A 57,671-nucleotide genomic window follows, 5' to 3' on the forward strand; every position below is an offset into this window, starting at 1 on the left:
AAAGTAAGAGAAGCTTCCTGGTGCTTGGTAGTCTTTATGTATTATCGTTGTTGTATTGGTTTATAATGGATTCTTATCTTAATCAACCGTTGTTGGCCAAACAACTACCCGGCTATTTGTCTTATTTTGTAACCGGAATTTTCTTGTTTCTCAATTTCGATTTAATGATGGTGCACAAAAAGAAGCTTTTGATGTTGTCGGTTCTGTTGCTTATGGCGTGTCATTTTTCTGAGATTCCATTAGATTTATTTTATCCGGCTGCTTTTGGGACGATTGTAATAATTGCAGCTTATACGATTTCGTGGTTGAATAATTTTGGTAAGTATGGTGATTTTACTTACGGATTGTATATTTATCATTTTCCTGTAATTCAACTTTTCAGACAGTATGATTTGTTTCATAAATACAATCCTTTTTTGATGGCATTGGCAGTTGTTTTTATTAGTCTCTTTTTTGCGGTGTTGTCGTGGTTTTTTATCGAGAAAAGATTTTTGGACAGATTCAATAAAAAAGATAAAATGCAAATTCAGGCAGTATGATAGTCAAAACCAAAGCAATAGTAATTTCGGCCTTAAAATTTCAAGAGAAAAGTTTGATTGTAAAATGTTTTACACTTTCAAATGGCTTGAAATCTTATTTTGTACGCGATGCTTTTTCGGGGCGTAAAGTCAGTCAGAAAATTGCGTATTTTCAGCCTTTGTCTATTTTGGAGATTGAAGCAGTTCATAAAAACAAAGGCACTTTAGAGAATTTCAAGGAAATAAAAACAGCAGTTCCTTTTCAAAGTATTCATACCGATATTGTAAAAAGTACAATGGTGATGTTTTTGTCGGAGATGCTCCATTATTCCATTCAGGAAGAAGAGAAAAACGAATCGCTTTTTTTGTTTTTAGAGACCGCTTTAACCTGGTTGGATCAGCACGATGAGATTTCTAATTTTCACTTGACGCTACTGCTGGAAACGACCAAATATTTGGGATTTTATCCCGATGTTTCAGAAATAAGTTTGCCTTATTTTGAAATGTACGATGGTGTTTTTACCCATTTTCATGGTCTGGGTTCGCTGACGGAACACGAAAGTGATTTGTTTAAAAAACTGATTGATTTAAAATTTGACAACGATCAGAAAGTTTTTAATGTTGCTGAAAGACAAATACTCCTTAAAATTCTCATTGATTACTACCGTTTTCATTTAGATGGATTTAAAAATCCGAAATCTTTAGAGGTTTTAAAAGAAGTTTTCTCTTAAATTTTCGAAACAGACGATCTTTTTTGTTGAATTTATTAGAAATTCCGTGACTTCATTCTTTTTTCTGTCATCTTTTATCTATATTCCTCAAAATTCCTTACTTTCGCACCTCGTTTAAGAAAAGGATAAAATGAGTACAAAATTTACTGAATACAAAGGACTTGACTTGCCTACAGTGGCATCAGAAGTATTTGATTTTTGGAAGAAAGAAAATATATTTGAAAAGAGTGTAACTACACGTGAAGGTGCTGAACCTTATGTGTTTTTTGAAGGACCTCCTTCAGCTAATGGTTTACCGGGAATTCACCACGTGATGGCACGTGCTATTAAAGATATTTTTTGCAGATATAAAACTCAAAAAGGTTTTCAGGTAAAAAGAAAAGCCGGTTGGGATACGCACGGATTGCCTGTAGAATTAGGTACCGAGAAAGAACTAGGAATCACAAAAGAAGATATTGGTAAAACCATTTCTATTGAAGAATATAACGAAGCGTGTAAAAAAACCGTAATGCGTTATACTGATGTATGGAATGACCTAACCGAAAAAATGGGCTATTGGGTAGATATGGAAGATCCGTATGTGACTTACAAACCCAAATATATGGAGTCTGTTTGGTGGCTTTTGAAACAAATCTATGATAAAGGTTTGTTGTACAAAGGATATACTATTCAGCCTTATTCTCCAAAAGCAGGAACCGGATTGTCTTCTCACGAGGTAAATCAGCCTGGAGCTTACCGTGATGTTACCGATACTACGATTGTAGCACAGTTTAAAACACTATCGGAAACATTGCCTTCATTTTTACAAGGATTTGGAGACGTTCATATTTTAGCATGGACAACTACTCCTTGGACATTGCCATCAAACACAGCATTGACAGTTGGACCAAAAATTGATTATGTTTTGGTGAAAACCTTCAATCAATATACTTTCGAGCCAATAAATGTTGTTTTAGCAAAGAATCTGGTTGGAAAACAATTCGGAAAAGGATTTTTTGCCAGCACAGAGGAAGCGGATTTTGCAAATTTCAAATCCGGAGATAAAAATATCCCGTATACTATACTAACAGAAGCTAAAGGTGCCGATTTAGTAGAGATTCGTTACGAGCAATTATTGCCTTATACATTGCCTTACCAAAATGCGGAGAATGCATTTAGAGTAATTTCGGGAGATTTCGTAACTACAGAAGACGGAACCGGAATTGTACATACTGCCCCAACTTTTGGTGCAGATGATGCTAAAGTAGCAAAAGAAGCTAAACCGGAAGTTCCGCCAATGTTGGTTTTGGACGAAAGTGGTACAGCAGTTCCATTAGTAGATCTACAAGGGAAATTCACTTCGCACATGGGTGAGTTTGCCGGTAAATATGTTAAAAACGAATATTATGACGCCGGACAAGCTCCTGAGCGTTCTGTAGATGTTGAAATCGCTATTCGTTTAAAAGAAGAAAATAAAGCTTTTAAAGTAGAAAAATATGTTCACAGTTACCCTCACAGCTGGAGAACAGACGAACCGCTTTTATATTACCCGTTAGATTCCTGGTTTATTAAGGTGACTGATGTAAAAGATAGAATGTTCGATTTGAATGAAACTATTAACTGGAAACCTAAATCTACCGGTGAAGGACGTTTCGGAAATTGGTTGAAAAATGCCAACGACTGGAACTTATCTCGTTCTAGATATTGGGGTATTCCGTTGCCAATTTGGAGAACCGAAGACAAAAAAGAAGAAGTTTTAATTGGTTCTGTTGAAGAATTATACAACGCAATTGAGAAAGCTATTGAAGCCGGTTTTCAAAAAGAAAACCCATTCAAAGATTTCGAAATCGGGAATATGTCTGAAGCAAATTATGATTTAATCGATTTACATAAAAATGTAGTAGATCAAATTACGTTGGTTTCAGCTTCAGGAAAACCAATGAAACGAGAAAGCGATTTGATCGATGTTTGGTTTGATTCTGGTGCAATGCCTTATGCACAATGGCATTATCCTTTTGAAAATAAGGATAAAATCGACGAGAATAAAGATTTCCCTGCGAATTTTATCGCTGAAGGTGTAGATCAGACTCGTGGATGGTTTTATACGTTACATGCTATCGGAACTTTGGTTTTTGATAAAGTGGCGTACAAAAATGTAGTTTCAAATGGTTTGGTTTTAGATAAAAACGGACTAAAGATGTCAAAAAGTAAAGGGAATTCAATAGATCCTTTTACAACAATTAAAGAATACGGACCTGATGCCACACGTTGGTACATGATTTCGAACGCAAACCCTTGGGACAACCTGAAGTTTGATTTGGAAGGAATCGCTGAGGTTCGTCGTAAATTCTTCGGAACGTTATACAATACGTATTCTTTCTTTAGTTTATACGCCAATATTGATGGTTTTAAATACGCTGAAGCCGAAATTCCGTTAAACGAAAGACCGGAAATTGATCAGTGGATTATGTCTGAATTACATACGTTAATAAAATTTGTTGACGAATGTTACGAAGAATACGAACCAACAAAAGCAGCAAGAGCTATTTCTGACTTCGTTCAGGAAAACCTAAGTAACTGGTACGTTCGTTTGTGTCGTCGTCGCTTCTGGAAAGGCGAATATGCACATGATAAAATTGCGGCTTACCAGACACTTTATACCTGTTTGCTTACCATAAGTAAACTAAGCGCCCCGATCGCTCCTTTTTTCATGGATAAATTGTATCGTGATTTGACAGTTTCTACAGGATCTGAGCAATATGCCAGTGTTCACTTGGCTGAGTTCCCGAAATTTGTCGAAAACTTTGTTAATAAAACGTTAGAAAGCAAAATGCAGAAGGCGCAAACCATCTCCTCTTTGGTGTTGTCACTTCGTAAAAAGGAAATGATTAAGGTACGTCAACCTTTACAAAAGGTAATGATTCCGGTACTTGACGATAATCAACGTGCTGAAATTGAAGCTATTTCCGAGTTGGTAAAAGCCGAAGTAAACGTTAAAGAAATCATACTTTTAGATGATGCTTCAGGTATTTTGGTAAAACAAATTAAACCTAATTTTAAAGCTTTAGGACCACGCTTCGGTAAGGATATGGGTCTGATTTCTAAGGAAATACAAGGTTTTTCTGCCGATCAGATCAATCAGTTAGACAAGGAAGGGACGTTAGATATTGTTATTGCTGGAAATAACGTAACTTTATCATTAGAAGATGTCGAAATAACCTCACAAGATATCGAAGGATGGTTGGTTGCAAATTCAGGTGGAATAACAGTAGCACTTGATATAACAATCACCGAAGAATTGAAGAATGAAGGTATTGCGAGGGAATTGGTAAACAGAATCCAGAATATTCGTAAAGATTCAGGATTTGAGGTTACAGACAAAATTAAAGTTCAGCTTAAAAGAAGTGGTCTTTTGGAAGAAGCAATTCTGAAAAACGAAGCTTACATTAAGTCAGAAACATTAACAGATAGTTTGGTTTTTGTTGACGCTTTAGAAAACGGCACAGAAATTGAGTTTGATGATATTAAAACAACGATATTAATTTCAAAATAATATAAAAATGGTAGATGAAATTACAAGATACTCTGACGCCGATTTGGCAGAGTTCAAAGAGATAATCCAAAATAAAATACAAAAAGCACAAGCAGATCTTGATTTAATCAAAAGTGCTTATATGAACGACTTGAATAACGGAACAGATGATACTTCTCCTACTTTCAAAGCTTTTGAAGAAGGAAGTGAAACCATGTCTAAAGAAGCAAACTCTCAGTTGGCTATCAGACAAGAGAAGTTTATCCGTGATCTGAAAAATGCGTTATTCCGTGTCGAAAACAAAACATACGGTATCTGTAAAGTAACAGGAAAATTAATCGGTAAAGAAAGACTTAAAATTGTTCCTCATGCTACAATGAGCATCGAAGCCAAGAATTTACAGAGATAATATCTCAGATACTTAAAAATTAGCGCTCCTTTAGGAGCGTTTTTTTTATTTAATTGTTATTTTTGCCATCAAAATTTCATAAAATGTCATTACGAAAAGCGTATTTCCTTATATTTTTAGTTTTAATTGTGGATCAACTTTCTAAAATTTATGTAAAAACAAATTTTATTCTTGGTGAAGAAGTTGTTATTGCAGATTGGTTTAGAATTCATTTCATAGAAAATGAAGGAATGGCATGGGGAACAAAAATTCCGGGTGAATATGGAAAATTAATTCTGACTGTTTTTAGAATTTTTGCTGTATTCGGAATCGGGTATTGGTTGGCAGATGCAATTAAAAAACGTCATTCCAATTATTTGGTTGTAGCAATAGCATTGATTTTTGCCGGTGCAGCAGGAAATATCCTGGATTCTGTTTTTTACGGTGTAATTTTCGATGACAGTTCACATAACCTGGCTACTCTTTTCTCACCAGCACCATACGGTACATGGTTCCACGGTTTGGTGGTAGATATGTTTTATTTTCCAATCTGGGAAGGCAATTTGCCAACTTGGTTGCCAATCTTTGGAGGAAAGCATTTTATGTTCTTTAATGCTATTTTTAATGTGGCTGATGTAGCCATCTCAACAGGGGTTGGAATATTGTTGGTCTTTAATAAAAGAGCATTTCCTAAACACTAAGTTCTTTTGGAAGAATAGTGTTTTTAGGTTTCGAAAATTAATAGTGCTTTAAAAATGCTATTTTTGTCATACAAAAACTAAGCTTATGCAAAGTCCGTCTTTCTCCATTTATGATGCTTCTGCAGGTTCGGGAAAGACCTATACTTTGGTTAAGGAATACCTGAAGATTATTCTTTCCTCGCCAAAAAACGATGCCTATCGAAATATTTTGGCTATAACTTTTACCAACAAGGCAGTTCATGAAATGAAAAGCCGTATTGTAGGCAGTTTATCTGAGTTTACAAAAGAAATCCCTTCCGATAAAGCATCCGATTTAATGGAGGATTTGTCGAGAGAAACAGGGCTTTCGATCATCAGAATCAAAACAAAATCTCAAAATATCATTAAGCACCTGATTCATAATTATGCGGCTTTTGATATTTCTACTATTGATAAATTTACACATAAGGTAATTCGTGCTTTTGCACACGATTTGAATTTACCGATGACTTTTGAGGTTACTCTGGATACCGAGAATTTATTGGTAGAAGCTGTCGATGCCATTATTGCTCAGGCAGGGCAGGATGAAACGCTTACCAAATTACTTATTGATTTTACGATGGAAAAAACCGACGACGATAAGAGTTGGGATGTTTCGCGTGAAATTCTGGAAACCGGTAGGTTGGTTCTGAATGAAAATAACCGAAATGAAATTTTGCATTTTCAGGATAAGTCCATTGAGGAGTTTATCGCTATAAAAAAGAAAATGTCGGCTTTGTGTGCCGATCTGGAAAAAGAGAATGCGGAGTTTGCCGCCGAATTACTCGTTTTAATTGATAAAAACGGAATTGACTTGAAATCTTTTTCAAGAGGGACTTTTCCAAATCATCTCGAAAGTATTAAGGATGGGAAATTTAATCCAAAGAATAAAACCTTTCATGAGTTTGAGGATATTGCCATCAATAAAACGGCGAAAGACAAAGCAATAATCGAAAATCTTATTCCGGAATTGCTTCAAACGCTGGTTAAAATCTATAAAAACTTCGAGAAAAGAGATTTCTACAAAGCTTTTCTTAAAAATATTACGCCTTTATCATTACTGAATACCGTTAGTAATGAATTAGCCAAAATTCAATCCGAACAAAATATATTATCTATTTCTGAATTTAATGCGATTATTTATCGGGAGATTCAGAATCAACCGGCGCCCTTTATTTATGAGCGTCTGGGAGAACGGTACCGTCATTTTTTTATTGACGAATTCCAGGATACTTCAGAAATGCAGTGGCAAAACTTGATTCCGTTAATTGATAATGCGCTTGCTGGTCAGGACGATTTGGGAAATAAGGGTACTTTGATGATTGTTGGAGATCCCAAACAATCCATTTATCGCTGGAGAGGTGGTAAAGCCGAGCAGTTTATCGAATTGAGTAAAGGGGAAAATCCATTTAGCAATAAAGATCAAAAACTAGAGCATTTAGATACCAATTACCGCAGTTATAGTGAGGTAATTGATTTTAATAATGCTTTTTTTAAGTTGATTTCTGCTGAATTTTCAAATGAGGATTATAAAGATTTGTATGAGAATCATAGTTTTCAAAATGCAAATTCCAAAAAAGGAGGGTATGTCAATATCTCTTTTCTTCCTGTTGTTGAAAAAAGTGATTTTGCAGATGAAGAAGAAGTGGTCGAAAAATCAGATCTATATGTTTTGGCTACTTTAAATACAATTCAGAATGTAGTTCGGGAAGGTTTTGAGTATAAAGACATTGTGATTCTGACCCGTAAAAGGGGGCAGGGAATTGCGATTGCCAATTATTTGACAGAACAAAATATTCCGCTATTGTCTTCAGAAACACTGATGATTCAAAATGCAACAGAAGTGCGTTTAATAATTCATCTGTTGAAATACTTAAATAATAGCGCTGATTTAGAAGCAAAGGCTAATTTTTTGCATTTTTTAACGGGTACTTTAGAAACTGAAATACCGGTTCATGATTTTATTGCCCAGGGAATGAGTAAGAAATTTGAAAGTGATTTTGAAAACTGGCTTCTGACATTTGATGTCTCACTATCTTTCGAGAATATCAGAAAAAAATCCTTGTATGAGGCAGTTGAAATTATCATTTCAAAATTCGTTCTTCCAACCGAAGGGAATGCCTATGTACAGTTTTTTCTCGATATTGTTTTAGAACGTGATATTAGAAATCAGGCCGGAATAGCAGACTTTCTTAGTTTTTGGGAGAAAAATGGAGAGAAATTCAGTATCCCGTCTCCCGAAGGAAATAATGCCGTTCGGATTATGACTATTCATAAATCGAAAGGATTGGAATTTCCGGTTGTTATCATGCCGTTTGCGGAAGAAGATTATAACAGAAAGCCAAAAGACAAGCTTTGGTTAGATGCTGAAGAGGAAAATTTGGGGGTTCCAAAAGCGCTAATTGACAATAGTAGTGCTGTTGAAGGGTTTGGTGAAAGTGCTTCGGCTGTTTTTAATTTGAAAAAACAAGAAGAATTACTTGATAACATCAACGTTTTGTATGTGGCATTAACACGTGCCGAAGAGCAGCTTTATGTTATTTCGCAGTCTTTAAAAGAGCGGAAGGATGGAGAGTTCCCAAGTAATATGGCTTCGTTTTTTATAAAATATCTGATTCATAAAGGGATTTACGATCCGGAAAAATTAGAATATGATTTTGGAAATAAGAAGAAACTTTCGCCCTTATCAAAAAAGGCAGATTTAGTTCGAACGATTCCAATGATTTCTGAGGTTTTAGATCCGAAGAATATAAAAATTGCGCAACGCGAAGCGCTCATGTGGGGTACGCACCAACAAGAAGCAATCTCCTATGGAAATGTAGTCCATGAAATCTTAGCTTTTGTTAAGGATAAATCAGATATTGATCTGGCAGTTGTAAAAGCAATGGAGAATGGTCTGGTAACTTTTGATCAGTCTGAAAAAGTATTGTTGACGCTTCAGGAAATTGTAAATCATCCTGAGTTGACCATATACTTTGATGGGAAAGATAAGATTTTGAATGAGCAAACAATTGTTCAGAAGGAGGGTAAGATTTTAAAACCGGATCGTGTAGTGCTGACAAAGAGCAAAGAAGCTTATCTTTTAGATTATAAAACGGGGGCTGTTAATACGAAATACACCAGACAAATTCAGGAATATCAGGATGCAATCGAGGATTTGGGCTATAAAGTGTTAAAAAAAGCACTGGTGTATATAGGAACAGCTGTCGATGTGGTAAATTTGTGATAAAATTAATCAGTTGTTAATAGCTTAATTAGGGTTAAGTTGTTAATTTTTAACATATTAAATAAATAAAAATGTACGGAAAAATAAAAGAACATTTGCAAAGTGAGTTGCAAACTATTGAAGAAAATGGAATTTTTAAGAAAGAACGTATAATTACTTCAGCTCAGGATGCTGAAATTACAATTTCAACAGGTGAAAAAGTTTTGAATTTTTGTGCCAACAATTATTTAGGCCTTTCTTCGCATCCAGAAGTGGTACAAGCGGCTAAAGACGCTATGGATACACATGGTTTTGGAATGTCGTCTGTTCGTTTTATTTGCGGTACGCAGGATATTCATAAAACATTGGAGAAAAAGATTGCTGATTTTTATGGTACAGAAGATACTATTTTATATGCAGCGGCTTTTGATGCAAACGGAGGTGTTTTTGAGCCGTTGTTGGGAGAAAATGATGCAATTATTTCAGATAGTTTAAACCATGCTTCTATTATAGATGGTGTTCGTTTGTGTAAAGCGGCCCGTTATCGCTATGAAAATAGTAACATGGAAGATTTAGAACAACAGTTGATTAAGGCTAATGAAGCCGGAGCTCGTTTTAAACTAATTGTTACTGACGGTGTATTCTCTATGGATGGTCTTGTGGCGCCATTGGATAAAATCTGTGACTTGGCAGACAAATACGATGCTATGGTTATGGTTGATGAATGTCATGCTGCAGGATTTATCGGAGCAACTGGTAAAGGTACTCTTGAGGCAAAAGGAGTTATGGGAAGAGTTGATATTATAACCGGAACCCTTGGTAAAGCATTAGGTGGAGCAATGGGAGGTTATACTACCGCTAAGAAAGAAATTATTGAATTGCTTCGTCAACGATCAAGACCTTATTTGTTTTCAAATTCACTTGCACCGGCTATTGTTGGGGCTTCTATTAAGGTTTTTGAGTTGTTAGAAAAAGATACTTCACTAAGAGATAAGTTAGAATGGAATACAAATTATTTTAAAGAAGGTATGAAAAATGCCGGATTTGATATCATAGATGGGGATTCAGCGATCGTGCCGGTAATGTTGTATGATGCTAAATTGTCACAGACTATGGCTAATGAACTTTTGAAAGAAGGGATTTATGTAATCGGATTCTTCTTTCCTGTTGTACCGAAAGAAAAAGCAAGGATCAGAGTGCAACTTTCGGCAGCCCATACTAAAGAGCACTTGGACAGAGCGATAAAGGCTTTTGAAGTTGTCGGAAAAATGTTAAAAGTTATATAATTACCACATTGGCCGAATTTTTGTAGGTTTTTTTTAACATTTCATTTTGTATTTAAAAAATTTGGTGTTACTTTTGCTTGTAATTAACTAAATTGTAATTAAAAAAAATTAAGTATGAAACATCTTAACAAACTTTTAGTTGCTGTGATGATGGTGATGGGTTTAAGTTCTCACGCGCAAGACAGTAACAATCCATGGGCTATCTCTTTTGGAGTTAATGCCGTTGACACTAGAACTAGTGCTGGTGGAGGTAATGGTTGGATCAACCAACACTTTTCTCAGCCATTCGCTGTAAAAGACAACTGGAATATCCTTCCTTCTTTGTCTTACATCGGAGTGTCTAAATATGTTGGTAGTGGTTTCTCAGTTGGTTTACAAGGTTCTGTAAACAAAATTGATAAATACGTTACTTTTAGCCCAACTGCTCCTGGACACGATTCAAGAGGTATGCTTGTAACTAATCCTGGTGATTTGATGTATTATGGAATTGATGCTACTATTAAATATAGCTTCCAAGAATTAATCAAATCTAAAGTAATCGATCCTTCGTTAACTGTAGGTGGTGGTTATGTTTTCTTAGGAGACAGTAGCTACGGAACTGTTAACCCAGGTGCTGGTGTTACTTTCTGGTTTACTGATGCTATTGGTTTAGAGCTTGCTACTAAATACAAATGGTCAGTTTCTGGAGATAGAGAAGATGCTTCTGGTACTCCAGATGCTCCATCTCACTTCCAACACACTGCTGGTCTTGTTTTCAAATTTGGAGGTAAAGATACTGACGGTGACGGAATCTATGACAAAGACGATGCTTGTCCAGATGTTGCTGGTTTAAAACAATTCAACGGATGTCCTGATACTGATGGAGACGGAATCGTTGACGCTAGTGATGCTTGTCCAGATGTTTTTGGTTTAGCTGCATTAAACGGATGTCCTGATACAGACGGAGACGGAATTGCTGATAAAGATGATGCTTGTCCAGATGTTGCTGGTTTAGCTGCTTTAAAAGGTTGTCCTGATACTGATGGAGACGGAATCGCTGATAAAGATGACAAATGTCCTACAGTTGCTGGTCCAAAAGAAAACGGTGGTTGTCCTTTCTTAGATGCTGACAAAGATGGTGTAGCAGATAAAGATGATGATTGTCCTACAGTTTACGGTCCTGCTAGTAACAGAGGATGTCCAGAAGTAACTACTGAGGCTTTAGAAGATCTTAAAGTTCAAGCTAGAGCGGTATACTTTAACTCAGGAAAAGCTACTTTCAAAACAGGAGACAAAGAAACTCCAGCTAGATTAGATGCAATTAAAGAAATCCTTAAAAACTATCCAAACGCGAAATTCAGCATTGAAGGACACACAGATAGTACAGGTTCTGCTAAAATCAATGACAAACTTTCTCAAGAAAGAGCTGACGCTGTATTAAACGCGTTAGTTGAAAGAGGAGTTAACAAAGAAAACTTAGAATCTAAAGGTTTTGGATCTTCTCAACCAGTTGCAAGTAACAAAACTGCTGCAGGAAAAGCTCAAAACAGAAGAACTGAAATTAAACACATTGGTTCTAAATACCAAGGTAAACTATAATTTACAGTTTAAAATAAATACTAAAAGCCATTCTTAATTGAATGGCTTTTTTTATTTTTATCAAATGATAAATACTTCCTTTCTCGAAAAAATAGCAACCGTTATCATTCAGGATTATTCCCATAAACTGGCAGAGACGACTATTATTTTGCCTAATAAAAGAGCAAAGGTTTTTTTAATTGAAGCCTTAAAAAACGAAACTTCCCATACGATCCTTTCTCCGGATATAATTAGTATTGAGGATTTTGTGCAAGATGTTGCCGCTATTCGGTCTGTTGATTCAATCGAATTGCTCTTCGAGTTCTACGAAGTGTATCTTTCTATTACAGAAAAGCAACATCAACAGTCATTCGAGTTATTTGCCAACTGGGCAAAAACACTTCTTCAGGATTTTAATGAAATTGATCGTTACTTGTTAGAGCCCTCTCATGTTTTGTCTTATCTGAACGATATTGAAGACATTAAAAAATGGGGGATAGAAGTAGAGAACAAAACCAAACTTTTAGAAAATTATATTGATTTCTGGAAATTACTACCGTTGTATTATGAGTCTTTATACAATCATTTGCTCAATAAGAGTATTGGATATCAAGGCTTGATTTACCGCGAAGCAGTCCATAATTTAAATCATTTTTCGAATACAACTGCAGGACGCAGTTTTCTTTTTGCGGGATTCAATGCTTTAAATGCGGCTGAAGAAAAAATCGTGCAACATCTTTTGGCTTTAGATCAAGCCAGAATTTATTGGGATGTAGACCAAGTCTTTCTCAATGATCCTTACCACGATGCCGGACTTTTTGTGCGCCGTTTTAAAGAAAATTGGAAACACTATAAAGCAAATCCTTTTGAGTGGATTGTTGATGATTTTTCTCAATCAAAAAACATTCAGGTTATTGGAACTCCAAAAACAATTGGCCAGGCTAAATTAACGGGAAGCATTATTGAGCGTATAATTGCAGAAAATCCAACAACATCTCTCGATAAGGTGGCTGTTGTTTTAGGCGAAGAGAATTTGTTGATCCCGGTTTTATATGCATTACCATCTTCTGTTGGTGCTTTGAATATTACGATGGGGTATTCGAGTAGAAACAATCCTTCACAAATATTGATCGCAAAATTGTTTAAAATGCATACGAATGCACTTTCCAGAAAAGGAGAGAGTTATGTTTTTTATTATAAAGATGTGCTGGATGTTTTAACGCATCCGCTAGTAGAGCCGTACGCAAGTGCAGGTAATTTGGTTAAGATTATAAAAGAGAACAATTATACTTTTATTACCCATAACAGATTGTTTGAACTGAATCCTAAAGTATCCGATCTTTTTAAATTGCTATTTCAAAAGTGGGAAAACGGATCCATTGCTGTTCTCGAGAATATATCGACACTTTTGCTTGTTATAAAAAAGAATTTCAGCAATGATAATGAAGAGGAGAAGATAGCGAAAGCCTTTGTTTTTGCGATTTTTAAAGTGATCAATAAGTTGATTAGTTATTATGCTAAACACAAACATATTGACAACATTGATACGTTGTATGCGATTTATAAACAGGTAATTGATGTGGCGGAGGTCTCGTTTGAAGGAGAGCCTTTAAGAGGATTGCAAATTATGGGAGTCCTGGAAAGTCGTGTTTTGGATTTTGATACCGTAATTGTAACTTCTATGAACGAAGGTAAATTTCCTGCTGGTAAATCTCAAAATTCATTTATTCCATATGATGTTAAAAAGGAATTGGGATTGCCAACTTTTAAAGAAAAGGACGCTATTTATACCTATCACTTTTATCATTTACTGCAAAGGGCTAAAAATATTTACCTGATTTACAACACAGAGAATGATGGTTTAGATGCAGGAGAACGCAGTCGTTTTATAACGCAATTGGAAGTAGAAAAACAAGTCAAGCACAATCTTACTTTTGATATCTACAATCCGGTTTTGCCTGCGATGGCCAATACGCCAATGGTGGTTCCGAAGTCAGAGGCCGTTTTGGAGCGATTAAAAGAGATTGCGGTGAACGGGTTTTCTCCTTCGGCTTTGACGAGTTATATTCGAAATCCGATTGAATTTTACTTTCAAAAAATTCTGAGAATCAGGGAGGTTGAGGAAGTAGAAGAAAATATTGCCTTAAATACACTTGGAACTATTATACATGAGACTCTGAAAGCTTTGTATGATCCTTTTGTCGGGCGATTAATTTCAGAAATTGACATTAAGAATTGCTTTAAATTGTTGGATGAGGAAGTATTAAAACAGTTCAAAGTAGTTTATAAGGAAGGGGAGATTAAGAAAGGACGTAACCTCTTGGCGTTTGAGGTAGCCAAACGGAATGTTTCGAATTTTCTGAAAATGGAATTGGATTTAATCTCAAATGGAGACCAAGTTCAGATCATTGCTTTAGAAAAAACATTTGAACGCCAACTGCAGCATCCCGCTTTGCCATTTCCGGTTTTGATTAAAGGAAATGTAGACAGGATTGAGTTGCGTAACGGAAAAATCAGAATCATTGATTATAAGACAGGAAAAGTGGAAAAAGCCAGTGTGGTGCTGAAATCATGGAATGGATTGACACAAGAGCTTAAAAACGATAAAATCATTCAGGTGTTGGCCTATGCGTTTATGTTTGAAACGGAAGCAAAAGAAATTCCGATCGAAGCAGGAATAATTTCCTTTAAAAACCTGAAGTCGGGTTTTTTACCCTTCGGTTTTAAAGAAGATAAAGAATTGACGACAACTGTTTCAAAAGAAATACTTGCCAGTTATTTAGAAGAGATTGTTGTGTTGTTGAAAGAGATTTTTGATGTGACTATTCCTTTTGAAGAGAAAATAAACTAGTTTTTTTGGAACGATAAAAAGAAATAGAATTCTGTTAAAAGTCTTTAGTCATTTACAAAATTGCAATACAGCTAAGTAGTTTTTCTCTTATAAAAGCGATAAAAGGCTTTTTGAGGATGCAATAGTCTCGAAAACAAGAGTTTTGTAATTGAGTTTTATGAAGTAAAATTCTATAATTTCAAGAATATATGTTGTTTTTACCGAATTTATTTACAGATGCTGTTTTTATAAGAATCAAATTATAAACTATAAACAAAAGTGATTCAGTGTGTTATGATTACTGGAGAAAAAGAATAACTTTGCCGAAATTTTTAAAAGAAATTTTACAAATTATACTTTTTGCCCCCACGAAAAGAAGAAAAAGGCTGTTTCGATATCTCGAAATGGTCTTTTTTTATTTCGTTCTTTTAAATTGTTAAAGAAAATGCGAGAGTACTATTTTTAGTTCTTCTTTATTTTCAATTGGGCTCATATGTCCGTCTTCAAAAGAAACCAATTCTGCGGTGGTGTCTTCAACTTGAGAAATAGTCTCTTCGTAATTTAAAACAGGATCTTTTTTTCCTAAAACCAACAGAACCGGAAAAAGATTTTTTTGTAAAAGTGTCTCTCTGTCTTTTCTGATTTTCATTCCTTCCAGTGAGGCTATGATTCCTTGTAAAGGTGTTTTTAAAGCATGAAGTTTAGCACGTTCAATTTCTTTAGTGAATTTAGTTCTGTTGTTTTCACTAAATAAATTGGCGATAGCTAAACTTACAAAAGCGATGTAATTCTGTTTAACTGCTTTTATAGCACGGCTTCTGTTTGTTTTCTTTTCCGGACTGTCTTCTCGGGCAGTTGAATTTATTAATACTAGCTTTTTGATAGCAGCGGGATACAATTCGGCGAAAGCCAGACCTACATAACCTCCCATAGAATGACCGAGTATCGTAGCTTTTTCAATTTTTAGATGAGCTAAAACTTCCTGAACAACATGTGCATTGTCTTCCATCTCGTGTATATATCCCAAACAATCGGATTGGCCATGGCCTAACAAATCAATTGTAATAACACGATACTGATCTGTAAAAAAAGAAACATAATCTTTCCACATGGTTTTATTTTCAAGAAAGCCGTGAAGGAATACAATTGCGTTTCCTTGTCCGTTATCAGTATAAGATATAGTGGTGTTTTTGTATAGAAGATTTCTCAAGACTCTGAAGATGTGAATGAGGTGCAAAATTAGAGTTTTATCGATGGACTTCAAAAAGTATTGTGTTTCATTTTTGTTAATATGCTTTAAAAGCAATAGGGACATTTTTAGCTTTTTATGTTGGTTTTGGTAGTACGGGGTAGTGTGTTTTGTGAATTTTAGCGCAAAGAAATATTCCCTTATTTTAAATTAGTCTTAATTATGTTTGAAATTAATTTAATTTATATAATTTTGCGCTCTATTATATTTTATAAGAATGGCAGAATTTAGTGATTTGAACACCAAAATATTATTTGAAACCGAAAAAGGATACAGTTATCAATGTGATTTGACTAATAGCATAGTCATCAACTTTGTAGATACCGTATCTCATTATAAAATTCAGGACTTTTTGATTTTTCAAAGAAAGGTCAACAACGTTGATATTCTGAATATGCTTTATGATTTGTCTGATCAGTCTGATGCGCAGTTAATAGAAACTACAAAAAGAAATTTCTCTAGAAATCTTACCATTTGCGAAATAGTACAACTTAGAGAACTATTAAATGGAACCAAATTTACGTTGAACCTGCACTCTATGCTTTGCAGTGTTTTGACGGCTGATCTTGTCTAACGTTTACTTAGAATAAATCCATATTTATTGACGTCTAGTGTTGGTGGTTTTAATTTTTGTAATTTTACACGTATAAAAATTAAAGGTCATGAAAGATTTATTAAGAACAAGTTCTTCCTTAGTTGAAGGAATAGAGAAAATACTAAACTTACAATCAAAAATAGAGAGCGATGCTTCTAATAAATATTTAGCTATGGCAGCATGGTTGGATAGAAATGGTTTTGCGAATACGGCATCACATATGTATAAGCAAGCGGAGGAAGAAAGAGAGCATTTCCTTAAAGTTTTTAAATACATCACTGACATGGGCGGGATTGCAATCACGCCAACTGTTTCTGAAGTTCAACAAGAGTTTGCTTCTTTTAAAAATGTATTTGAAATTGCTTTGCAAAATGAAATTGCAGTTACTCAAGCAGTAAACAAAGTGATTGCAAAATGTAGAGCTGAGAACGATTATGCTACAGAAAACTTTATGATGTGGTATGTTGTAGAGCAAAGAGAAGAAGAGAAAAATGCAAGAAGAGCTTTAGAGCTTTTTGAGTTAATCAATGAAAATGACGCAGCCGGTAAATTTGAACTGGATTTGCAGATTTCAAAAATTGGATAAACTTCAATTTATAAGTTATAAAAAGCCCTTAATGATTTAAAATGTCATTTTAAGGGCTTTTTTGTTTTAAGCGACTAAGAGCGCAATAAATTTATATTGGTTTAATGTTTTGTGGTCAAGCCTAAAGACAGCGAAGAATTAAAAATCTCGCAGAGTCGCAAAGCCGCAAAGCTGCAAAGTTAAAAAAGGTTAAACGCTCTGATTGTTACTTTCAATGTAGGAGATTGTTAATGGAATATTTAATGGGTATTACGTTTTTTGTAGCACCCTAATATTTACAATTTTACCCTATCCTGTCATTTCGAGCGAAGTCGAGAAATCGCACTCGCAAATCGACAAAGATTAATTCTTTTCTTTACGGAATATCTTGTGTGATTTCTCGACTTCGCTCGAAATGACAAACTGAGAGTGTACTCTGTAAATTTGGCGTTTTTTTAGACAAATTAAATTTTTACATTCAATTTTTTACTTCCCCACAACTTTAGGGCTTGATTCCTTTTGCAGATGCTCTTACTTATTGAAAAATTAGTAAGCCCAAAAGATTCGTTTAATCTTTATGTTGAAGAAAAAGTATTTTTTGAAAACAGAAACGGCTCACATTTCTGAGAGCCGTTTGTAGTTTTTTATGATTTTAAAAAGGAATTAATTTCCAGGAAGTACTTTTCTCTGGCATCGAGCCAGCCATAATGTTTGGAATGCTCGAGTAAAATTAATTTTGAATTGGGGAATGTTTTATTTGCAATTTCTCCAATTTTATTGCTGATGATGTCTTCTTTTCCCTGAATGACCAAAACCGGATTTTTGAAATTTTTCAATTTTGTTTTGCAATCAAAATTCATTTTTTGCATGTCACCCCATAATAATCCGTTTATTGTCGAGTTGCCTTGTGTTAATCTTTCGGCAATGATCGGGGCGTATTTCTGGTCGTAAACATAAGCGGGAGCCATTGCTCTTCCTCTTCCAATTCTTGCGGTATAAGAAGTGTCTCCTTTTTCGATTTTGTCATTCCAGTAATTCAGAGAATCTTTTTGAGTTTGATTTAATCCAGCTTCAATAAGGTTAGCGCTTTTTAATAAAGTTAAATCCACACCGCCGGACGATGATAAAATTAATTTATCAATGCTATTTGGGTAGATCGTTGCATAATAAGAAGCTAACATTCCTCCAAAAGAATGTCCGAGAATGTTCCATTTTTTGATTTTAAGCTGTTTTCTCAGTGATTCAATATCATCGGCCATTAATCGCATCGAAATGGTCGTAGCATCCAATTTTACCAATTTCGATTTTCCGGTTCCTCTTTGATCGTAAATAATCGTTTCCTGATTTTCAGACAAAGTTTTTGCCATAGCTTCAAAACCATTACTGTTCATTCCGGGGCCACCGTTAATAATTAAAAGAGGTTCGCCTTTTCCGAATGTTTTGTAATACGTTAAACTGGCGTCGTTGTTCTTTGCAAAGCCTTCGGTTTGAGCGAAAGTTTTGCTAAGAAGGAGCAGAAAAGTAAATAGAAAAATCCTTTTCATTTTGTAATTATGAGTTCATCAAACTTTCAATTTCATCCGCCTCAATTGGAATATTGCGCATTAAGTTGAAAGGTTCTCCTTTTTCCTGAACTACAACATTGTCTTCCAATCTGATTCCGAAACCTTCTGCCGGAATGTAGATTCCCGGTTCAACTGTAAAAACCATATTGGCTTTCATTGGCTCATGAAGCAAACCATAATCGTGCGTGTCCAGTCCCATGTGGTGAGAAGTTCCGTGCATGAAGTATTTTTTATAAGCTGGCCAGTCCGGATTTTCGTTTTGAACATCGGCTTTGTCAATTAGACCTAAACCAAGTAATTCAGAAGTCATGACTTTACCAACTTCAATATGATATTGTTTCCAAAGTGTTCCCGGAGTAAGCATTTTGGTTGCCTCATTTTTGACTCTCAAAACAGCATTGTAAACTGCTTTTTGTCTGTCGGTATATTTTCCTGAAACCGGAATTGTACGTGATAAGTCACTTGAATAGTTAGCGTATTCTGCTGCGACATCCAATAAAATCAAGTCACCGGCTTTACATTGTTGGTTGTTTTCGATATAATGCAACACATTTGCATTATTGCCTGAAGCGATAATTGGGGTGTAAGCAAAACCTTTAGAACGATTACGGACAAATTCGTGAATCAATTCGGCTTCGATTTCGTATTCTGTAACATTTGGTTTTACAAACGAAAGCAATCTGCGGAAACCTAGTTCTGTAATATCGCAAGCTTGCTGAATCAAATCGATTTCTTCGCTTTCTTTTATCGAACGTATGCGTTGTAAAATCGGATTACTTTTTGCTACCTGATGTGCAGGGTATTTTTCTTTCCACCATTTTACAAAACGGGCTTCACGAGTTTCTGTTTCAACAGCTGCACGATAATGTTCGTTGGTGTTAATGTACATGGTATCGGCATACGTCATCATTTCGTTCAACACTTTATGAAAATCCTGTAACCAATAAACCGTTCTGATTCCTGAAACCTGAAATGCACGTTCTTTGGTTAATTTTTCACCTTCCCAAATGGCGATGTGCTCGCTGGTTTCTTTAAGGAAAAGGATTTCTTTTTGGTTTTCGTAAGGAGCATCCGGGAATAAAAGTAAAATACTCTCTTCCTGATCAACACCACTCAGATAAAAAATATCTCTGTGTTGTGCAAAAGGCAGTGTACTATCGGCACTAACAGGGTAAATGTCATTGGAATTAAAAACGGCAACAGAATTAGGTTTCATTTCTGCCGTGAATTTTTTGCGATTTTTTACAAAAAGAGCGCTGTTTATTTGGTGATATTTCATAGTAGTATTGTTTTTTGTACTTCGAATTTCAAAATTACTACTTTTTGAAGAAGCAGCACAAAATTGGTTTATTAAAGTTTTCTTATTCTTTGGATTGATGATAAAGTGAAAGCTTTTTTGATGCAGATTGCAGGTGCTGTTAAAACAGAGTGAGTTTTTACGATTTTTTTTAATAAACCATATAAGTAATATAGGAGATATAAGTTTTTCTTTAAATGAACTTACATCACTTATGTGGTTATGAAATTTCCGTTTTTGGGCATTGTGAGAGAAAATTACTGTTTAAAATAGTTTGTCAATTGTGGTGTTTTGTATCTTGGCCCTATAAAACAAGCAGAAAATTAGTTAATTTCTGTTTGCTGTAAATTACTTTAGGAAAGATGAAAGAATTGAATCCGAAAATAAAATATCATTTAATAGTAGGTCTGCTCATAGCCTTATGGATTTTTATTTTCGCCTTTATCATAAAACCTTTTGATGATGGGACTCTAAATTTTCGATTATGGCTTTTAATAAGTTTTGGCTTTAGCTTGTTGGCCTTTTTATGTTATGCTGTTCTCGCTGTTCTTCAAAAAATAGTTTACCAGAAATCAGCAAAATGGAATATTGGATTAGAAATAGCAAGTATTATCTTTTTTTATCTGATCTATCTTATAGGTATTTTCGCCTACTATAAAAGTCCAATTTTAAACGGAGGATATAGTTTTACTGCGTTCTTTTCAATAATATTTCTCAAAGTAGCGCTAATTCTAACTCCTGTACTTATCCTTGCCAGAAGATATCTGATTAAACTGATTCCTATAAAAGAAGACATTTTAATTATTAAAGGAGAGAATAAGCTGGATATTCTGAAAATCAGGAAGGCTGATTTGGTCTGTATTTCGAATGCTCAAAATTATGTCGAGATTTTTTATATCGAAAATGCTAAACTTCATTCCAAATTGATTCGTTCTTCACTTAAAAAAGTACAGGAAGATTTTGCTTTTTTGGTTCAAATCCATCGTTCACATTTAATAAATCCATCGCATTTTAAATCTTGGAAGGATCAAAATACGATTGTACTTACGCAAATTGAACTCCCGGTTTCTAAAAATTATAAAGAAACTTTACGGGCCTTACAATTTCGTACCTAAAAAGATGTGTTTTGTACCTAAGTCAATGCTGGAGGCATGTTCAGAAGTTTTTCATTTTAGTTTTGTCTCATCAATTTTAAAACTTAATTATGAAAACAAAACACATTTGCCTACTTGGATTGCTATTTTTTCTTATCAGTTATTTTTTCTTTTCTAAGATTTTACCAAATTTTCAAGAACCAATCGATTTTCCGCATTGGTTTAATTTAATTGGAGCCTGTTTGTTGCTCTCGTTTAATGATATGTTTCCGAAGAACAAAATAAATTCGGTTGCAACAGTTGTGACTACGTTAGGGGTTATTGCTCACGTTGGTCTTTGTACAATTGACTTTATCATGTCAAGTTTCGGGAATAACGAGCTCGCCAAAGAAGCATTAAGTCACCAGATAAGTACGACACCATCTATTCTTTATCCTTTTGTGATTGTGGGACCATCTTTACTTTTTATTGGATTGGCTATACATGCATTGAATTTTGTTAAAACAAATAGGAAGGGTTCTTTAATGGTGATCCTTGCTGCGCCTGCAATAGGTTTTTCGTTTTTTGTATTAAAAGATGGTGTTTGGATGTTGTTGAGTTGTGTGGTTTTTGTTTTGGGGCTAACATTGCTTCTTTGTAGGAATGATAGTGTAAAAATGAGTTGAAATCTATATATTTGAATTTTTAACGGGCTTTTTAAGCTGCAAATCCATATTGCTAAATTTATGAATAAGATTCTTGTCCTACTTGTTTTGTTTATTTCGTTTAATCTCTCTGCACAAGACAGTATTAAATTTGACAAGAAATTTGTGCAATGTGAGGATAAATGGGTGGTTTTTGAGGCAGATAGTACAGGTGCTTATCCTTACGGTTTTATATACATAGATGCAGATGCGGGATTAACGTTGGACTATGCGGGAACTTTTAAAATTGAGTCCGGTAATAAATTTATTTCGGAAAAAACAGAAGTGAAGAGTTCCATAAAGTATAGATTACAACCTAATAACAATATAGTAGCAGTTCTTCCTGAATCAAAGTTTGCTGAATTAAATATTGAGAAAACTCCAGATTGGCTTAAACATTATAAAGTAGGTGAGGGTTCAGTTGACCGACTTTATAAGTGGGGTTATATGTATAATGGCTGGGGAGAGTGCGAAAAAGCGCTGGATTATCTTGAGAAGGCCAAAGTAATTAATCCTGAGTATAAAGGTCTTCTGGTAGAATTGGCCTTTTCTTATAATTGTCTGAAACAATATCAGAAAGCAGTAGATGTTTTGGAGATTGCTCTAAAGAAAGAGCCGCTTGATGCTTATACGAATAAAGAGTTAGTTTATGCGGAAACTAAAAATGGTAATCTTCAAGAGGCTGAAAAGGTATGTCGTAAAGTCTTTAAAGAGTGCAAGGATAAAACTTATAACTCTGAAAATGCCTATAATGTGTTGCAAGCCTACTATTTGAAAAAAGAAATTAAAAACTTCAATAACTGGTTTCAAGAGGTAGAATCGTATTTAATGAATGACCAAAGATTTAAGCCTTTGGTTGAGAAAATGAAAAAGGAATTGGGGCAATAACAACGGTATTCTATAGCTTTAAATTGAAAAAACATCTAAAATACTTCATTTACCTCTTTCTGGCTCTTGCTGTGATTGCTACTGACTGTACTTTAGATTCTCAATCAAAATCTGCGGATTATTATCAATCGTCCTATGTAATTTTAAGAAAAGAACTAGCGGTTAGAAATCTTCGATTATACAAATTTGGCCAACTAAAATCAATTGGAAAAGCTTCGTTTCCAATACTTTTAAATTTTGTTCCCATTAAAGAAGCATCTGGTTTTCAAACTCGGGTTCTTTTAAGATTATGTGCACATCTTCATCAAAACATAAATTCATTTATAAAACAGTCCGTTTTTGTAAATGAAATAAATATTTCAAGACATTTCGATACAAGTTTATACAGCGCTTAAGATTTTTTAAGCATTTATGCTGCTCAGAGCATAAGATGATATCATAATGTCTAATCATTAATCATTTACAAAATGTATAAACAAAATAAAACACGTTTAGAGCAATCTAAGCGACCACTTCATTGGATAAAACGAAAACTCCTTTTAGTAATGACCGCCTTCATGTTAGGAATGGCAAACGGGATGCACACAGAGGATACAAGAATTAAAGGCAATCAAAATTATACGGAACAGCATAAAAAAGACTAAGAATTTTGGATGATTTGTCATTTCGAAGAATGAGAAATCGCACAAGAAACGCTACACAGAAAGCCGCTACTCTTTGTCGAATTACTGGAGTGATTTCTCTACTTCGTTCGAAATGAACAAACTATACCGTATATTTTACCCTTTTCGAGTTTCAGGATTCAAGTTTCAAGTTTCAAGTTTCAAGTTTTGGACTATTGCTTACTGTTTTTGGGATCATCACAATTCTGTCATTTCGAGCGAAGTCGAGAAATCACACACGTTGATCCGTTTCTATTTTCCACAATTTGTCATACTGAGGAACGAAGGATCTTCACAAGTAATTCCGTGAAGTGAAGTTAAGCGGTATGGATTCGGCAAACGTAGATCCTTCGTTCCTCTACTATGACAAACTGTACGGAGTTTTTTGTATGACTTCTCGACTTCGCTTGAAATGACAAAACAGGCGAATTGTGTCGATTAACGCAAGTAAGATATAGACGAACAATAGAATAGTAGCATAAAAAAACCGAAGCGTTAAAACTTCGGTTTTTTTTATAAGCCACAAATTGGAATTTAAAAATATTGGAATTTTATTAATCCTCCCACTTATAATAACGAGCCCCAATCAAATTAGGGATTTCTTTTTCGATTCGATCCAGAACCCATTCTTGTTTGGGTGTTCTGATGCTTGCTTTTTGTTCTTTTTTGTGAAGTCTTTCGTAAGTTTCAAAATCAATTTCTACACTTTCAGTTAAGTTTTCAAAAAGTTTGGTTTGGCTTAAAGCCGATTGCCATTCGGGTTGAATGGTTCCTTCAAAAACTTTAGATTTAGAGCCGCTTCCGTAGGCTAAGAATCCGAATTTAGTTCCGGAAATATCTTTTTTGGTGTCATAAAAATGCGCCAAAGTCGATAGTAATCCCATGAAAATAGAACCTGTGTAAAGATTTCCGATTAAAGAAGAAGCCAATTCTGCGGGTTGCAATTTTTCGGTTACAAATTTTTTGTAGTCCTCTGATTTTCCAACCTCTTTAATTTTGTTCTGATAATCTGCTGGCTGGATGTCATCAGCTATAATTTTTTCGGCACTGTCTAAAGCATAAATTTCAGATAACATTCGGCGTCCCTGAAAAGAATAAGGCAAGTGCATTATGATACTGTGCCAGGTATTGTATAAAGTTTCGGTAGTGTTTTTTAATTTTTTGAATGAAAAGTAGGCAGTACGCGTACGATCCATATAACACTGATTCGAATACTGACCGTCAAAAACCGGTTGGTCTTTGTGGATTTCGATTTCGGCTTCTAAATTATCAAACCAAGGGTCGTTGTTTTCGTTCTGTGCAATTGTTTCTTTCGAAATGCTTCGGTATGGCTTGAAAAAGTCAAAAACGCCTTTTGTACTTGTGGCCCAATTTTCATTAAAAGCAATAATTCTTGGGTTTGAAGTTACCAACATGGCCAAAGCTCCGGCGCCTTGTGTGTATTCTCCAGTGGAGTTTAAATCGTATTTGGCAAAATCAGTCGTAACTACAATTGCTTTTTTGGTCGGATTCAGTTTTACAAAGTCAATACAATTTTGCAAAGCGTCAACACCACCAATACAAGCAAACGTAAAATCGACAACATCACATTCGGCTAAAGAATCTTCACCAAACTTTTGTTCCATTAAAGCAATCAGGAAAGAACTGATGGGTTTTGAACTATCGATTGCACTTTCGGTTCCGACATAAATCCGGCTGATCTCGTTTAGGTTTATTTGATTTTCGGTAATTAGTTTTGTTAAAGCGTTAGCTCCAAAAACTACTGCATCCTGGTGTGCATCCGGTAAAGTCATTTTGATTAACCCAAGTCCTTTTTCTAATTTTTCGGGTTCTATATTTCTGGCGGTTGCCAAAGTTTTGATAGGTAAATGTATGTTGGCTACATCAAAAGAAATAGCGTCAATTCCTGTTTTCATTCTCATTTTTTTTGAAGCCGATAAAGGTAAAATTATGCTCTTAGAATTCTGTTGTTTTAAAGCAATAAAATTAGCGCCTCCTATATTTTTGAGGAAAACAAGTCAAAAAGTACTAAAAAATAGCAATTTGATAATTATATAAAATGCAGGTTTTGGAGAAAATGGCCGCGTAATGAGACTTATTTTGTTGTTTTATAAGAATTTGAATAATTGTCGGAGAGGCTTTTTAAAATGATTATAAATAAGAGCGAAATGGTTGTAGTTCACTTGTATTTACTTTATTTTTGTATAATTTTTTAAAACAAACTACTTAAACTCTTATGGCACAATCTGCACTATTGAATGCTTCCATCTTAAAGAAAGTGGCTATGGCTCTTTCGGGAATATTCTTAATCACGTTTTTAGCGCTGCATGTTTCCTTAAATTTTATTTCTATTATTAGTGAAGACGTTTTTAACGAAGCTTCTCACTTTATGGGATACAATCCGCTGATACAATATGTAATGCAACCTGTTTTGGCAGTTGGTGTAATTTTCCACTTTGTAATGGGATTTATATTGACAGCACAAAATAGCGCAGCAAGACCAATTGCATACGCAAAATACAATGGAGCGGCTAATGCTTCTTGGACTTCAAGAAATATGATTATTTCTGGACTGGTTATTTTAGCATTCTTAGGATTGCACTTTTATGATTTCTGGTTTCCTGAAGTTTCTTATAAGTATATAGCAGGAACTGCACCGGATGCTACAAGATATTATGGTGAGTTAGTTCACAAATTTCACGATCCAATTCGTACAGGAATTTACTGTGTGTCTTTCGTTCTTTTAGGGTTCCACCTTTGGCACGGATTCAGTTCATCTCTTCAATCAGTAGGGATGCACAATAAATATTCCAGATTCTTAAGTAAAATCGGTTATGGATTTGCGGTTGTAGTACCGGCACTTTTCGTGATAATCGCTTTAGTTCATCATTTCAATAATTAATATCAATTATAATGGCATTAGATTCAAAAATCCCAAAAGGTCCAATCTCGGACAAATGGACAGATTATAAAGATCACATTAATTTAGTAAACCCTGCTAATAAACGTAATTTAGATATTATTATCGTTGGAACAGGTTTAGCTGGAGGTTCTGCTGCGGCTACTTTGGCTGAATTAGGATATAACGTAAAAGCATTTTGTTTTCAGGATTCACCAAGACGTGCGCACTCTATTGCTGCACAAGGTGGTATCAATGCAGCAAAAAATTATAAAGGTGACGGTGACTCGGTTTACAGATTGTTTTACGATACTGTAAAAGGAGGAGATTACCGTGCACGTGAGGCAAACGTTCACCGTTTGGCTGAAGTTTCGGCTAATATCATTGACCAGTGTGTGGCTCAAGGGGTGCCATTGGCTCGTGAATATGGTGGATTATTAGATAACCGTTCATTTGGAGGAACTTTGGTTTCTCGTACTTTTTACGCACAAGGACAAACCGGACAACAATTATTGTTAGGAGCTTATTCTGCAATGAACCGTCAGATTGGTCGTGGAAAAGTAAAAATGTACAACCGTCACGAGATGTTAGACATCGTAATTGTTGATGGAAAAGCAAGAGGTATTATCGCTCGTAATTTGGTTACAGGAGAAATAGAAAGACATTCTGCTCATGCTGTAGTTATTGGTTCAGGAGGATATGGAAACGTATTTTTCTTGTCAACAAATGCTATGGGAAGTAATGCAACAGCAGCTTGGAAAATACATAAAAAAGGAGCGTTTTTCGCTAACCCTTGTTATACACAAATTCACCCAACTTGTATTCCGGTTTCAGGAGATCACCAGTCAAAATTGACTTTGATGTCTGAGTCGTTACGTAATGACGGTCGTATTTGGGTTCCTGCAAAACAAGAAGATGCAAAAGCAATTCGTGAAGGAAAGAAAAAAGCAACTGATTTATCTGAAAGCGAAAGAGATTATTTCTTAGAAAGAAGATATCCTGCTTTTGGTAACTTGGTACCACGTGACGTTGCGTCTCGTGCTGCAAAAGAAAGATGTGATGCCGGTTTTGGTGTTAACAAAACAGGTGAAGCAGTTTACCTTGATTTTGCTGCAGCTATCGAACGTTACGGAAAAGAGGCAGCTTACGTAAAAGGTTTAGATGCTAATGATACGGCGGTGGTTACTAAATTAGGAACTGATATCGTAAAAAGTAAATACGGAAACTTATTCCAAATGTACTTGAAAATCGTTGATGAGAATCCTTATGTAACGCCAATGATGATTTACCCTGCGGTTCACTACACTATGGGTGGAACTTGGGTTGATTATAACTTAATGACAACAATTCCCGGATGTTTCTCAATCGGAGAGTCTAACTTCTCAGATCACGGAGCAAACAGACTTGGCGCTTCTGCCTTGATGCAAGGTTTAGCAGATGGTTATTTTGTATTGCCTTATACTATTGGAGATTATTTAGCTCCGGATATTAAAATGGGTGAAATTTCTACAGATTTACCAGAATTTGTAGAAGCAGAGAAAAGTGTAAAAGATCAAATCGACAGATTTATCAATAATAAAGGAACTCATTCTGTAGATTATTTCCATAAGAAATTAGGAAAAATCATGTGGGATAAAGTAGGTATGGCTCGTAATGCTAAAGGTTTGACTGAGGCGATCGAAGAAATTGCTGCTTTACGTGAAGAGTTTTATAAAGACGTAAAAGTACCTGGAAGTGCTAATGAATTTAATCAGGAGTTAGAAAAAGCAACTCGTGTTGCCGATTTCCTTGAGCTAGGAGAATTGTTCGCAAAAGATGCTTTACACCGTAATGAATCTTGTGGAGGTCACTTCCGCGAAGAATATCAAACAGAAGAAGGAGAAGCGCTTCGTGATGATGAGAATTTTGCATACGTTGCAGCTTGGGAATACAAAGGAAAACCAAGTGATGCCGTATTACACAAAGAAGCTCTGGTTTATGAAAACATCAAATTAGTACAACGTAGTTATAAATAGTATTTCGCAAAGTCGTTATACTTAATACTGATACAAAATGAAACTTACACTAAAAATATGGCGTCAGAAAAACGCCCAAGATAAAGGAGCAATCGTTGATTACCCAATTGACGGAATTGAACCAGATATGTCTTTTCTTGAAATGCTTGATGTTCTTAATGAGCAATTAATCAATAAAGGAGAAGAGCCAGTAGCATTTGACCACGATTGTCGTGAAGGAATCTGCGGAATGTGTTCTTTGTTTATTAACGGAGAAGCGCACGGACCAGACAGAGGAGTTACAACTTGTCAGTTACACATGCGTATGTTTAAAGATGGTGATACGATTTTTATCGAGCCATTTAGAGCAAAAGCATTCCCTGTAATTAAAGATTTAGTTGTTGACAGAAGTTCTTTTGACAGAATCCAACATGCAGGAGGATTTATCTCGGTAAATACTTCAGGAAATACAATTGATGCCAATACTATTCCGATTAACAAAGACGATGCAGATAAATCTTTTGATGCTGCTGCTTGTATTGGTTGTGGAGCTTGTGTGGCTACTTGTAAAAACTCATCAGCAATGTTGTTCGTTTCTGCAAAAGTATCTCAATATGCTTTATTGCCGCAAGGTCAGGTAGAGGCGGTTGATCGTGTTTTAAACATGGTGCACCAAATGGATGCTGAAGGTTTTGGTAACTGTACCAACACCGGAGCTTGTGAAGTAGAATGTCCAAAAGGAATTTCTCTTGAAAATATCGCACGTATGAACCGTGAGTATTTAGCAGCAAGTTTAAAAGGATAATAAAATAGCATTTAGTTTATAGAAAAAACGCATCCGCCTTGGTAGATGCGTTTTTTTATGCACTTATTCGTAATACAATTGTGAGCTGTTTATTTCCTGTTTTTCTTTTCCTTCTTGCTGTATAAAACAGTTTAAAGTGGTTCCTCCAACCTGATCAAAATAGCTGATATTGAGTTTGTGGAATCCTTTTTCGAGTTGTACTGCACCATAGGCTTCATTTAGCCAATGAATTCCGTCATTGTTAACGACTAGTTCATCGTCTATAAAAAGCTTCGATCCGTCATCTGAAAGCGTCGAAATGGTATAGTTTGCGGTTTCAGGCACATAGATATACCCGTCGAATTTTAAGCCGATATAACGCTCTGTTTTGGTTTTCCATTTTTCACTGCTGATAGCACCTTCAAAAATTCCTGAATTAATAGGCTTGGCTAAATCTAAATCTTGTACTTGTTGAAAGAGAGTTCCGGTATAATAGTCGTATTTTAAACCCTGTTTGGTTGGTTTTATAGCTAAAGCTGGTTTTAAATCAGGATTTCGAACCAAAATTTTATTAATGGAACTTTTTCTTCCACTAGAACTAATCTGAACTGTTTTGATGATTCGATATTCTCCTTTTGGGACATTTATGGTAACCGGTTTTTCATAAAGTACCGCGGTCTCGTCCGGATTGTAACCGTCTATAGTATAGAAAATTTGCCCGTTTTTGATTGTTGGTACTAGATTTAAAGTATATTTTGATGCAATTAGTGCTGTTTCAGCAGAGCCAAAAGGCGTTGGGACTTTGTACAATCTTTTTTGAAGTTCCAGTTTTTCCAAGTGATGTGGCATTCTTTTTAAAACAAAACTGTTGTAATTTTTGTTTTGAGGTTGTGTCCAGGCAATTTCTGCCAAAGCAAAAACTCTTGGGTAAAGCTGATAATTTAATTTCGCCGGGTTGGTTAAGTATTCCGACCAAAGATTAGACTGTACGCCAATAATGTATTTTTGTTCTTCAACAGTTAAGCTGTCCACAGGAGTTGGATTGTAATTGTATATTTTGTCGACTGTAATTAATCGTCCTACTGTTAAAGGTTCTTGGGGCGAATACCCTTGATTGTAATCCAAATAAAGAACTTGTTCGGGATTCATAATTACAAAATGCTTCTGTTTTGCGGCCTCAATTCCTCCGGATTCTCCGCGCCAGGACATTACCGCTGCATTGGGAGCAAGTCCGCCTTCAAGCATTTCATCCCAACCCAGAATTTGTCTTCCGTTTGCATTCAGAAATTTTTCTATTCGCGTAGTCAGGTAGGTTTGTAGTTCGTGTTCGTTTTTTAATCCTAAATCTTTAATCTTTTTTTGGCAATTCGGACAAACTTCCCATCGTGCTTTTGGGCATTCATCTCCTCCAATATGAATGTATTTGCTTGGGAATAATGCAATAACTTCAGTGAGAACATCTTCTAAAAAAGTAAAAGTTTCTTCTTTTCCGGCGCAAAAAATATCTTCGAAAACACCCCAGGATTCCACAACTTTGTAAGTACGATCCGGAAAGCAGGATAAATTGGGGTAGGCGGCTAAAGCTGCTGTTGCGTGTCCCGGCATTTCAATTTCGGGAATGATATTCACATAATGGGCTTCAGCAAATTTAACGACATCTTTGATTTCTTCTTGCGTGTAAAAACCACCATAAGGGCTGCCGTCAAAGAAACGAGGAAATCTTTCAAACTTATTCCCAACCAGTGTTTGTGCTCTTTTAGATCCAATATCGGTTAGTTTCGGGTATTTTTTTATTTCAATTCTCCAACCCTGATCATCAGTTAAATGCCAGTGAAAATTATTCAATTTATAGTACGACATCTGACGGATGAAATCTTTTATAACGTCTGCCGAAAAAAAGTGACGGCATACATCCAAATGCAATCCGCGGTAAGCGTATCTGGGTTCGTCTTCGATGGTGAGACAAGGGAATTTTATTTCTTTTTTATCAGTCAGTTTGTTCGGTAAGAGTTGCAGTAAACTCTGAACGGCATAGAATAATCCTTCTTCTGAGCCGGTTACGCTGATCTTTTTTGAGGTAATACTAATTTTGTAAGCTTCTTTGTTTAGGGAAGCGGAAGGATTTTTGGTGCTGAATTGAACTTCGATCGTACTCTTTTTTGAAGGAAGGTTTCCATTAATGACCGTTTCAAAAAGTTGTGCTGTTTTAAGTTCTTTTGGACTGAATTTATTGTTCTCAAAAACAACTTTGATTTGTCCGTTTAAACGAACACTGTCACCTGTCGCTTTATAGAAGTTTGGTGCCGGAATTATAGTATTGTTTTCAGAAGTGGCTTGTGCATTTCCGAAGGAATAACAAAACAGCAAAAAAAATAGAAGGCTTTTTTTCATGGTTTATTTTGGGTTAGTTATAAACAAATATATTGTTTAGGAATCTATTTGCAAAAAATATGCAAAACTTAACATTGCTTAAATGTCTTTGAAATAGCGGAATTAACTTTTTTATTGCGTCATGTTGTATTTTGTTTCGCAATAATCTTGCATTAATTGTTTACATTTGTTTAATAAAATGTATTTTCATGAACAATGATAATGAGATAGTAAATTATACTAAGGAAGAACGTAAAAGTCATATTTTAAAAGAAATTAATTTGCACACTCGTGTAAGTTTTGAAACGCTTTCTGTTAAACTATGCGTTTCAGAAGATACCGTTAGACGCGATATTAATGAACTTGAATCGGAATCCTTATTGATTAAAGTAAAAGGGGGTGCGATGACCAAAGCCTACCACCACTCTTCATCAAATCAAACCTATGCGGGCGAGTCGAAACAAATTATTGCGCAAAAAACAATAGGACTTCTTCATGATGGTATGGTTTTGTTAATTGGTGGCGGAACAACCATTAGAGAATTTATTCGTTTGATTCCAAATGATTTGAGTCTGACCATTTTTACGGTTACTGTTTTGTCTGCTGTTGAACTTCTGGATAAGCCTAATGTTAAAATTATCATGATCGGTGGTAGTATTTCGTCTTACAGCCAAATGTGTGTGAGCGGTGATGTATACAATCAATTGGCTAATATTAAAGTCGATTTATTGATTTTGGGAACCAATGCTTTAGATATTGAAGGCGGTTTCTCAGATTCTGATTGGGAAACGGTTCAGGTAAAAAAAGCAATGATTCAGGCTTCACAAAAAACAGCCATTCTAACTATTTCTGAAAAATTGGATACCGTTCTAAAAATGAAAATTGCCAACTTATCCGAGGTAGATTATGTAGTGACCGAAGTAGAGCCTGATCACGAAAAATTACAATCCTATAAGAAGGCAGTTCCAAGTTTAGTGTTTGTTTAATGCCAGTTTTTCATTAAAAAATTAATCCAGTTCTGGTGAAAGATACTTTTTAGATCTTCATCAGTATAGCCATTGTTTTTGAAAATTAGTACCAGTTTCTGCAAATCGGCAATCGTATCTAAATCATACGGACCTTGCTCGGTTCCAAAAGCGCCATCCAGATCTGAACCTACACCAATGTGGTTGGCATTTCCTGCCAATTGACAAATGTGATCCATGTGTCTGAAAACCGTTTCCAGATTACATTGTGTGCCTAGAGGGGTTGAAACGCCTCTTTCCCAATTTGGGACTAACATCCAGGCATCTAAAGCACCACCGATAACTGCTCCTCTTGAGATTAATGCTTTAATCATTTCGTCGCTGTATTGTCTGTTATGATCCACAAGACTTCGGCAGTTGTTGTGACTTGCCCAAACCGGACCGTTGTAATGATCCAAAGCTTGCCAGAAAGCATCATCACATAAATGAGTAGCATCTAAAATAATATTCAGACGTTCCATTTCTTTTAATAAATCAATTCCGTTTTGATTCATCTTTCCGGTTGCATCTGTTCCGTTCGCGTAACGTCCGGGGCCATAATGAGCGGGTCCAATGGCTCTTAATCCATAATTGTAGGCTTTCTCTAAATAGGAAATGTCTACAATCGAATCGGCTCCTTCTAAACTCAGGATATAACCAATAGGTTTTTTATCATTTGGTGTACCGTCATTCCATAGATCAATTTGCTTTTGAAGCGATTTTTTATCAGTAATGGCAACCATTTCACCGGCTTCCTCCATGCATTTGTACCAGTTTAATTGTCCTTGCGTTTGTGCCCAGGCTTGCTCGGGAGAGTTCCAACCCGGAATGATACTGCCCGGTTTTACAAAACGCGCAATCTGAGTGGCGACTACAATACCAATATTGCCTTTTCGCAGATCAGGAAACGAAACTGTTGCCCGTTCGCGATCCGGTTTGTCGGTCATTCCTTTTTCTAAATGGCGTAACGTTTTTACATCATTTCTTAAATCTCGGTTCCATTCCATTGCATTCATGCTCAGGTCTAAATGGGCATCTATTATAAACATAGTGAGAATCTTAAATTTTAAATACTAATTTTTCTGTTGCGCGCCTCGACAACCCATTGATCACAGATTTGATGTGCTGCATTGACAATCTGAACGGTCTCGTAAAGAGCGCAGGTAGGGCAGACGTGGTACGGAATGGCATAAATAATATCGCCAATTTTATACTCGTTTTTGCCTCGGTTTTCTATAATTAAATGTTCTTCTGAATGGGCCGACGGGACCAAGTTTTCATCATTCAAAATCACTAATCTTTTGTCTATCGGATTTTCTGAAGCAACTGCTTTATAACCAATATCAATGCAGAATGTTGAAGAACTTGGTTTTGAAATAATGGTTCCGACAAGAACTGCTGCCGGTTTAAAGTGTTGTTCGGGTAAATTAAGACTGTAATTAATATCCCAAAAAACAAAAGTGCCCGGACTGCATTCTACGTTTTCTTGTTCGGAATAAAAAGGAAATGTATTAGAACCTCCCGCAACAATTTTCAGTTCGTAATTTACTTGTTGCTGTAATGTTTCTATTTTTTGATTGATGATTGAAAAAGAATGGGAAGCGTCTAGTTTTCGTTGTTCAACACTACCTTTTAGATGACCGTCGTAAATGTGAATTCCGGCAAAATGAAAGTTCTCCAGTTGCATTATTTCTTTTGCTAAAGCAGTCCAATCTTCAGAAACCGAAAATCCTGTTCGGTTCATTCCGGTATTTAGATCCAGATAAACGGTAAGTTGTACTTGCTTCTTTTTTGCACTTTCATTTAATTCTTTCGCTGATTCTATATTGTCGACGATAGTTGAAAATTCTGAAAGAGGATATTTCTGAACTAAAGAAATCCATCTTTCCCCACGTAATCCAACAGGCTGATAGGCTAATAAAATATCCGAAATTTGGTGAATTGCGCAAAGTTCTGCTTCAGCAATTGTGGCGCATTTGACTTTGTTTATGCCATACACTTTAAACAAGTCGAGAATTTCTCCGGTTTTGTGTGTTTTAATGTGAGGGCGTAACTTCTGCACATCGCCTTTTACCGTCGCAATCAAATGTTTGATATTGTGCTGTAAACGGTCTTCATAAACAGCCAAAAAGGGAGTGTCGATAAGTGTTTCGGAATTAATTTTCCACCAATTTTCTTCCATGATTTAGGTTCTTGTTTTTTCGATAACTTCAATTAAATTTTGAAAGGCTTCAACTGATTTTTCATAAGTCAATTGAGCTAATAGTTCTTTAGAAAACAAATTAGATCCGATACCCACACAGACAACGCCAACTTTAAACCAGGATTTTAAGTTGGTTTCTTCTAAAGTCACGCCACCGGTAGGCATTAGCTTTAAGTCCGGAAAAGGAGCTTTTATTGCTTTTACATAGCCAGGCCCGCCAATTTTATCGGCAGGAAATAATTTGACTATTTCTGCTCCTAAATTATTAGCATGCAGTATTTCGTTTAAGGTAGCGGCTCCGGGAATCCAATACACCTTGTTTTTAAGACAATAAGCGCCAATTTCCAAATCGGTGTGCGGACAAACGATACAATCTGCTCCCAATTGATGGTAGGTTTGTGCATCCTGTAGGGTCAAAATAGAGCCAACGGCTATTTTTAGGTCTAATTTATGGGCATTTCTAAACGCAATCATTTGGCTGAAAACCTCCTTCGCATCATTTGAACGTGCTGCAAATTCGATAATTTTAATACCGGTTGCTGCAGCTGATTTCAATAAGATCTCGGCAGTTTGAATGTTGATTTGAGTTACTAACGGAAGTACACCTTGAGCTTTTAAAATGCTGTACATATCTGGGGAAATTTATCTGTTAATTCTATTACTTGAGCCATTTTTAATAAAATGACTGATCTCGGTTGGGGTGCTGATGGCAAAATCTCCCGGTATACTTTGTTTAATTACGCCACAGGCCGTTGCCCAATCTATAATTTCCTGACCGGAAAAGGCTTTGTTGAGTCCGTAAAGCAAACCTGCTGTAAAGGCATCTCCCGAACCAATTTGGTCGGTTACCAATTGTATTTTGTGTTCTGTGGTTTCGTAAAAATGATCTTCATGTGCCAACAACCCTTTATACAAATGAGCCGGCCCGTCTGATTTTCTAAAACTCATCGCAAGCGTTTTTAGAAAAGGCATTTTTGCTTTTAATAATTCGAATGTTTTCTGAAATCGATTGGCATCGGATTCTTTGGTGTCGGTTTTGATTCCAAAATAAATTTCGATTGCGTCTAAATCGGCAATAGTGATGGTACTGTAATGAAGCAGTTCGGGCATAACCTCAGCCGGTTTTTTGCCGTATTGCCATAACTTTGATCTGAAATTAAAGTCAGAAGAAATCGGCAATCCTTTTTGGTGTGCAGCAAGAATGGCCTCTTTGCAAACCAATGCAGCTTCATAAGAAACACCGGGACTAATTCCGGACCAGTGAAAATGTGTGGCATCGTTCAAAACAAGATTCCAGTCAATTTGCTTTTCTTTAATAGTAGCGAAAGAAGAGTTACTTCGGTCATAGATCACCTGCGATTGTCTGATTTGATTTCCGGCTTCAACAAAATACAGTCCCAGACGCTCTCCTCCATAAATGCAATTCGAAGTGTTTACTTTGTATTTTTGAAGTTCGTTTAAGGCTAATTGTGCCAAATCATTTTGAGGCAATCGTGTGATATAATCGGTGTGGATTCCTAATTGAGAAAGTAAAACACAAACATTGGCTTCGGCTCCGCCAACATGAATGCGCATTTCGTTGGCTTGCGTAAATCGATATCCATTCGCGACATTCATTCGGAGTAATAATTCTCCAAAAGTTGTAATTTTTGTTTGTGAGGTATTTGTATTCATGTTTATAATTTTTGTACAGATTAATAACGTAAAGATTTTGTTAAGCCACGAATTTTATCAATTATAGCAAATCACTGCGTATAATTAATCCGGGGGAATTTGATCAATTCGTGGCAAACAATTTTAATCTGTTGAATATTTCTTTAGCCACGAATTACACAAATTTACACAAATCATTGCGTGTAATTAATTTGGGGAATTCGAGCAATTCGTGGCAAACAATTTTAATCCTTTGAATCAGTGAAATCTGTGGCATTTTTTGAACACGAATTACACTAATTTGCACGAATCGTTGCGTTGAATTAATTCGTGAAAATTCGAGCAATTCGTGGCCAACAATTTTAATCCTTTAAATCAGTGAAATCTGTGGCATTATTTGAACACGAATTACACTAATTTACACAAATCGTTGCGTTAAATTAATTTGTGAAAATTCGAGTAATCCGTGGCATTTTTGACTTGTGTTTTAGAATAATTCAAAAACAGCTTCTACTTCTACAGGGATATTATCAGGTAAAGAGCCCATTCCTACAGCGCTTCGTACTCCAATTCCGTTTTCCTGACCCCATACCTCAGCAAACAGTTCGCTGCAGCCATTAATTACATAAGGATGTCTTAAAAAATCTTCCGTACAATTTACCATACCAAGGACTTTTACGACTCTTTTTACTTTGTTCAGGCTTCCGAAATTGGTCACAATTGTAGAAAGCATCGTCAGACCAACTTGTCTTGCGGCCAGTTTTCCTTCTTCAATGTCCATATCGTCGCCAATTCTTCCGATAATTAAGGATTTGTCGTCGCGAACCGGACCGTGTCCTGACAGGTATAAATATTTACCATCAACTAAATAAGGTTTGTAAATACCAAGCGGCTGTGGTGCCGGAGGTAAGGATAAGCCTAATGTTTCAAATTTTTCTTGTGGTAATAAATTCATGATATTAATGTATAATTGAGTTTAAAATAAAAACGAAAATGATTCCTAAAACCGATACTAAGGATTCCATGACGGTCCATGATTTGAACGTATCTTTCAGGCTGATATTAAAATATTCCTTAAACATCCAAAAACTTGGATCGTTTACATGGGAGCACATTAAGCTTCCGGCTCCTACCGCTAATACGAGTAGATTGGGGTCTAGGTTATTGGCTTGTAATAAAGGTAGTAAAACGCTGGCAGTCATTAGGCCGGCAGCTGTTGCAGAGCCAACACAAATACGAATTATTGCAGCCATCATCCAGGCCAATATATAGGGATGAATGCTTGTTTGTGTTAGCAAATCAACAATGGTGTTGTTAACGCCGCTGACGATCATGACTTCTTTTAAGCTTCCTGCACCACCAACAATTAAAACGATTAAGGCAACATCTTTAATAGCAGCTGCGTAATCATCCATTACGGATTTTAAGCTTCTGTTCATTCGTGTACCTAAAGTGTAAGTGCAGATCAATAGTGAGATTAACATTATAATGCTAGGTTCACCAAGTGTTTTGCCTATGTTAAGAGCTGTTTCGTTATTAGTCAAAAAGGGTAATAACGAGGTCAATGTTAATCCAAAAACAGGAAATAGCGCAGAGAATATACTAACGGAAAAACTCGGAAGTTTACCTTCGTTTGCAATTTCTTCTACATTTAAAATTTCTTGATTAGATTGCGTTTTAATGTTTTTAAGCAGATTTGAAAATAACAAACCCGCAATGAAAATAGTCGGAATAGCGATTATAATTCCATACACTAAAACAAGGCCAATGTCTGCATTTAAAATACTACTCAATGCCATTGGTGACGGATGGGGAGGCAAAAAACCGTGCGCTACTGAAAGTGACGCAAGCATAGGAATTCCTAAATATACTTTTGATAGTTTAAATTGATGGGCTACTGAGAAGATTAATGGAACTAACAAAACAAACCCCACACTATAAAATAGAGGTATCCCAACAATAAATCCGGTAATCATTAGGCCTAAGCGGACGTATTTTTTACCTGTCCATCCCATAACAGTTTTAGCAATAACATTGGCTGCTCCGGACGAAACAGTGAGTTTTCCAATGCAAGTTCCAAATACGATGATCAGCGTTATGGAGCCTAACATTTCGCCCAGACCTTTTTGCACTGTCTGTGATAAAGTGTCTATCGGCAGGCCTAAAGTAAGGCCTGCTAATAAAGCTGTGATAATAAATGCGATAAAAGGATTGATTTTAAACCAGGCAATTTGCAGGATTAAAAAGGCAATACAGGCAGTAAGAATTAAAATGCTCATTTATTTCTATTATATTATTTATCCCACCATGTTCTTGTTGTGAATGTGTCTGCTCCCTGGCGTTTGATGGCTTCAGCTAAGTTAGCTGAATTCACCGAATATTCGCTTACAGGGTATCTCAAACGTCTTGGTATTGTTCCGTTTGTGACATTGCCGGGAAAGTTTACCGGTACCAGAGCAGGGTAGCCTGTTCTTCTCCAGTTCGAATAAATTTCCTGCTCATCTACAAACAAAGCGACCCAAATCTGAGAGTGTATTTGATTCATTTTTTGCTCAAAAGTTCCTGCCGCATTAAAAGGATTGGCAGTTAAATAAGGTGTTGCATCCGTGATGGCATAAGTTGCACCATAAATTCCCATATTAAGGAACGATGCTTTAACTCCTTTTTCATATAAATCTTTATCCGTTTCGGCAGTGTACCAACCTCTCGCTGCAGCTTCTGCTAAATAAAGATTAGTTTCGGCATTGCCTAAGATTACAAGAGGGGCGTCATATCTAAAAACAGTACCCTGATTTGGCTCAGAAAAAGTGGCTTGTTCTATTGCTGTTGGAGGTGTTTTAAGTCCGTTTGGGAAACCTTTTTGAACGTCGGCCGCAGTGTTTTGCGTTGTTCCTTGCCAAACACCTGAGTAAACACTGATCCTTGGGTCAGCTGTAGCTTTTAGTACATCTATAAACGTTTTGGCCAGTTTCCCGCCTTCCACATTTTTTTGACCAAAGGAGTCTTTTGTGAAATCAATACTTCTGGAATCAATACCGGCTGGGTTTCTGTTGAAATCGTTTGGACCATCCGTATATTTCATAAGTGCATTGTCGGTTCCGTTTACAATTACACCACCGGCGATGGCTTTTGTAACCCAGGTTTTGGCCAATGCCGGATCAACTTTTGTTAATCTTAATCCTAAACGAAGCATTAAAGAGTATGAAAATTTCTTCCATTTGGGGATATTACCGTCATATATTAGATCGGCTTTGCCAAAGCTTGTTTTTGCAGGGTCTAATGCGGTCGCAGCTTCATCAAGTTCTTTTAATAAATCTTTGTAGATGAATTCCTGACTGTCGTATTTAGGAAGAAAATGTTCATTCGAATAAGCCTTCGCCGCTTCCGTATAAGGAACGTCTCCGTACAAATCGGTCATGCGGTGGTAGATGTAAACTTTCCAGATTCTTGCAATGTTAAGTCTGTTGCTGTCAAGAGGATTATTCTGTAGTAAATTAATCACCGTTTGAATTTCATTTACTGCAGTTGGATAACCTCGATTGAAATAGGCAGAATAGTATACCTCGTTGCTCAGGTATTTATCTCCAACACCGGATGCTTCTTTGTAAGTGGCATAATGTTGCAACATACCCCCACATTCTAAAACGTTGGTGAAGAAATAATTGTTGTTTAAGCCGTCCAGTTGCGATTGACTGAATATGAAATTTGGATTGGCTACTTCAACAGAATTAGGGTTCGTGTTTATTTCTTCAAAATCTTTAGTACAGGCTGTCATGCTTCCTAAAAGTATACCTGCTATATATAAAATAGATCTCTTTTTCATTTCTTTGTACTTTAAAATTTAACATTTAAACTTAAACCAAAACTTCTTGTTCTTGGTACTCCAAATTGTTCTACACCTTGAGCATTTCCGGCACTAAATACCGATTCAGGATCTACGTTTGGTGTTTTCTTGTAAAGGATGAATAAGTTTCTAGCGATAAAGGAAACAGAAACACCCTGAAGTCTGGAAAGACTTTTGATCTTTTCGATTGGTAGCTGATACCCGATGATTACTTGTCTTAATTTTACAAAACTGGCATCGTAAACAAAATAAGAAGAGATGTTTCTTAATCCGTCATAGTAAGTTCTTAAGTTTTCCGGTGAAATAACCATGTTAACCGGATTTCCACTAGGATCTACGCCCGAAATTGGCAATCCATTTTCACGACCTTCTAAAGTCATTTTGGTTAATCCCATACGAGTTCCGTACAAATCTGTACCGGAATATAAATCTCCTCCAAATTTACCATCAATTAAAAAGCTGAATGATACTGATTTGTATTTGAATTCATTACTAATACCTGCTGCCCAAGGATGAACTCCCTGACCTAATTCTTCCAGAGGACCTTGTGCTACTGTTGCAGTACCGGCACTAACATTATAAACTGTATTACCGTTGGCATCTTTTAAAGGTTTGTATCCTTTTATAATACTGTAAGGACGACCAACATCACTTGCTATGGTAACGTATCCGTTTACAGAAGTTGCCATTGTGATGGAGTTTAAGTGATCTGCAAGTGCTTCAACTGTATTTTTGTTGTAAGATCCATTAATACTGGCATCCCACGAGAAGTTTTCTGAGTTAATGATTTTTCCGCTTAATAAAACTTCAACTCCCTCATTTCTCATTTTTCCAAGATTCAATAAGGCAGTTCTGGCTCCTGATGCATTAGAGATGGTAGTTTCAACAATATCATTAGTCGTTACACGGTTGTACCAGGCTAAATCAAGATTCAAACGGTTGTTGAAAAAACCGATATCTGTTCCTACTTCAAACGTTGTGGAAGTCAGTGGACTCAAAGTAGAATTTGGAACTCTTGAACCCGTTGTGCTTTGTAATTGTTGACCGTTATGTCCTCCCTGAATGATAGAATAGGACTGATTTAAAGCGTAAGGATCCGGAGTAGCACCACCAACTTGTGCCCACGAAGCTCTTAGTTTAGAGAATGAAATCCATTCCGGCATTTTTACAAGATCAGATAGGATAACACTGGTTCCAATTGAAGGGTAAAAGATCGTGTTGTTTTCTGATGAAAGAGTCGAGAACCAATCCTGACGTCCTGTAAAGTTTAAGAAAACGACATTTTTATAATCTAAATCGGCAGCTGCATATACCGAGTTTGTTTTGGTTTTTCCATAAGGATAGCTGTAAGTTATAGTAGCTAAGTTTGTTAGTGAGTAGAAATTATCCAATACAAAGTTGGATCCGTCTATTCTGATTTCGTCTCTCAAAGAAGTACGGGAATTGACACCAATTAAAGCGTTTAAAGAAAAATCATTGTAGATGTTTTTCTTGGTATAATTAAGGATTGCTTCAGAGTTGACATTAGACAACTTTACTTTTGAGCCTTGTCCGTATCCAACCGGGTTGTTTAAACTTGTTTTTGGAATATAACCATAGAAATCATAATTGGTAAAATCTTGCCCAATTCGTCCTTGAAGGAATAAGTTAGGGGTAAAATTTACTTTTACGTTTAACATTCCGATAAAACGGTTTTTGGTATCGCTGTTTTTTATTTGATTTACTGCGAAGTAAGGATTGGTGGCCACGGCAACAGGGTTCCAAGGTGTTTCAATACCATTTGGACCATATCCCGGAGAAAGATTTCTGATATCTACGGTGTTGGCAATCATATAAGTTCCCCAGTTTGGATTTGCCTCGGCATCAGAAACGGTTGTTCTGTTGTCTGTTTTGTCAATGTTGTATTGCGCTACAACATCAAATTTTAGCCAATCTGTTAAATTCACATTGGTCGAAATGTTAACGCTTTTGCGATTAAAGCTCGAATTAGGAACAATGCCTTCATTGTCCATATTCATTAGTGAAAGACGTCCCGTTGCTTTTTCACTTCCTCCCGATAAAGCGATAGAGTTAATGAAGGTTGTTCCGGTTTTGTAGAAGTTTTTAATATTATCTTTTTGAGGGGAGTAAGGTCTTTTTACACCATCAAACTGAATAACATCTGATCCGTCCATTTTTGCTCCCCAGGACCAACGTCCGAATTCTATAGCTTCTGCTTTTGTTGTGGGTTTTTTGCCCAAAGCACCTGATCCGTATTCGTATTGCCAGTCCGGTTTGATAGACGGAGTTTCAAAAGTAAAAGAGCTATTGTACTCTACACCGATTCCTTTTTGTGCTGTTCCTCTTTTGGTTTGGATTAAAATAACACCATTTGCGGCATTTGCACCGTACAAAGCAGCAGCAGTTCCTCCTTTTAAGACGGTAATGCTTTTGATGTCATCCGGATTTATAACAGATGTTCCGTCACCTCGGTCTACGTTAATTCTTGGAGATCCCGCTCCGTTACCGATTCCGGGCAAGTTCAGTTGGGTGTTGTCTATCGGTAAATCATTGACAACATACATCGGTTGGTTGTTTCCGTTTAAGGAACCATTTCCACGAATTACAACTCTCGTTGATCCCGTTGGCCCCGTGGCAGTGGCACTAACGTTTACACCGGCAATTTTTCCGGCCAAAGCATTCGTGATATTAGTCTCTTTTGCTTTTGTAAATTCAGTTCCCTTAAGTTCGGTTACCGCATAAGAGATGGCTTTACTGCTTTTTTTAACTCCTAATGCAGTTACTAAAACTTGTTCCAGAACGTTTTCAGCTGGTTTTAGGCTTATAGTAATATTTGTAGTACGTTCCAGATTGTATTCGGTCGTTTCATAGCCCATGTATGAGATGATGATTGCAGTCTCATTTTCCGGAACATTTAGTTTAAAATTTCCGGATTCATCCGTGATGGTTACTATTTTGTTATTGCTTTTTGCAACGATGGTGGCTCCTGCAATTGGCATTCCGTCATCTTGGCCTTTTATCTGACCCGTAATTTCAATCTGACTGCTTTTTTGTTCAATAAGGTGCTTTTTAATTGCAACCTCGTTTGCATTTGCTGAGAGGATCATTCCTCCAACAAACACTAATGAAATTAGCTTTGTTTTCATAATACTTTGGTTTTCATGTTTTTTTTTTGGTTTAGTCGGCAATCAAATATAGAAATTTATTTTGCAAATTTGCATTTTTTTTGCACAGAATGCATTTTTTTTGCAGATTTTTTTTCTGAAGTATTTTTTTATTCCAAAAGAAGTGCTGTTTTTAGTGGTATTTTGAGAAATTTTTGCACAGAATGGTTTTCTGCGAAAAAAGTAATTTTGGCTGAAAAATCGTATTTTTTGATCGAAAGGGGTTCGGTAGACGTTGGTTGAAACCAATGGCAATTCAAAAAAAAGTACCACTCATAATTCGGTGTGAATTTCGAGTGGTACTAATAAAAAAAGGAAGTATGTGATTTTTATAAAGGCTTATGAATTAATCTACATCCCACCAAACTTTGGCTAACCAACTATTGTTGTTGTATTTTGCACTTGCAGCTAAATAGTTGTCTCTGTTGCTTGTGGATTCTTCTATTGGGTAAGGCATTCTTGTTGGCATAATTCCGTTGGTTCCGGAGGCAGGACGCGTAATTTTAATCAAAACTGGAAAGTCAGTTCGTCTGTAATTGGTATAGGCTTCTATTCCGTTTAAAAAGAATGTTAACCATTGTTGCGTCGCAATTTCTTCCAGTTCTTTTCCGGGGGTAAGATTTTTGGTTGCCAGAAAAGTGTTAATTGCCGCATTATCAATTATACTTTCGTCTTTAAATATAGACCATTGTCTGATTCCTGCTTCAATTCCTTTTTTGTAATAGTCTTTGGCGTCTCCGGTATACAGTCCTTTAAAAGAAGCTTCGGCTAGAAGAAGCATTACTTCAGAATAAGTAAAATGAAGGTACGGAGCGCTATTTTCGTATAAATAAGGTTGGAGTTCTGACAGGTTGTTGCTGGATGGTTCGTGATCCCATCTGTATTTGTTCGGATTGATTCCTTCGTAAATCCCGTTAGGATTTAGTCGAAACCATATTTTTTTTCGGGGATCATTACCTAATAGGTTCAGGATGGTAGTGGTAGGGTGATCGTATACAGGACCGCTGCCTTTTAGTCCCTGTGATACTCCGTTACCGTTGTTCAAAGCACCTGCCGTTTCTGGAAGTGTTGCGTCATGTTTCATGTAGCAATTGTCGGCGTTGCTTGTAAACAGGCCATTTGCAACGGCTTTTAAGATTTGTTCTTTTGCCAAAGCAGGATCTACTTTTGAGATTCTCATGGCACAACGAAGTCTTAATGCACTAATCATTTTCTTCCATTTAGCCGCATCGCCGGCATAAAACAGATCTCCTTTAGTGGGTACAGATTGCGGTTGCATTTGATTTTGGGCTTCATCCAAAACTTTAAAAAAATCGGTATAAATGTCTTTTTGACTGTCGTATTTTGGATAGAAAATTTTCTTGTAATAACCTAAACCTGCTTCAGAATACGGAATGTCTCCATACAAATCGGTTAAGCGCTGAAAGGTCATAACTTTTAATACTTTTGCCATTCCGTTTAGATTGTTGAATTCTGGTTTTCCATTGGTTTTTTCCAGAACATCAACAAGGTTACGTACGAGTCCACCGCCATAATTTGAAATCCAAAGCGCTTCTTGGTATTCTCTGGATGCAATAAAAAAAGAACCATAATTGGCAACAGGCCAAGATCCGCCAAGATGTTGGATAAATCCTTCTCCGTAGATAAGATTTGCCCTCCATTGTTCAAACCAGCCACCCGACATTGCGGCTTGAATTCCGGTTAATTGTGTTGAAGGGTCTACCGATACGAAAGTTTCCGGATTGGTATTGGTTTCTCTGAAAAGATCGTCGTCAGCACAATTAGTTGTGGTAAGTACCAGAATCATTCCCAGTACATATTTTGTTAACTGTTGTATATATTTTTTCATTTGGATCAAATTAGTGGATTAGAATGATAATTGTAAGTTAAAGCCATAAGATCTTCTGTAAGGAAGAGAACCATATTCAAAACCTTGACCGTTTCCGTTTGTATAAGTAGATTCCGGATCGATGTTTGGAACTTTAGAATAAACGGTCCATAGGTTTCTTCCAATTACTGAAAATTTAAATCGGTCAAATCCGGTTCCTTTTAACCATTTTTTAGGAAGGTCATAACTAATAGAGGCTTCTCTCAGTTTAACATAGGATGCGTCATAGATGAAGGGTTCCGGAGTGGTGTCATCTCCGTACAGATTTCTCCAATACGTTTGAGGATTCACGGGTGTAGTATTGTTTTGGTATCCGGTTACATTGCCGTTGATGTCTTTAATTTCGGTTACCCCGTTTACAATAAGTCCTGCGCCGGGAGCTAATTGCCCTATTTCGGTTGGCGTTTTTCCTGCTGCAATTTGTTGGGCAACCCATGCGTTGAATTCTTCTCTTCCTTCGATAGTTACATCAGATAGTCCTGTAGAAGCAGCAAGAGCATTGGTCATGGAATACATTTTGCCTCCAAATTTCATGTCAAAATTGGCTCTAAGACTTATTCCTTTATAAGAGAATTCATTAATAACCCCTCCAATCCAGTCGGGTGCAGTTTTTCCTAAGTTTTCAAGGGTTTGCGTTAATATAGGATTACCCTTGTCGTCTATCAGGATTTGGCCGTCAGGTGATCTTTGAAATTTTTTCCCATAAATCTGCGTAGAGCTTTCTCCTACTTTTGCAACAATTTGTGCGCCTGCCCATCTTGCATTAGAGATTACTTGCAGGTCTGTTTTGTCTGTTAATTCCAGTAATTTGTTTTCGTTTTTCGCAAAGTTAAGGGTGATATCCCAGTTGAATCCGTTTGGATCTCTGAAAATACCGGCCGTTACCAAGGCTTCAAAACCTTTGTTTTCAACCGTACCCGCATTCGCATTTGCTCCTACGAAACCGGATGTTTGTGAAGTGTTTAATACAATTAATTGATTTTTTGTTTTGGTGTAATAGTAGGATAGATCTAGTTGCAAACGGTTTTTAAAGAATCCTAAATCGATTCCCGCTTCGTAACTGGTGGTGAATTCCGGTTTTAGAGCATTGTTTGGGACAATGTTGTTTACTACTGAGCCGATTGGGTTTCCTAATAAAGGCTTTGCTTGTATGTTGTAGTTGAGGGCAGTTGAATAAGGTGCTTCCAGTGCTTTTGCAGTTCCTGCCCAAGAGGCTCTTATTTTTCCAAAGGTCAATACTTCGCTGGTAATGTTTAAACCATCAGTAAAAATAAAACTGGAAGATACAGACGGATAAAAGTACGAATAGTTATTGTTGCCGGAGGAGCTAACTGCTGAGGCAAGCGTTGAATTCCAGTCATTACGGCCTGTGAAATCTAAGAATAAATAGTTTTTGTAATTGGTTCTTAAGTAGGTGTATACGGAGCGCACCAGTATTTCATCATTGATTTTTGAGCTGGGAATGCCGGAAAGAAAATTAGATTGTTTGTTTATACCATTAGTAATCATGTTTGTGAATACATTTCCTGTAATGACTCTTTGGGTATTTCGTTGATTGGCACCGGCACCTAAATTGATATTAAAATCACCGAATGATTTCTGAGCATTTAGTAAAACCTCTGTGTTGTATTCCTGAAAGGTAGTGTTACTATTGGCCAGGTATCCTGATTGCCTTTGGGACCAGGTGGTTCCGGCATTAACAAAATCGGAGCTTTCAAATGTAAAACGGTCAATTCCTGCTCTTCCTGTGGCGTTTAGCCAGCTGTTAAGAGCATAAGTAGCGCTGAAATTACCCAGTATTCTGTTTTTCTGTGTTTCGTTTTTATTTTCGTTTAAAACAAAATATGGGTTTAGTCGGTTTGGATCTGCATTCCATGGATAATAGGTACCGTTTTCATCCTCATAGTTTTTTAGCCAGGACTGGTCAATGTTCGGTGCTATAGCGGCTACTGATAATCCAAGGTTACCGGCATCGTCTGATAGGGAAGGTCTGTTGTCTGTGTTTTCTGTAATGTAGGTAAATTTGGCGTCTAGTGTAAGTTTGTCGATCTGCGAATTAAAACCTAAGGTAAAAGTGTTTCTTTTTAAAGCACTTTTAGGGATAACATCAGTAGCATCAAGATTAGAGTAGTTCAATCTAAAGGCCGTATTATCTCCTCCTCCGGATAGACTAAAGCTATTGATCGCAGTTACTCCGGTTCTGAAGAAATCCTTGATATTGTTGTTTACGTTTTGATAAGGTTTGTAGGATCCGTCAAAGATTCTTACTGTGATGTTGCCGGCTGATCCGAATTTTGGTCCCCAGGCGCTGGTGGTGGCATTTCGTCCGTTTGCAATATCATTGGTATTTGGAAGCAGGCCGTTTGATCCTGTACCGTAGTCTCTTTGAAAATCTTTGTAGTTGGTGCTGATTTTGTCAAAAGTAGTAGTGCTGTTCCATTCTGCTTTTAAAGAGTTTCTTTTTCCTTTTTTGGTCGTAATGACAATGACTCCATTGGCGCCACGTTCTCCATAAAGCGCACTGGCAGCTCCTCCTTTTAGCACAGAAATATTTTCAATGTCATCCACGTTTAAACTCGATAATCCATCTCCGTTATCAGCTCCTTCGGCATATCTTGCGGATTTAGAATCTGTTATTGAGGCTAATCCGGTGTTTCCTAAAGTAACACCATCGACAACATAAAGTGGCTGGTTGTCTCCGCTAATCGATCGGTTTCCTCTTATAACGATGCGGGAACTGGCTCCGATACCTCCTGTGGTTTGAGAGATGTTTACCCCTGCTACTTTTCCGTACAGAGATTGTGCGACACTTATTGTCGGGTTGTCGGCCAGATCTTTTCCTTTTACATCCTGAAAGGAATAACCCAGTTCTTTTCTTTCTCTTTTTATGCCAAGTGCAGTAACTACAACTCCTGAAAGAACTGTTGCGGGAGCTTCTTTTAGTTGTACGTTAATGGTCGCAACGTTATCTATCGTGATAGCTACGGTTTCCAGTCCTAAGAACGAAACGATAAGTGTTTGCCCTTTTTCTGCCTCAATAGAGAATTTACCATCGAAGTCGGTGGTGACACCTTTTTTCTCATTTTTCAGGAGCACAGTGGCTCCGGGTAGTGTTATGCCATTAGAATCGGTAACAGTTCCTTTGACAGTTTTTACCTGTCCTGTTGCGATTTGCATAGTAAAAAATAGTATAAATATTGAAATAGTTTGTTTCATTATCTTGGTTTTAGTTAGTGGTGGGTTGTTGATTGATGTGTTTTGGTGTTAAAGCGTTTTTAATTCGTTTGATTTCGAGATTTTCTTACAAACAAAATGTAATGTTTTCTCTATTGGTTTAATGCGGCCTGTGCTTTAATAGTACAGCACTCAAGACAGCAGTTCTACCTGTTAAATTTTTGTTTTATGCTTTTTTATTGCATAATATTTTGCAATTTTTCGTAAATGATTTTACGGGTGTATTGCCTGATAAACGGGGTGTTTTTTCTCATAATTGAATGTTTTTTAAGGGGTTACTTTTTTTATTCGCGGTCAAATATATATAATTTATATCCATTATAAGCGATATTTTTGCAAAAATAATGCAATATTTTTGCAATATTATTTTTGTTAATGTTGTTTTTCTCTTAAAAATCCGATGTTTACTGGGTTTGTTTCCTTTTGGGTTGGGGTTTTGTAAAACGGGAAGCAGGATTGGTTTTTTTATGCTTTAAAAAAAGGTATTTTTGTAAGATGAAAATTGTACTTATTCAATCAGACCTATATTGGGAACAGCCTGATAAAAATCGAAATCATTTTGAGCAAAAAATCAATGGAATTGCGCAAGCAGTTGACCTGATTGTACTTCCCGAAATGTTTTCGACAGGATTTACTATGAATGCGAAAGCAATCGCCGAAACGATGCAAGGCGAAACGGTGCACTGGATGCAAGCCTTAGCAAAGCAAAATAAATGTGCTATTACAGGAAGTTTGATTATTGAAGAAAATGGGCAGTACTATAATAGAATGTTGTTTGTTTTTCCGGATGGAGAAATGCAGCAATATGATAAACGCCATTTGTTTTCGCTGGCCGGAGAAAACAAATTTTATACCGGCGGAACCCAGAAAGTAATCGTAGAATATTTAGACTGGAAAATCTGTCTTCAGATTTGTTATGATTTGAGGTTTCCGGTTTTTGCTAGAAATGTAGAGAATTACGACCTGCTTTTATATGTTGCCAATTGGCCGAAAGTTCGTATAAATGCATGGGATGCTTTGCTGAAAGCGCGTGCAATCGAAAACTTAAGTTATGTAGTAGCGGTAAACAGAGTAGGGCTGGATGCTAATAAGTACGAGCATGTCGGACACTCCCAAGTGATAGATTTTCTCGGGAATCCTGTTTTAGATCCTCAGGAAAACGAAGGTGTTTTTGTGGTTGAAATCGATAAAAATACAATGCTGGAAACCCGTAAAAAACTCGATTTTTTAAGTGACAGAGATAATTTTACAGTTACGATTTAATGAAATAAAAATTTTAAGAATTAGTCCAAAACTTTGATTTCTTTCTTTGAATTTTTAATGCGAACTACAATTTTTGTGTATGCCCATCCTGTTCCTTTTTTGAAGGCTGTGATATCCAGTTTTCCTTTGGTTTTGGTGCCCTGTATTCTAACAGAAGAATGAACAGCATTATAGCCTGTAGAATACGAGGTGTTTCCTTCTAAAATGGCCAATTGGTCAAGAGGTGTTATAGTGCCAATAATTTTTAAAACTTCCTGATTCGAGTTGGCTTTTTGTATGGCGCCTTCAAAGAGAGAATTATCGGAATAGGCCTGAATAATATCAGTTGTACTCCCTGCAACATTTGACGATAGAATAAATCCAAAGCTTAGGATCGATAGTAGGGTTAGTGGTAAAAACCATTTCCAGTTTCTACTCCACCAGCTTTTTCTTAGAACTAATTCATTCTCGGTTTTTTCCATTTTTTAGTTTGTTGTTGAATTTAGTTTAAAATTAGTGAAGTTTTAAGTTGAAGAAGGAATAAAAACACCTTCAATAGGAAATGATATTGAGAGATTCTCTTCGAAAGATCCGGTTGATTCTAACGCAATTGCGATTTCTCTATAAAATAAAATAAGCTCTCGAAATCTTTGTTTTGAGAGCTCATTCTATTTTGATCGAATACTTTTATTGAACTAAAACTTAGAAGGCGGTCTTTTTCTTTTTTGCTTCTTCTTTTTTCTTTTTATCGTCGACTTTTTTCTCCAGTTCAGGATTGTACTGAATGCTTAAGTCAAAATCCTGTGACCAATCCCAGTTGCTTCTCACATCAAAAGCTTCCTGTAGATAATTGATTTCTTCAGGGTATTGTTTTTCCAGGTAGTTTCCGGTGTCGTATATTTTATTTTTATTGTCATCATAAATTACACGAATACTAAATGAATCGGGCTCTATGTGATTAAACTCAAAATTGGTTTTGCTTTCAGAATATTCCGTCGCGATGATCTTATCTCCTTTTTTGTTTATCAATTCTACAATAATCGGAAAACGTTTTACATTTCGTAAATTCAATTTAAGATTGGCGTAATCTTCGTATTCTTTTGTGGTTAATTTATACGATAAAGTATCGTTCGTTTTTTCGTAAAAATCGGTCAAAGCTCCCGGGAAAAAGGTAAAATTGTAATTTTCCAGAGGTTCTCTCTTAAAATCTACATAGAGTTTCTGATCGAATTCATCGTATTCCGTAGTAAAATCAACTGCGACAGAATCCTTGTTGATCAATTTGATTTTAGATTTGTCAAATTTTACCAAAGGTGTTTCGGTTTCTAAGGTAAATCGCTCAATGAAGTTGATTGTTCCGCTTTGTACTGCCTTTATGTTTAAGGTGTCTTTTTTCTGGTCTTTGATTTTAAAAGTGAATTTCTTCTTGTAATTTTCTCTTTCAATCTCCATCGACAAGGAGTCGGTTTTTATGGGTTTGTACCACACCTGTAAAGAATCCTTTTTAGGAAACTGTGTTACAATCGTCTCCAGAATTTCGGACTTGTTTTTAAGTACAATTTTTGGCTTCTTATTTTTGAAATTCTGTTTTCCGTCGTAAGGGAGGTATAGCCTGTTTCCGGAAGCCTGTATCGGTTTTAAGGCTTTTAAGGGAACGGTTTCTTTGAATAATTCTAGTTCAAAAACAGTATCGTTTGGTATTGTAATGTAGTTTTTCAGAAATCCGATTTTATCTTCTTTAGGGTTGAATTTGTTGTTGTTTCCCTTGTCTTTTAAGGCGACCAAAAGATATTTTCCGGCTTTTAGATTTTCTAATTTAAAAGTTCGTAAACTGTCCAGCGTGTTCGTGATGTATCTCGGATTTTGCTTGTAAATTACAGAGTCTTTAAAAGTATCGTTGACTTCGTAAAGCATTACAGAGACAAAATTGTCAACGTTTTTCTCGTAGGCATCTTTGATTGTTCCGTTAATAGAAAGCGAATCAATATAACTGCCCGTAGAAAAAACGTACTTCAATTGATTGTACGGATTTCCTTCGTTGTTGTCTGTTATACTCTGTCCGAAATTTAAACTGTACGTGGTATTAGGTTGTAAAGTGTCTCTAAATTTTATGTTTATAAATTTACTGGCATTAGAGGGTGTGATTATCGGCTCTTGTTTCATTGGTGGCGAGATAATCAACTGTTTGTTGACGTTTTTAAGTTTTATATATTCGTCAAAAGTCAGGGTGATTTCCTTTCCTGTAAAATTAGTCGTGAAATTTTTCGGTGAGCTGTATTTTAAAACAGGAGCCAGGGTGTCTTTTAATCCGCCCGTTATACTGCCTCTTTTGGCGCAACTCAACATTAAAAAGACTAATAAAAGTGAAATATATCTGAGGTTGTTTTTCAACATAACGTTTTTAAATTTGATTGCACAAAATAACGATTATATTTGCTTTAATTGAAATTTTTTATCCATTTATTAGGATTTCAGGATTTTGTTTCCGCTGCTTTTTTATGCTTTCAAATAATGGATTTGATATAATTTCTTATTTTTGACATTAAATGTAATTTTTCCAAGTTTTGATAAAAAAAGTTTTTTGGGGTATGTTGGTTTTTTTACTCTTCTCCTGCAGTAAAAATGATAAGCCGGCAATTGCCTTTTATTATTGGAAAACAATCTTCAAATTGTCTGAAACCGAAAAAGAGATCCTGGAAGAAAATAAGGTAACAAAGCTTTATATCCGTTATTTTGATATTGGTTTACAACCTCAGACAAAGGAGCCAATTCCGATTAGTCCGATACGGTTTCAGGAAAATGTTTCTAATTTTAATGTTGTTCCGGTGATTTTTATTCAAAATAAAGTCATGTTGCAATCTAATTTAGATGTTGAAAACCTCGCCAAAAAAGCAGTTCAATTAGTAGAGGAGATCAGTGCTGTAAATAAAATTGCCTTTCGGGAAGTCCAAATTGACTGTGATTGGTCCCTAAACAGCAAAGACAATTATTTGAAATTTGTGGAGCGTTTTAAAAAGCTTTCGCAGAAAAAGCTTTCGGCAACGATTCGCTTGCATCAGGTTAAATATTTCAAAAAGACCAAAATTCCAAATGTCGATTCCGGTGTTTTGATGTATTACAATATGGGATCCATTGCGCCCGATTCGTTAAATTCTATTTACGATCAGAAAATTGCAGCGCGATATCTTAAGAGTTTAAAAAAATATCCGTTGCATCTCGATTTTGCTTTACCTATATATTCGTGGGGAGTTCATATCAGAAATCAAAAAGTGATTGGTTTGCGTTCTAAATTGAGTTTTAGTGAACTTCAAAAGGATGAGAATTTTGTGCAGACAAGTGCCTTTTTTTTCAAAGTAAAACAATCAAACTACAAAAATGGAGTTTTTTATGAAGAAAATGACCTGCTGAAAATCGAGGCCATTACTCCCGAAGATTTGAAACAAATGGCGAAGGAGTTGGGCGAAAGTACGGCACAAGCGCCAAAAGAAATTATATTTTACGATTTAGACGAATTCAATTTAAAAAACTATGAAAAGAATATTTTTGAGCAAGTTGTTTCTTGTTTCTAGTGCCTCTTTGCTTTTTGCATACGGAATAATTTATGCTTGTGGAGGCGGAGACGATTGGGATTATTTTGGTTATAATTCGAATTTTACACCGGAGACGTTTGCAGATAAGTCCTATGCGCCGCTTTTTTTGTCGGGAGATTTCTTTTATGGAATTGGTTCTGATACCGAGCACAATTCAAGGTTTAATGACAATATTAAACTCGATTGGGAGAATTTTTTAAAGGGAAAGGCGGATGCTGCGACTGTGCGTTATTTTCTGATTGGTCCTGATGAAGAAAGGGCATATGAGGACCGAAATAAACCGTTAAAGAATAAAGTTGAAATTGAGCAGCTTCATGTTTTTTATAAAACGAAAAAAGAGAATAAGACTTCGCTTAAATGGGGAAAAGTAGTGAGTCTGAAAGAGGTTAAAATCAAAAGTTTTATTGAATTTTTGTATTTAGCACAGAAAATAGAAACAGTTTCTATCGGCGAGGATTATTGGCGTTATGACCCTGTTGTGGCTAAAACATTCAATGACAAGAAGATGATTCAGTCAATTGAAAATGTTTACAATATGACTTCAGATCCGTTTCTGAAAAACAGGTATTGGTTTCTTACTGTGAAAGCACGATTTTATAGTAATGACAAGCAAAAAGCAATTCAGTTTTTTAATAAAACGGAAGCTTCAGTTCCTAAAAACACCTTGTATTACAGGGCTCTTTCGTATGTTGCGGGAATAAATTATCAGCAAAAAAAGTATGCGGTTTCAAATTATCTGTATGCACAGGTTTTTGATAAATGTCCGGAGTTGCGAGTGGTTACGGCTTATTGTTTTCATCCGCAGAATGTTGCTGATTGGAATAAATCTTTAGCGTTGGCTAAAAATAACAAAGAAAAAGCGGCACTTTGGGCAATTCACGGCTATTATAAAGATGAAAAACAGGCTATTGAAAAGATTTACGCATTAGATTCAAAAAGCGAACATCTGAATTATTTGTTAACACGATTGATTAATATAGAAGAGGGAAAAATAAATTATTCGTTTCAACAGAATATGGGGGATAATGTTCCAGCCAAATTGCAAACGGTTGCAGAGAACAGGGTAGAGAATTATGCTAAAATGGATCAAACTGCTTTTGATTTAACAGCAAAGATTGCAGCGGCAGGGAATACAGAGAAACCTTATTTGTGGGATATTGCGCTGGGCTATTTGCAAACTTTAAAAGGAGATTTTGCCAATGCGGATAAGAATTTTGACAAAGCGGCAAAAACACTTCCGAAGACAGAACTGGCAGGATATCAGTTGAGGTTGTTGCGTTTTGTGAATGCGCTGAGTAAAATTGATAAATTGACAGATCAAAATGAGAAAACGATTCTGGCTGATTTGAATTGGTTATATCAGGAGCTTCCAAAAACATACAAAGGACAGGAGTTCCGTTATGAGAATGCAGTGTTATGGAGTAAAAATTATTTGGCAGCGCTTTACAAAGCAAAAGCAAATCCTGTAATGGCGGAACTTTTCGGCACTTCTTCTTACGGTTATTGGAATTCGGGTAATGCTTTTTATGATAACGAAAAAGAGCTGTTGGAGATGAAAGCATTTCTGTCTAAATCCAATAAAACCGAAATAGAGAAAATTGGGGCTGGGATTTATGGCTTTAAATTAAAAGATATTAATAATTTTCAGGCTGTTCAGGCCACTTTTAAGAATAAAATTCCGGAGGCAATTGCTTTTATGCAACAAACGGACTCGGTGCAGTATCGTACCTTTTCAGGAAATCCGTTTAATGGAAACATAAAAGACTGTCATGATTGTGATCATGTGGCTTATCAAAAAAAGAAATATTCTCAGCTTGAATTCCTGAATACCATGAAAACCATGCAGGATAAACTGGCTCAGAAAGAAGATGTTTATACCAATAGTTTGTTGCTTGGGAATGCTTTTTACAATATCACTCATTTTGGGAACGGAAGAAGTTTTTACGAAATCAATATTGTAGGTTACGGCTCAAGTCCTTATTCTTTTAGAAGTGCAATGAAAGGAATGATCACGGATTGTACTGTTTCAAAAATGTATTACCAAAAAGCCTTTGAAGCCGCGACAACAAAAGAACAAAAAGCAAAATGTGTCTATTTAATCTCCAAGTGTGAACGAAACGAATATTACAACAACAAATACAATAAGGTAAACAGTTGGTGGGAAGTGGAGGACGATAAGATTAATTTTATTGCCTGGAATGGATTTAAAGCACTGAAGAAAGAGTATTCGGATACGAAGTATTATCAGGATGTGATTGCGGAATGTGGTTATTTTAATACGTATGTGAATCAATAATAAGGAGCAGGTTTAAATAATAGTAAAAGAAATGGTAAATAAAATAGAACATATCGGAATTGCAGTAAAAAACATGGAGGATGCTAATGTATTGTTCGAAAAATTATTGGGCGTTCCGTCATACAAAATGGAATCGGTAGAGAGTGAAGGGGTTTTGACTTCTTTTTTTCAAACAGGAGTTAATAAAATTGAACTTTTAACGGCCACAAATCCTGAAAGTCCAATTGCGAAGTTTTTAGAAAAAAAGGGAGAAGGAATTCATCACATCGCTTTTGATGTAGAAGACATTCACGCAGAAATAACACGACTGAAAGACGAAGGTTTTGTGTTGATTAATGAGGTGCCGAAAAGAGGAGCCGATAATAAGTTGGTGGTTTTTCTACATCCAAAAAACACAAATGGGGTTTTGGTGGAGCTTTGTCAGGAAATAAGATAAAAAAATGTGTTTTTTTATTCCTGAATAAGCCATTGAAAATCAATTGTGTTCCGTGAAATAAGGGTGGCAGTTGCAAATTAAATAGAAAACATCTCTTAAAATATTTGGAGTGAATGAAAAATAGTAGTAATATTGCAACCTCAAACCGGTCCTATAGCTCAGCTGGTTAGAGCACCTGACTCATAATCAGGTGGTCCCTGGTTCGAGCCCAGGTGGGACCACAGAAAAGCTTCATAAATTTTATGAAGCTTTTTTTATTTGTAAAACTTGCATTTAAATGAAATTCTTATACATTTGCCAATAATTTTGAGCGTAAACACTTGTTTTTGTGAGAATTATAATAAGAAAAATAATTTTAATAATGTACTCTGCTGTTTTTCAGCGTATTGAAAATTATGAAGATATCTAAGCCTGTTTTTTTTGTATTTGTTTTGACCTTGATTAGTATTTCGAGTGTTATGGCTGAGGATGGTCCTCCTGAACCAAGGGCCAGGACCAGTAAGACAGCTGCAGGGCCTCCGCCTCCGCCGGATGGGCCTATTGATCAGAATTTAATAATTTTAGTTGTAGGTGCTTTGTTTCTGGGAGCACATACTGTATATAAAAATAGTTATAAAAGAAAAGCTTCAATGTAAATTGAAGCTTTTCTTTTATATAGCATGTTTTAGAGACTATTTGTTTATCGAATAAAGTCTTGAAATGTATTTTCCTACTACATCAAACTCCAAATTAATCTTTGTTCCGATTTTAAAGTTTTTAAAACTGGTGTTTTCGTAAGTGTACGGGATTATTGAGACACTAAACTCATTTGTTTTCGAATTTACAACAGTAAGACTTACTCCGTTTACGGTTATGGATCCCTTCTCGATAGTAATGTTGCTGAGGTTTTTATCATACTCGAAAGTGTAATTCCAGCTTCCGTTTGCTTCCTGTATGTTGGTGCAGGTTCCGGTTTGGTCTACGTGGCCTTGTACAATATGTCCGTCCAGACGATCTCCGAGTTTCATTCCTCTTTCCAAATTTACGATGTCGTTGGCTTTCCAATCACCTATATTGGTTTTTAGAATGGTTTCTTCGATTGCGGTTACCGTATAAAAGCTGTCTTTTATAGCGACAACAGTCAGACAGATGCCATTGTGGGAAACGCTTTGATCGATTTTTAATTCATTGGTGATAGAAGACTCAACGGTTACATGAAGGTTGTTTTGGTCTTTTTGTATTTCGTGAATTCTTCCTAGGGTTTCTATAATTCCTGTGAACATTGTTGTTTTATTTTACTAAATTTGCACATCAAAATTAGTAATAAATAAACTGAGCACATGAATAAAAAAGCAGAAAATATAATTGTTGGAATTTCAATAGGAGATTTAAACGGTATTGGAAGCGAAGTTATATTAAAAACATTCGAAGATTCTCGTATGTTGGAACTCTGTACGCCGGTTATTTTTGCTAATGCCAAAATACTTTCGTTTGTTAAAAAAAGTGTGACTTCTACCATTCAGTTTCATGGGATAGATAAATTAGACCAGGTGGTGACGGGAAAAGTGAATGTCTTTAATCTTTGGAGAGAAGGTGTAGATGTCAATTTTGGAACAAATGATGTAAAAATAGGGGAGTATGCTGTAAAATCTTTTGTTGCGGCTACAAAGGCACTAAAGGATGGATTGATTGATGTTTTGGTTACAGCTCCTATTAATAAATACAACATTCAGTCGGAAGAATTTAAA

The 57,671-nt window shown here is 36.1% G+C and carries 44 protein-coding genes and 1 tRNA gene (2 of these 45 running past the window's edge); 27 read left to right on the forward strand and 18 right to left on the reverse strand.

Annotated features, from left to right (window positions below):
• The 9 genes from ACHRV5_RS08295 to ACHRV5_RS08335 all read left to right on the forward strand — a co-directional run.
• Positions 1 to 539, forward strand: partial view of an acyltransferase family protein gene (locus ACHRV5_RS08295; RefSeq protein WP_395426418.1) — the 3' portion only. Its footprint begins 493 nt before the window's first position; 539 of the gene's 1,032 nt are visible here — the last part of the coding sequence; the start codon falls outside the window, past its left edge; its stop codon occupies positions 537 to 539.
• Positions 536 to 1,249 carry a DNA repair protein RecO gene (gene recO / locus ACHRV5_RS08300; RefSeq protein WP_395426419.1) on the forward strand — a complete coding sequence of 238 codons (714 nt, stop codon included), beginning with the start codon at positions 536 to 538 and terminating at the stop codon, positions 1,247 to 1,249. The genes ACHRV5_RS08295 and recO overlap by 4 nt, the downstream gene beginning before the upstream one ends.
• A gap of 130 nt (positions 1,250 to 1,379) precedes the next feature.
• Entirely contained in the window at positions 1,380 to 4,781 is a 3,402-nt protein-coding gene (gene ileS / locus ACHRV5_RS08305; RefSeq protein WP_395426420.1) for an isoleucine--tRNA ligase, read from the forward strand.
• A gap of 7 nt (positions 4,782 to 4,788) precedes the next feature.
• Positions 4,789 to 5,169, forward strand: a complete 381-nt coding sequence (locus ACHRV5_RS08310) for a TraR/DksA C4-type zinc finger protein (RefSeq protein ID WP_035681592.1) — start codon at positions 4,789 to 4,791, stop codon at positions 5,167 to 5,169.
• An 83-nt stretch (positions 5,170 to 5,252) separates the two neighbouring features.
• Positions 5,253 to 5,849, forward strand: a complete 597-nt coding sequence (locus ACHRV5_RS08315) for a lipoprotein signal peptidase (RefSeq protein WP_047776727.1) — start codon at positions 5,253 to 5,255, stop codon at positions 5,847 to 5,849.
• An 85-nt stretch (positions 5,850 to 5,934) separates the two neighbouring features.
• The gene (locus ACHRV5_RS08320) at positions 5,935 to 9,093 is read left to right on the forward strand and encodes a UvrD-helicase domain-containing protein (RefSeq protein ID WP_395426421.1); all 3,159 of its coding nucleotides are present in this window, start codon (positions 5,935 to 5,937) and stop codon (positions 9,091 to 9,093) included.
• Positions 9,094 to 9,164: 71 nt separating this feature from the next.
• Entirely contained in the window at positions 9,165 to 10,358 is a 1,194-nt protein-coding gene (gene kbl, locus ACHRV5_RS08325; RefSeq protein ID WP_047776731.1) for a glycine C-acetyltransferase, read from the forward strand.
• A gap of 114 nt (positions 10,359 to 10,472) precedes the next feature.
• Positions 10,473 to 11,936, forward strand: a complete 1,464-nt coding sequence (locus ACHRV5_RS08330; RefSeq protein WP_395426422.1) for an OmpA family protein — start codon at positions 10,473 to 10,475, stop codon at positions 11,934 to 11,936.
• A 64-nt stretch (positions 11,937 to 12,000) separates the two neighbouring features.
• Positions 12,001 to 14,766 carry a PD-(D/E)XK nuclease family protein gene (locus tag ACHRV5_RS08335; protein WP_395426423.1) on the forward strand — a complete coding sequence of 922 codons (2,766 nt, stop codon included), beginning with the start codon at positions 12,001 to 12,003 and terminating at the stop codon, positions 14,764 to 14,766.
• Positions 14,767 to 15,181: 415 nt separating this feature from the next.
• Here the strand turns inward: ACHRV5_RS08335 and ACHRV5_RS08340 are convergent, their stop codons facing one another.
• Positions 15,182 to 15,955, reverse strand: a complete 774-nt coding sequence (locus tag ACHRV5_RS08340) for an alpha/beta fold hydrolase (protein ID WP_395426424.1) — start codon at positions 15,953 to 15,955, stop codon at positions 15,182 to 15,184.
• A 256-nt stretch (positions 15,956 to 16,211) separates the two neighbouring features.
• Between ACHRV5_RS08340 and ACHRV5_RS08345 the strand changes: the two genes are divergently transcribed.
• Entirely contained in the window at positions 16,212 to 16,568 is a 357-nt protein-coding gene (locus ACHRV5_RS08345; RefSeq protein ID WP_395426425.1) for a hypothetical protein, read from the forward strand.
• An 88-nt stretch (positions 16,569 to 16,656) separates the two neighbouring features.
• Positions 16,657 to 17,175 carry a ferritin gene (locus tag ACHRV5_RS08350; RefSeq protein WP_047776742.1) on the forward strand — a complete coding sequence of 173 codons (519 nt, stop codon included), beginning with the start codon at positions 16,657 to 16,659 and terminating at the stop codon, positions 17,173 to 17,175.
• A gap of 623 nt (positions 17,176 to 17,798) precedes the next feature.
• Here the strand turns inward: ACHRV5_RS08350 and ACHRV5_RS08355 are convergent.
• Both ACHRV5_RS08355 and ACHRV5_RS08360 read right to left on the reverse strand, forming a co-directional pair.
• On the reverse strand, positions 17,799 to 18,698 hold the full coding sequence (locus tag ACHRV5_RS08355) for an alpha/beta fold hydrolase (RefSeq protein ID WP_395426428.1): 900 nt from the start codon (positions 18,696 to 18,698) through the stop codon (positions 17,799 to 17,801).
• Positions 18,699 to 18,705: 7 nt separating this feature from the next.
• Entirely contained in the window at positions 18,706 to 19,998 is a 1,293-nt protein-coding gene (locus tag ACHRV5_RS08360) for an aminopeptidase P family protein (protein WP_395426429.1), read from the reverse strand.
• Positions 19,999 to 20,378: 380 nt separating this feature from the next.
• Between ACHRV5_RS08360 and ACHRV5_RS08365 the strand changes: the two genes are divergently transcribed.
• The 5 genes from ACHRV5_RS08365 (at position 20,379) to ACHRV5_RS08385 (ending at position 23,325) form a co-directional block, all read left to right on the forward strand.
• Positions 20,379 to 21,131, forward strand: coding sequence for a LytTR family DNA-binding domain-containing protein (locus ACHRV5_RS08365; RefSeq protein ID WP_395426430.1), 753 nt, complete (start codon positions 20,379 to 20,381; stop codon positions 21,129 to 21,131).
• Positions 21,132 to 21,220: 89 nt separating this feature from the next.
• On the forward strand, positions 21,221 to 21,775 hold the full coding sequence (locus tag ACHRV5_RS08370; RefSeq protein ID WP_395426431.1) for a hypothetical protein: 555 nt from the start codon (positions 21,221 to 21,223) through the stop codon (positions 21,773 to 21,775).
• A 60-nt stretch (positions 21,776 to 21,835) separates the two neighbouring features.
• A complete protein-coding gene (locus ACHRV5_RS08375) occupies positions 21,836 to 22,681 on the forward strand; it encodes a tetratricopeptide repeat protein (protein ID WP_395426432.1) in 846 nt (281 codons plus the stop codon).
• Between the two features lie 23 nt (positions 22,682 to 22,704).
• The gene (locus ACHRV5_RS08380) at positions 22,705 to 23,076 is read left to right on the forward strand and encodes a hypothetical protein (RefSeq protein WP_395426433.1); all 372 of its coding nucleotides are present in this window, start codon (positions 22,705 to 22,707) and stop codon (positions 23,074 to 23,076) included.
• A gap of 72 nt (positions 23,077 to 23,148) precedes the next feature.
• Positions 23,149 to 23,325, forward strand: coding sequence for a hypothetical protein (locus ACHRV5_RS08385; protein WP_395426434.1), 177 nt, complete (start codon positions 23,149 to 23,151; stop codon positions 23,323 to 23,325).
• 572 nt (positions 23,326 to 23,897) lie between these two features.
• On the opposite strand, the gene ACHRV5_RS08390 is transcribed toward ACHRV5_RS08385, so the two are convergent.
• Positions 23,898 to 25,259, reverse strand: a complete 1,362-nt coding sequence (locus tag ACHRV5_RS08390) for a hydroxymethylglutaryl-CoA synthase family protein (RefSeq protein WP_395426435.1) — start codon at positions 25,257 to 25,259, stop codon at positions 23,898 to 23,900.
• Positions 25,260 to 25,579: 320 nt separating this feature from the next.
• Here ACHRV5_RS08390 and ACHRV5_RS08395 point away from each other — a divergent pair, with 320 nt between their 5' ends.
• From ACHRV5_RS08395 to ACHRV5_RS08405, 3 genes are read left to right on the forward strand one after another with little or no spacing between them, the layout of a single operon-like run.
• Entirely contained in the window at positions 25,580 to 26,245 is a 666-nt protein-coding gene (locus tag ACHRV5_RS08395; RefSeq protein WP_047776755.1) for a succinate dehydrogenase cytochrome b subunit, read from the forward strand.
• 11 nt (positions 26,246 to 26,256) lie between these two features.
• The gene (locus ACHRV5_RS08400) at positions 26,257 to 28,257 is read left to right on the forward strand and encodes a fumarate reductase/succinate dehydrogenase flavoprotein subunit (RefSeq protein WP_047776758.1); all 2,001 of its coding nucleotides are present in this window, start codon (positions 26,257 to 26,259) and stop codon (positions 28,255 to 28,257) included.
• Between the two features lie 37 nt (positions 28,258 to 28,294).
• Positions 28,295 to 29,041 (forward strand): succinate dehydrogenase/fumarate reductase iron-sulfur subunit, encoded by a 747-nt coding sequence (locus ACHRV5_RS08405; RefSeq protein WP_047776761.1) that lies wholly within the window; start codon positions 28,295 to 28,297, stop codon positions 29,039 to 29,041.
• Between the two features lie 63 nt (positions 29,042 to 29,104).
• Here the strand turns inward: ACHRV5_RS08405 and ACHRV5_RS08410 are convergent, their stop codons facing one another.
• Positions 29,105 to 31,411, reverse strand: coding sequence for a family 20 glycosylhydrolase (locus tag ACHRV5_RS08410; RefSeq protein WP_395426436.1), 2,307 nt, complete (start codon positions 31,409 to 31,411; stop codon positions 29,105 to 29,107).
• A gap of 188 nt (positions 31,412 to 31,599) precedes the next feature.
• Here ACHRV5_RS08410 and ACHRV5_RS08415 point away from each other — a divergent pair, with 188 nt between their 5' ends.
• Positions 31,600 to 32,376: a DeoR/GlpR family DNA-binding transcription regulator gene (locus ACHRV5_RS08415; protein ID WP_047776765.1), complete on the forward strand. Its 777-nt coding sequence runs from the start codon at positions 31,600 to 31,602 to the stop codon at positions 32,374 to 32,376.
• On the opposite strand, the gene ACHRV5_RS08420 is transcribed toward ACHRV5_RS08415, so the two are convergent.
• The 10 genes from ACHRV5_RS08420 to ACHRV5_RS08465 form a co-directional block, all read right to left on the reverse strand.
• Positions 32,373 to 33,443, reverse strand: a complete 1,071-nt coding sequence (locus ACHRV5_RS08420) for a dipeptidase (protein ID WP_395426437.1) — start codon at positions 33,441 to 33,443, stop codon at positions 32,373 to 32,375. The genes ACHRV5_RS08415 and ACHRV5_RS08420 overlap by 4 nt on opposite strands.
• 17 nt (positions 33,444 to 33,460) lie before the next feature.
• Positions 33,461 to 34,576: a D-TA family PLP-dependent enzyme gene (locus ACHRV5_RS08425; RefSeq protein WP_395426438.1), complete on the reverse strand. Its 1,116-nt coding sequence runs from the start codon at positions 34,574 to 34,576 to the stop codon at positions 33,461 to 33,463.
• Positions 34,577 to 34,579: 3 nt separating this feature from the next.
• The gene (locus tag ACHRV5_RS08430) at positions 34,580 to 35,227 is read right to left on the reverse strand and encodes a bifunctional 4-hydroxy-2-oxoglutarate aldolase/2-dehydro-3-deoxy-phosphogluconate aldolase (RefSeq protein ID WP_395426439.1); all 648 of its coding nucleotides are present in this window, start codon (positions 35,225 to 35,227) and stop codon (positions 34,580 to 34,582) included.
• A 12-nt stretch (positions 35,228 to 35,239) separates the two neighbouring features.
• Positions 35,240 to 36,271: a PfkB family carbohydrate kinase gene (locus ACHRV5_RS08435; protein ID WP_395426440.1), complete on the reverse strand. Its 1,032-nt coding sequence runs from the start codon at positions 36,269 to 36,271 to the stop codon at positions 35,240 to 35,242.
• A 466-nt stretch (positions 36,272 to 36,737) separates the two neighbouring features.
• Positions 36,738 to 37,205, reverse strand: a complete 468-nt coding sequence (locus ACHRV5_RS08440; protein ID WP_047776773.1) for a RidA family protein — start codon at positions 37,203 to 37,205, stop codon at positions 36,738 to 36,740.
• Positions 37,206 to 37,209: 4 nt separating this feature from the next.
• Positions 37,210 to 38,529, reverse strand: a complete 1,320-nt coding sequence (locus tag ACHRV5_RS08445; RefSeq protein ID WP_395426441.1) for a gluconate:H+ symporter — start codon at positions 38,527 to 38,529, stop codon at positions 37,210 to 37,212.
• 14 nt (positions 38,530 to 38,543) lie between these two features.
• Positions 38,544 to 40,073 (reverse strand): SusD/RagB family nutrient-binding outer membrane lipoprotein, encoded by a 1,530-nt coding sequence (locus ACHRV5_RS08450; protein ID WP_395426442.1) that lies wholly within the window; start codon positions 40,071 to 40,073, stop codon positions 38,544 to 38,546.
• Positions 40,074 to 40,084: 11 nt separating this feature from the next.
• Positions 40,085 to 43,240 carry a SusC/RagA family TonB-linked outer membrane protein gene (locus tag ACHRV5_RS08455; RefSeq protein WP_395426443.1) on the reverse strand — a complete coding sequence of 1,052 codons (3,156 nt, stop codon included), beginning with the start codon at positions 43,238 to 43,240 and terminating at the stop codon, positions 40,085 to 40,087.
• 364 nt (positions 43,241 to 43,604) lie between these two features.
• Positions 43,605 to 45,107 (reverse strand): SusD/RagB family nutrient-binding outer membrane lipoprotein, encoded by a 1,503-nt coding sequence (locus tag ACHRV5_RS08460; protein ID WP_395426444.1) that lies wholly within the window; start codon positions 45,105 to 45,107, stop codon positions 43,605 to 43,607.
• An 18-nt stretch (positions 45,108 to 45,125) separates the two neighbouring features.
• The gene (locus ACHRV5_RS08465) at positions 45,126 to 48,362 is read right to left on the reverse strand and encodes a SusC/RagA family TonB-linked outer membrane protein (protein ID WP_395426445.1); all 3,237 of its coding nucleotides are present in this window, start codon (positions 48,360 to 48,362) and stop codon (positions 45,126 to 45,128) included.
• 513 nt (positions 48,363 to 48,875) lie between these two features.
• On the opposite strand from ACHRV5_RS08465, the gene ACHRV5_RS08470 reads away from it, so the two are divergent.
• On the forward strand, positions 48,876 to 49,643 hold the full coding sequence (locus tag ACHRV5_RS08470) for a nitrilase family protein (protein ID WP_395426446.1): 768 nt from the start codon (positions 48,876 to 48,878) through the stop codon (positions 49,641 to 49,643).
• 20 nt (positions 49,644 to 49,663) lie between these two features.
• Here the strand turns inward: ACHRV5_RS08470 and ACHRV5_RS08475 are convergent, their stop codons facing one another.
• Both ACHRV5_RS08475 and ACHRV5_RS08480 read right to left on the reverse strand, forming a co-directional pair.
• The gene (locus ACHRV5_RS08475; protein WP_395426447.1) at positions 49,664 to 50,104 is read right to left on the reverse strand and encodes a cytochrome c oxidase assembly factor Coa1 family protein; all 441 of its coding nucleotides are present in this window, start codon (positions 50,102 to 50,104) and stop codon (positions 49,664 to 49,666) included.
• 220 nt (positions 50,105 to 50,324) lie between these two features.
• Positions 50,325 to 52,016, reverse strand: a complete 1,692-nt coding sequence (locus ACHRV5_RS08480; RefSeq protein WP_395426449.1) for an Ig-like domain-containing protein — start codon at positions 52,014 to 52,016, stop codon at positions 50,325 to 50,327.
• A 194-nt stretch (positions 52,017 to 52,210) separates the two neighbouring features.
• Here ACHRV5_RS08480 and ACHRV5_RS08485 point away from each other — a divergent pair, with 194 nt between their 5' ends.
• From ACHRV5_RS08485 to ACHRV5_RS08505, 5 genes are all read left to right on the forward strand, one after another.
• A complete protein-coding gene (locus ACHRV5_RS08485; protein ID WP_395426450.1) occupies positions 52,211 to 53,191 on the forward strand; it encodes a hypothetical protein in 981 nt (326 codons plus the stop codon).
• Positions 53,151 to 55,508, forward strand: coding sequence for a hypothetical protein (locus ACHRV5_RS08490; protein WP_395426451.1), 2,358 nt, complete (start codon positions 53,151 to 53,153; stop codon positions 55,506 to 55,508). Before ACHRV5_RS08485 ends, ACHRV5_RS08490 begins: the two co-directional genes overlap by 41 nt.
• Before the next feature lie 31 nt (positions 55,509 to 55,539).
• Positions 55,540 to 55,944 (forward strand): methylmalonyl-CoA epimerase, encoded by a 405-nt coding sequence (gene mce, locus ACHRV5_RS08495; protein WP_047776788.1) that lies wholly within the window; start codon positions 55,540 to 55,542, stop codon positions 55,942 to 55,944.
• Positions 55,945 to 56,091: 147 nt separating this feature from the next.
• Positions 56,092 to 56,165: transfer RNA gene (locus ACHRV5_RS08500), tRNA-Ile, on the forward strand.
• Positions 56,166 to 56,339: 174 nt separating this feature from the next.
• Positions 56,340 to 56,579 carry a hypothetical protein gene (locus ACHRV5_RS08505; RefSeq protein ID WP_395426452.1) on the forward strand — a complete coding sequence of 80 codons (240 nt, stop codon included), beginning with the start codon at positions 56,340 to 56,342 and terminating at the stop codon, positions 56,577 to 56,579.
• A 36-nt stretch (positions 56,580 to 56,615) separates the two neighbouring features.
• Here the strand turns inward: ACHRV5_RS08505 and ACHRV5_RS08510 are convergent, their stop codons facing one another.
• Positions 56,616 to 57,206 (reverse strand): riboflavin synthase, encoded by a 591-nt coding sequence (locus tag ACHRV5_RS08510; RefSeq protein ID WP_395426453.1) that lies wholly within the window; start codon positions 57,204 to 57,206, stop codon positions 56,616 to 56,618.
• A gap of 57 nt (positions 57,207 to 57,263) precedes the next feature.
• On the opposite strand from ACHRV5_RS08510, the gene pdxA reads away from it, so the two are divergent.
• Positions 57,264 to 57,671 carry the 5' portion of a 4-hydroxythreonine-4-phosphate dehydrogenase PdxA gene (pdxA, locus tag ACHRV5_RS08515; protein ID WP_047776819.1) on the forward strand. 642 nt of this gene lie beyond the right edge of the window, so only the first 408 of its 1,050 coding nucleotides appear in the window; the start codon lies at positions 57,264 to 57,266; its stop codon lies beyond the right edge, outside the window.

Source organism: Flavobacterium sp. FlaQc-52, assembly GCF_044007495.1.
Classification (GTDB): domain Bacteria; phylum Bacteroidota; class Bacteroidia; order Flavobacteriales; family Flavobacteriaceae; genus Flavobacterium; species Flavobacterium cupriresistens.

What these genes read in the sequence shown, in the direction of transcription:
- ACHRV5_RS08445 (WP_395426441.1), bottom strand. Translation starts at nt 38,529, where the DNA reads ATGAGCATTTTAATTCTTACTGCCTGTATTGCCTTTTTAATCCTGCAA.
- ACHRV5_RS08315 (WP_047776727.1), top strand. Translation starts at nt 5,253, where the DNA reads ATGTCATTACGAAAAGCGTATTTCCTTATATTTTTAGTTTTAATTGTG.
- ACHRV5_RS08460 (WP_395426444.1), bottom strand. Translation starts at nt 45,107, where the DNA reads ATGAAAAAATATATACAACAGTTAACAAAATATGTACTGGGAATGATT.
- ACHRV5_RS08365 (WP_395426430.1), top strand. Translation starts at nt 20,379, where the DNA reads ATGAAAGAATTGAATCCGAAAATAAAATATCATTTAATAGTAGGTCTG.
- ACHRV5_RS08455 (WP_395426443.1), bottom strand. Translation starts at nt 43,240, where the DNA reads ATGAAAACAAAGCTAATTTCATTAGTGTTTGTTGGAGGAATGATCCTC.
- ACHRV5_RS08345 (WP_395426425.1), top strand. Translation starts at nt 16,212, where the DNA reads ATGGCAGAATTTAGTGATTTGAACACCAAAATATTATTTGAAACCGAA.
- ACHRV5_RS08360 (WP_395426429.1), bottom strand. Translation starts at nt 19,998, where the DNA reads ATGAAATATCACCAAATAAACAGCGCTCTTTTTGTAAAAAATCGCAAA.
- ACHRV5_RS08475 (WP_395426447.1), bottom strand. Translation starts at nt 50,104, where the DNA reads ATGGAAAAAACCGAGAATGAATTAGTTCTAAGAAAAAGCTGGTGGAGT.
- ileS (WP_395426420.1), top strand. Translation starts at nt 1,380, where the DNA reads ATGAGTACAAAATTTACTGAATACAAAGGACTTGACTTGCCTACAGTG.
- ACHRV5_RS08400 (WP_047776758.1), top strand. Translation starts at nt 26,257, where the DNA reads ATGGCATTAGATTCAAAAATCCCAAAAGGTCCAATCTCGGACAAATGG.
- kbl (WP_047776731.1), top strand. Translation starts at nt 9,165, where the DNA reads ATGTACGGAAAAATAAAAGAACATTTGCAAAGTGAGTTGCAAACTATT.
- ACHRV5_RS08390 (WP_395426435.1), bottom strand. Translation starts at nt 25,259, where the DNA reads ATGAAAACAGGAATTGACGCTATTTCTTTTGATGTAGCCAACATACAT.
- ACHRV5_RS08310 (WP_035681592.1), top strand. Translation starts at nt 4,789, where the DNA reads ATGGTAGATGAAATTACAAGATACTCTGACGCCGATTTGGCAGAGTTC.
- ACHRV5_RS08440 (WP_047776773.1), bottom strand. Translation starts at nt 37,205, where the DNA reads ATGAATTTATTACCACAAGAAAAATTTGAAACATTAGGCTTATCCTTA.
- ACHRV5_RS08425 (WP_395426438.1), bottom strand. Translation starts at nt 34,576, where the DNA reads ATGGAAGAAAATTGGTGGAAAATTAATTCCGAAACACTTATCGACACT.
- ACHRV5_RS08510 (WP_395426453.1), bottom strand. Translation starts at nt 57,206, where the DNA reads ATGTTCACAGGAATTATAGAAACCCTAGGAAGAATTCACGAAATACAA.
- recO (WP_395426419.1), top strand. Translation starts at nt 536, where the DNA reads ATGATAGTCAAAACCAAAGCAATAGTAATTTCGGCCTTAAAATTTCAA.
- ACHRV5_RS08350 (WP_047776742.1), top strand. Translation starts at nt 16,657, where the DNA reads ATGAAAGATTTATTAAGAACAAGTTCTTCCTTAGTTGAAGGAATAGAG.
- ACHRV5_RS08490 (WP_395426451.1), top strand. Translation starts at nt 53,151, where the DNA reads ATGAAAAGAATATTTTTGAGCAAGTTGTTTCTTGTTTCTAGTGCCTCT.
- ACHRV5_RS08485 (WP_395426450.1), top strand. Translation starts at nt 52,211, where the DNA reads ATGTTGGTTTTTTTACTCTTCTCCTGCAGTAAAAATGATAAGCCGGCA.
- ACHRV5_RS08505 (WP_395426452.1), top strand. Translation starts at nt 56,340, where the DNA reads ATGAAGATATCTAAGCCTGTTTTTTTTGTATTTGTTTTGACCTTGATT.
- ACHRV5_RS08395 (WP_047776755.1), top strand. Translation starts at nt 25,580, where the DNA reads ATGGCACAATCTGCACTATTGAATGCTTCCATCTTAAAGAAAGTGGCT.
- ACHRV5_RS08335 (WP_395426423.1), top strand. Translation starts at nt 12,001, where the DNA reads ATGATAAATACTTCCTTTCTCGAAAAAATAGCAACCGTTATCATTCAG.
- ACHRV5_RS08415 (WP_047776765.1), top strand. Translation starts at nt 31,600, where the DNA reads ATGAACAATGATAATGAGATAGTAAATTATACTAAGGAAGAACGTAAA.
- mce (WP_047776788.1), top strand. Translation starts at nt 55,540, where the DNA reads ATGGTAAATAAAATAGAACATATCGGAATTGCAGTAAAAAACATGGAG.
- ACHRV5_RS08320 (WP_395426421.1), top strand. Translation starts at nt 5,935, where the DNA reads ATGCAAAGTCCGTCTTTCTCCATTTATGATGCTTCTGCAGGTTCGGGA.
- ACHRV5_RS08385 (WP_395426434.1), top strand. Translation starts at nt 23,149, where the DNA reads ATGTATAAACAAAATAAAACACGTTTAGAGCAATCTAAGCGACCACTT.
- ACHRV5_RS08465 (WP_395426445.1), bottom strand. Translation starts at nt 48,362, where the DNA reads ATGAAACAAACTATTTCAATATTTATACTATTTTTTACTATGCAAATC.
- ACHRV5_RS08435 (WP_395426440.1), bottom strand. Translation starts at nt 36,271, where the DNA reads ATGAATACAAATACCTCACAAACAAAAATTACAACTTTTGGAGAATTA.
- ACHRV5_RS08410 (WP_395426436.1), bottom strand. Translation starts at nt 31,411, where the DNA reads ATGAAAAAAAGCCTTCTATTTTTTTTGCTGTTTTGTTATTCCTTCGGA.
- ACHRV5_RS08430 (WP_395426439.1), bottom strand. Translation starts at nt 35,227, where the DNA reads ATGTACAGCATTTTAAAAGCTCAAGGTGTACTTCCGTTAGTAACTCAA.
- ACHRV5_RS08405 (WP_047776761.1), top strand. Translation starts at nt 28,295, where the DNA reads ATGAAACTTACACTAAAAATATGGCGTCAGAAAAACGCCCAAGATAAA.
- ACHRV5_RS08480 (WP_395426449.1), bottom strand. Translation starts at nt 52,016, where the DNA reads ATGTTGAAAAACAACCTCAGATATATTTCACTTTTATTAGTCTTTTTA.
- ACHRV5_RS08470 (WP_395426446.1), top strand. Translation starts at nt 48,876, where the DNA reads ATGAAAATTGTACTTATTCAATCAGACCTATATTGGGAACAGCCTGAT.
- ACHRV5_RS08330 (WP_395426422.1), top strand. Translation starts at nt 10,473, where the DNA reads ATGAAACATCTTAACAAACTTTTAGTTGCTGTGATGATGGTGATGGGT.
- ACHRV5_RS08355 (WP_395426428.1), bottom strand. Translation starts at nt 18,698, where the DNA reads ATGAAAAGGATTTTTCTATTTACTTTTCTGCTCCTTCTTAGCAAAACT.
- ACHRV5_RS08420 (WP_395426437.1), bottom strand. Translation starts at nt 33,443, where the DNA reads ATGTTTATAATAGATGCCCATTTAGACCTGAGCATGAATGCAATGGAA.
- ACHRV5_RS08450 (WP_395426442.1), bottom strand. Translation starts at nt 40,073, where the DNA reads ATGAAAAAGAGATCTATTTTATATATAGCAGGTATACTTTTAGGAAGC.
- ACHRV5_RS08375 (WP_395426432.1), top strand. Translation starts at nt 21,836, where the DNA reads ATGAATAAGATTCTTGTCCTACTTGTTTTGTTTATTTCGTTTAATCTC.
- ACHRV5_RS08370 (WP_395426431.1), top strand. Translation starts at nt 21,221, where the DNA reads ATGAAAACAAAACACATTTGCCTACTTGGATTGCTATTTTTTCTTATC.